General features: G+C 40.9%; 47 protein-coding genes (2 of these 47 only partly in view). 43 read left to right on the top strand and 4 right to left on the bottom strand.

What is annotated here, in order from left to right:
• A protein-coding gene (ligA, locus tag AC5ZC7_RS27825) for an NAD-dependent DNA ligase LigA (RefSeq protein ID WP_496160686.1) crosses the window boundary here: on the bottom strand, positions 1-841 show its 5' portion. It extends 1,274 nt beyond the left edge of the window; the window shows 841 of its 2,115 coding nt (coding positions 1-841); its start codon is at positions 839-841; its stop codon lies off the left edge, out of view.
• A 165-nt stretch (positions 842-1,006) separates the two neighbouring features.
• Here ligA and AC5ZC7_RS27820 point away from each other — a divergent pair, with 165 nt between their 5' ends.
• Both AC5ZC7_RS27820 and AC5ZC7_RS27815 read left to right on the top strand, forming a co-directional pair.
• Positions 1,007-1,726 carry an NrtR DNA-binding winged helix domain-containing protein gene (locus AC5ZC7_RS27820; protein ID WP_496160685.1) on the top strand — a complete coding sequence of 240 codons (720 nt, stop codon included), beginning with the start codon at positions 1,007-1,009 and terminating at the stop codon, positions 1,724-1,726.
• A 714-nt stretch (positions 1,727-2,440) separates the two neighbouring features.
• Entirely contained in the window at positions 2,441-5,839 is a 3,399-nt protein-coding gene (locus tag AC5ZC7_RS27815) for a methylmalonyl-CoA mutase family protein (RefSeq protein ID WP_496160684.1), read from the top strand.
• Positions 5,840-5,968: 129 nt separating this feature from the next.
• On the opposite strand, the gene AC5ZC7_RS27810 is transcribed toward AC5ZC7_RS27815, so the two are convergent.
• Together AC5ZC7_RS27810 and AC5ZC7_RS27805 are read right to left on the bottom strand one after the other, a co-directional pair.
• Positions 5,969-6,799, bottom strand: a complete 831-nt coding sequence (locus tag AC5ZC7_RS27810; RefSeq protein WP_511911597.1) for an IS3 family transposase — start codon at positions 6,797-6,799, stop codon at positions 5,969-5,971.
• The gene (locus AC5ZC7_RS27805; protein WP_511911284.1) at positions 6,787-7,335 is read right to left on the bottom strand and encodes a transposase; all 549 of its coding nucleotides are present in this window, start codon (positions 7,333-7,335) and stop codon (positions 6,787-6,789) included. Before AC5ZC7_RS27805 ends, AC5ZC7_RS27810 begins: the two co-directional genes overlap by 13 nt.
• Before the next feature lie 195 nt (positions 7,336-7,530).
• On the opposite strand from AC5ZC7_RS27805, the gene AC5ZC7_RS27800 reads away from it, so the two are divergent.
• From AC5ZC7_RS27800 to AC5ZC7_RS27755, 10 genes are all read left to right on the top strand, one after another.
• Positions 7,531-9,960 carry a beta-propeller fold lactonase family protein gene (locus AC5ZC7_RS27800; protein ID WP_496162303.1) on the top strand — a complete coding sequence of 810 codons (2,430 nt, stop codon included), beginning with the start codon at positions 7,531-7,533 and terminating at the stop codon, positions 9,958-9,960.
• A gap of 195 nt (positions 9,961-10,155) precedes the next feature.
• Positions 10,156-11,586 carry a glycoside hydrolase family 125 protein gene (locus tag AC5ZC7_RS27795; protein WP_496162302.1) on the top strand — a complete coding sequence of 477 codons (1,431 nt, stop codon included), beginning with the start codon at positions 10,156-10,158 and terminating at the stop codon, positions 11,584-11,586.
• 103 nt (positions 11,587-11,689) lie between these two features.
• Positions 11,690-13,468: a MutS-related protein gene (locus AC5ZC7_RS27790; protein WP_496162301.1), complete on the top strand. Its 1,779-nt coding sequence runs from the start codon at positions 11,690-11,692 to the stop codon at positions 13,466-13,468.
• Positions 13,469-13,548: 80 nt separating this feature from the next.
• The gene (locus tag AC5ZC7_RS27785; RefSeq protein WP_496162300.1) at positions 13,549-14,631 is read left to right on the top strand and encodes a PA0069 family radical SAM protein; all 1,083 of its coding nucleotides are present in this window, start codon (positions 13,549-13,551) and stop codon (positions 14,629-14,631) included.
• 571 nt (positions 14,632-15,202) lie between these two features.
• On the top strand, positions 15,203-15,769 hold the full coding sequence (locus AC5ZC7_RS27780) for a DinB family protein (protein ID WP_496162299.1): 567 nt from the start codon (positions 15,203-15,205) through the stop codon (positions 15,767-15,769).
• An 870-nt stretch (positions 15,770-16,639) separates the two neighbouring features.
• Complete coding sequence (locus AC5ZC7_RS27775) at positions 16,640-17,704, top strand: AAA family ATPase (protein WP_496162298.1); 1,065 nt, start codon at positions 16,640-16,642, stop codon at positions 17,702-17,704.
• 85 nt (positions 17,705-17,789) lie between these two features.
• Positions 17,790-18,569 (top strand): hypothetical protein, encoded by a 780-nt coding sequence (locus AC5ZC7_RS27770; protein WP_496162297.1) that lies wholly within the window; start codon positions 17,790-17,792, stop codon positions 18,567-18,569.
• A 97-nt stretch (positions 18,570-18,666) separates the two neighbouring features.
• Entirely contained in the window at positions 18,667-19,410 is a 744-nt protein-coding gene (locus tag AC5ZC7_RS27765) for a hypothetical protein (protein WP_496162296.1), read from the top strand.
• Positions 19,411-19,415: 5 nt separating this feature from the next.
• A complete protein-coding gene (locus AC5ZC7_RS27760; protein ID WP_496162295.1) occupies positions 19,416-20,828 on the top strand; it encodes an RtcB family protein in 1,413 nt (470 codons plus the stop codon).
• A gap of 231 nt (positions 20,829-21,059) precedes the next feature.
• A complete protein-coding gene (locus AC5ZC7_RS27755; RefSeq protein WP_496162294.1) occupies positions 21,060-22,277 on the top strand; it encodes a sterol desaturase family protein in 1,218 nt (405 codons plus the stop codon).
• 63 nt (positions 22,278-22,340) lie between these two features.
• On the opposite strand, the gene AC5ZC7_RS27750 is transcribed toward AC5ZC7_RS27755, so the two are convergent.
• Entirely contained in the window at positions 22,341-22,841 is a 501-nt protein-coding gene (locus AC5ZC7_RS27750; RefSeq protein ID WP_496162293.1) for a sigma-70 family RNA polymerase sigma factor, read from the bottom strand.
• Between the two features lie 534 nt (positions 22,842-23,375).
• Between AC5ZC7_RS27750 and AC5ZC7_RS27745 the strand changes: the two genes are divergently transcribed.
• From AC5ZC7_RS27745 to AC5ZC7_RS27595, 31 genes are all read left to right on the top strand, one after another.
• Complete coding sequence (locus AC5ZC7_RS27745; RefSeq protein ID WP_496162292.1) at positions 23,376-25,835, top strand: SLBB domain-containing protein; 2,460 nt, start codon at positions 23,376-23,378, stop codon at positions 25,833-25,835.
• 64 nt (positions 25,836-25,899) lie between these two features.
• Positions 25,900-26,988: a Wzz/FepE/Etk N-terminal domain-containing protein gene (locus tag AC5ZC7_RS27740; RefSeq protein WP_496162291.1), complete on the top strand. Its 1,089-nt coding sequence runs from the start codon at positions 25,900-25,902 to the stop codon at positions 26,986-26,988.
• 62 nt (positions 26,989-27,050) lie between these two features.
• On the top strand, positions 27,051-28,049 hold the full coding sequence (locus tag AC5ZC7_RS27735; protein ID WP_496162290.1) for an NAD-dependent 4,6-dehydratase LegB: 999 nt from the start codon (positions 27,051-27,053) through the stop codon (positions 28,047-28,049).
• A gap of 10 nt (positions 28,050-28,059) precedes the next feature.
• The gene (locus AC5ZC7_RS27730) at positions 28,060-29,214 is read left to right on the top strand and encodes a LegC family aminotransferase (protein ID WP_496162289.1); all 1,155 of its coding nucleotides are present in this window, start codon (positions 28,060-28,062) and stop codon (positions 29,212-29,214) included.
• A 127-nt stretch (positions 29,215-29,341) separates the two neighbouring features.
• On the top strand, positions 29,342-29,977 hold the full coding sequence (locus AC5ZC7_RS27725) for a NeuD/PglB/VioB family sugar acetyltransferase (RefSeq protein ID WP_496162288.1): 636 nt from the start codon (positions 29,342-29,344) through the stop codon (positions 29,975-29,977).
• A gap of 1 nt (position 29,978) precedes the next feature.
• Entirely contained in the window at positions 29,979-30,989 is a 1,011-nt protein-coding gene (gene neuB, locus AC5ZC7_RS27720; RefSeq protein ID WP_496162287.1) for an N-acetylneuraminate synthase, read from the top strand.
• Complete coding sequence (gene neuC, locus AC5ZC7_RS27715) at positions 30,986-32,149, top strand: UDP-N-acetylglucosamine 2-epimerase (RefSeq protein ID WP_496162286.1); 1,164 nt, start codon at positions 30,986-30,988, stop codon at positions 32,147-32,149. The genes neuB and neuC overlap by 4 nt, the downstream gene beginning before the upstream one ends.
• Before the next feature lie 160 nt (positions 32,150-32,309).
• Positions 32,310-33,353, top strand: a complete 1,044-nt coding sequence (locus tag AC5ZC7_RS27710; RefSeq protein WP_496162285.1) for a sugar phosphate nucleotidyltransferase — start codon at positions 32,310-32,312, stop codon at positions 33,351-33,353.
• A gap of 1 nt (position 33,354) precedes the next feature.
• Positions 33,355-34,068 (top strand): cytidylyltransferase domain-containing protein, encoded by a 714-nt coding sequence (locus AC5ZC7_RS27705; RefSeq protein WP_496162284.1) that lies wholly within the window; start codon positions 33,355-33,357, stop codon positions 34,066-34,068.
• Complete coding sequence (locus AC5ZC7_RS27700) at positions 34,065-34,976, top strand: Gfo/Idh/MocA family oxidoreductase (protein WP_496162283.1); 912 nt, start codon at positions 34,065-34,067, stop codon at positions 34,974-34,976. The genes AC5ZC7_RS27705 and AC5ZC7_RS27700 overlap by 4 nt, the downstream gene beginning before the upstream one ends.
• Positions 34,973-35,716 carry an SDR family oxidoreductase gene (locus AC5ZC7_RS27695; RefSeq protein WP_496162282.1) on the top strand — a complete coding sequence of 248 codons (744 nt, stop codon included), beginning with the start codon at positions 34,973-34,975 and terminating at the stop codon, positions 35,714-35,716. The genes AC5ZC7_RS27700 and AC5ZC7_RS27695 overlap by 4 nt, the downstream gene beginning before the upstream one ends.
• A gap of 38 nt (positions 35,717-35,754) precedes the next feature.
• Entirely contained in the window at positions 35,755-36,315 is a 561-nt protein-coding gene (locus AC5ZC7_RS27690) for a DapH/DapD/GlmU-related protein (protein ID WP_496162281.1), read from the top strand.
• Between the two features lie 49 nt (positions 36,316-36,364).
• The gene (locus AC5ZC7_RS27685) at positions 36,365-37,345 is read left to right on the top strand and encodes a Gfo/Idh/MocA family oxidoreductase (protein ID WP_496162280.1); all 981 of its coding nucleotides are present in this window, start codon (positions 36,365-36,367) and stop codon (positions 37,343-37,345) included.
• Positions 37,330-38,298, top strand: coding sequence for a Gfo/Idh/MocA family oxidoreductase (locus AC5ZC7_RS27680; protein WP_496162279.1), 969 nt, complete (start codon positions 37,330-37,332; stop codon positions 38,296-38,298). Before AC5ZC7_RS27685 ends, AC5ZC7_RS27680 begins: the two co-directional genes overlap by 16 nt.
• A 9-nt stretch (positions 38,299-38,307) precedes the next feature.
• On the top strand, positions 38,308-38,976 hold the full coding sequence (locus AC5ZC7_RS27675) for a GDSL-type esterase/lipase family protein (RefSeq protein ID WP_496162278.1): 669 nt from the start codon (positions 38,308-38,310) through the stop codon (positions 38,974-38,976).
• A 9-nt stretch (positions 38,977-38,985) separates the two neighbouring features.
• On the top strand, positions 38,986-40,143 hold the full coding sequence (locus tag AC5ZC7_RS27670; RefSeq protein WP_496162277.1) for an exo-alpha-sialidase: 1,158 nt from the start codon (positions 38,986-38,988) through the stop codon (positions 40,141-40,143).
• 151 nt (positions 40,144-40,294) lie between these two features.
• Entirely contained in the window at positions 40,295-41,440 is a 1,146-nt protein-coding gene (locus tag AC5ZC7_RS27665; RefSeq protein WP_496162276.1) for an exo-alpha-sialidase, read from the top strand.
• A gap of 30 nt (positions 41,441-41,470) precedes the next feature.
• Complete coding sequence (locus AC5ZC7_RS27660; RefSeq protein WP_496162275.1) at positions 41,471-42,751, top strand: oligosaccharide flippase family protein; 1,281 nt, start codon at positions 41,471-41,473, stop codon at positions 42,749-42,751.
• Positions 42,751-43,914 carry a hypothetical protein gene (locus AC5ZC7_RS27655; protein ID WP_496162274.1) on the top strand — a complete coding sequence of 388 codons (1,164 nt, stop codon included), beginning with the start codon at positions 42,751-42,753 and terminating at the stop codon, positions 43,912-43,914. The genes AC5ZC7_RS27660 and AC5ZC7_RS27655 overlap by 1 nt, the downstream gene beginning before the upstream one ends.
• A 46-nt stretch (positions 43,915-43,960) precedes the next feature.
• Complete coding sequence (locus AC5ZC7_RS27650; protein ID WP_496162273.1) at positions 43,961-45,040, top strand: glycosyltransferase; 1,080 nt, start codon at positions 43,961-43,963, stop codon at positions 45,038-45,040.
• Between the two features lie 6 nt (positions 45,041-45,046).
• The gene (locus AC5ZC7_RS27645) at positions 45,047-46,126 is read left to right on the top strand and encodes an EpsG family protein (protein ID WP_496162272.1); all 1,080 of its coding nucleotides are present in this window, start codon (positions 45,047-45,049) and stop codon (positions 46,124-46,126) included.
• Positions 46,119-48,005, top strand: a complete 1,887-nt coding sequence (locus AC5ZC7_RS27640) for a DUF4838 domain-containing protein (protein WP_496162271.1) — start codon at positions 46,119-46,121, stop codon at positions 48,003-48,005. Before AC5ZC7_RS27645 ends, AC5ZC7_RS27640 begins: the two co-directional genes overlap by 8 nt.
• Before the next feature lie 50 nt (positions 48,006-48,055).
• Positions 48,056-49,168, top strand: a complete 1,113-nt coding sequence (locus AC5ZC7_RS27635; protein ID WP_511911283.1) for a glycosyltransferase — start codon at positions 48,056-48,058, stop codon at positions 49,166-49,168.
• A gap of 4 nt (positions 49,169-49,172) precedes the next feature.
• The gene (locus tag AC5ZC7_RS27630; protein WP_496162269.1) at positions 49,173-50,183 is read left to right on the top strand and encodes a polysaccharide biosynthesis protein; all 1,011 of its coding nucleotides are present in this window, start codon (positions 49,173-49,175) and stop codon (positions 50,181-50,183) included.
• 3 nt (positions 50,184-50,186) lie between these two features.
• Entirely contained in the window at positions 50,187-51,314 is a 1,128-nt protein-coding gene (wecB, locus tag AC5ZC7_RS27625; protein WP_496162268.1) for a non-hydrolyzing UDP-N-acetylglucosamine 2-epimerase, read from the top strand.
• A gap of 1 nt (position 51,315) precedes the next feature.
• Positions 51,316-52,182, top strand: coding sequence for a sugar nucleotide-binding protein (locus tag AC5ZC7_RS27620; protein WP_496162267.1), 867 nt, complete (start codon positions 51,316-51,318; stop codon positions 52,180-52,182).
• Position 52,183: 1 nt separating this feature from the next.
• Positions 52,184-53,398 (top strand): glycosyltransferase, encoded by a 1,215-nt coding sequence (locus AC5ZC7_RS27615; protein ID WP_496162266.1) that lies wholly within the window; start codon positions 52,184-52,186, stop codon positions 53,396-53,398.
• A 30-nt stretch (positions 53,399-53,428) separates the two neighbouring features.
• Positions 53,429-54,541, top strand: coding sequence for a GDP-mannose 4,6-dehydratase (gene gmd / locus AC5ZC7_RS27610; protein ID WP_496162265.1), 1,113 nt, complete (start codon positions 53,429-53,431; stop codon positions 54,539-54,541).
• A 2-nt stretch (positions 54,542-54,543) separates the two neighbouring features.
• Entirely contained in the window at positions 54,544-55,470 is a 927-nt protein-coding gene (fcl, locus tag AC5ZC7_RS27605) for a GDP-L-fucose synthase (protein ID WP_496162264.1), read from the top strand.
• 189 nt (positions 55,471-55,659) lie between these two features.
• Complete coding sequence (locus tag AC5ZC7_RS27600) at positions 55,660-57,246, top strand: hypothetical protein (protein WP_496162263.1); 1,587 nt, start codon at positions 55,660-55,662, stop codon at positions 57,244-57,246.
• A gap of 243 nt (positions 57,247-57,489) precedes the next feature.
• Positions 57,490-57,671 carry the beginning of an ATP-binding cassette domain-containing protein gene (locus tag AC5ZC7_RS27595; protein ID WP_496162262.1) on the top strand. It continues 1,729 nt past the right edge of the window, so 182 of the gene's 1,911 nt are visible here — the first part of the coding sequence; the start codon lies at positions 57,490-57,492; its stop codon lies beyond the right edge, outside the window.

The raw sequence follows: 57,671 nt of genomic DNA, 5'->3' as shown, positions 1-57,671 counted from the left end.
GTGTAGACAGCAGCTCCAGGGTACCACTATGCGTGGTGAGTGCAGCGGGTTCTGTTTGCCCGGGATTCATGGTATGGAAGCTCATATGATATAAAAAGGCTTCCAGTCCACGTTTGGCTACTTCATTGGGATCTACCATCCGGAGAGATCCGGAGGCGGCATTGCGTGGATTAGCCAGTGGTGGCAGGTTTTCAGCAATACGTTTCTCGTTGAAGGCAGCAAAAGTGTTTTTATTGATCAGCACTTCTCCACGGATTTCTATCTGGTGAATGCCATATTTAGAGAATTGGGCAGACAGTGGAATAGAGCGGATTTGCTTAATGTTGGTGGTTATATCTTCTCCTGCTACACCATCGCCGCGGGTAGCGCCGCGGGTGAGCTGGTCGTCTTCATAGATGAGAGAAATACTGGCGCCATCGAATTTGGGCTCAATACAGTATTCTATTTCAGCCAGGCCGGAAGCTTCCCGGGCTTTACGGTCCCAGTCCAACAGATCATCTGCATTGTAGGAGTTTTCCAGGCTGAGCATCGGTACCAGGTGTGGTACGGTAATAAATTCTTTGGTGAGGCCTTTGGCCACACGTTGGGTGGGGGAGTCGGCCGTGATCAGGTCCGGGTGCTCCTGTTCCAGTTTTTTCAGCCAGGCAAACAGCTGATCATATTCGTAATCGCTGATTACGGGTTCACTTTGTACGTAGTAACGCCAGTCGTTATAACTGATTACGCGGCGAAGTGCGTCCAGGGTTTCATCAATGGATTGCAACAGCTGTTGCTGTTGTAAGCTGCTGAGCAAATCTTTGGCCAGCTGCGCCAGGGTTATTTCTATCTCCTTTGTGTACATAATATGTGAAACTGAACCGTAAATTTAAACTTATCTTTCAGGTTAGGAATGTGTCTGCAAAAAATTCAGCCGTTTTTGTTTTAAATGTGATATTTTTTTCTTTCATTTGATGATAATTCTACGTGAACATAATTAACTGCGTTTTACTGTAATTCCACGTTCCTTATGATGTCTATGTACACCAAGAACATCAATACACATCTTGTAGAAATACAGGATTACTTCAAAGTAGCCATATCTGTAGACTGCGTCATCTTCGGCTTTAACAACGATGAGCTGAAGGTATTGTTGATTGAGTCGGATCTCAAAGAGTTCAAGGGTAAATGGTCGCTGCTGGGCGATATTGTACGGCCGGATGAAGAGCTGGACGAAGCCGCTTACCGGGTATTGAAAGCCCGAACAGGCCTGGATGATGTGTATATGGAGCAGGTGCAAACCTTTGGTGCTATTCAGCGACACCCTGCCGGGAGAGTGATTACGGTGGCTTATTACTCGCTCGTGAATATAGAGCATGTAGAACTGAAGCTGCATAACAATGAACTGCACTGGCACAGCGTGAAAGAACTGCAGGAGATGGCGTTTGATCATAAACAGATATTGGATACCTGCCATGAGCGCCTGAAGCAACAGGTGCTGGTACAGCCTATCGGCTTTAACCTGTTACCCCGTAAGTTTTCCCTGCGTGAATTGCAAAACCTCTATGAAGCCATATTGGATATGGAGCTGGATCGCCGCAACTTCCGGAAGAAGTTTTTATCCATGGATTTACTGATGGATTTAAATGAAGAAGAGGAAGATGTACCGCACCGTCCTGCCAAGCTCTACAAATTTAATTTCGATAAATACGAGCAGCGTAAGAAGCGTTACCTGGGTATTGGCTTCTAATATCCCTATGGTGGTACTTTTTTAGCCTATCTGTTCCCCTTTTACCGTATTTCTGCTAATTAATATAAAAATGAAATCCTTTACCAATAAGGGTTTAGCTTCCTGTGCCCTGCTGTAAAATTGCAAGGTTAATTTTCTACCGGAAAGCAAAAAAAGTTTGTTTTTAACAAAATTTTAATTAAGATTGTGTAAGATATACACATCCTAGAAAACGACTTAAATTCAGGATAGAAAACCAAAATTCAAGACGAATCGCGCAAAGATTTTTTCACAGTATTTTATTGTATGTAGAAATTCCACTAATTGAGATTTACCAACTACAAAATCATTAATCAATAGTTTGATTTTATAGTTCCACGTTATGAATCATAAGACTGCTAAGCATTACTGCCTTGTGTCTTACTTTACGCTTTCCCTTGTACAGGCTTTGTACAGGGGAAAGTTGTTTTAGGGAAATACTAAGCGATTTCGGGATCGGTTAAAAATTTTGCAACAGGAACAGGAACTCGTTTAATCAATTCTATTTCTGGGGAAACCCGCGCTATGCCGGCAGTTCAGCTGGTTTTTCCGTAACTTGCAAAAAAAGAATTACGAATTACAAATTACGAATTACGGATTGGTGGGTAAATAGTAGCAGATGATCTTAGGGGCTGTCTACGCGCAAATCCGTAATTCGTAATTCGTAATTCGTAATTCTCAAACAAAACACAATCTATGTCTTATACACCGCAACATAAGGTTCGTATTGTAACAGCAGCTGCTTTATTCGATGGTCATGACGCGGCCATTAATATTATGCGTCGCATTATGCAGGCAAAGGGCGCCGAGGTGATTCACCTGGGGCATAACCGCTCCGCTGCAGAAATTGTAGACTGTGCTATAGAGGAAGATGCACAGGGCATCGCGGTAACCTCCTACCAGGGTGGACACGTAGAGTTCTTCAAGTATATGTATGATTTGCTGTTGCAAAAAGGCTGCGGTCATATTAAAATCTTTGGCGGCGGTGGCGGTACCATCCTGCCAGTGGAAATTGCGGAGCTGCATGCTTATGGCATTGCCCGGCTTTATTCCCCGGACGACGGCCGGCAGATGGGCCTCGAAGGCATGATAGAAGACCTGATCAGCCAGTGCGATATTGCTGTGAAACCACTTACCTCAGGCGGCGAAGTAGAAGATATCCCGCAACTGAAAAAAGAGAAGAACCCGAAAGTGATTGCCAGGTCGATCAGTCTGGCTGAAAACGATATGCCGGTAGCCCTGCTCAAAGGCCTGAAAGCCAGAACAGCCGTTACCGTAAATGAAGGCGAAACACATATCACCCATACCACCGCTAACCCGGAAAAATCACCCGTACTGGGAATTACCGGTACCGGCGGCGCTGGTAAAAGTAGTGTTACGGATGAACTGGTACGCCGGTACCTGAATCATACAAAGGATAAAACGGTAGCGGTGATTTCCGTAGACCCCTCTAAAAAGAAGACAGGAGGTGCTTTGCTGGGCGACCGTATCCGCATGAACTCCATCCATCACCCACGTGCTTACATGCGCTCCCTGGCTACCCGTGAAAGCGATAAAGCCATCAGCGAACATATACAGGAAGCCATCGACATCTGTAAACTAGCTGCCTTCGACTTCATCATCCTGGAAACATCCGGTATTGGTCAAAGCGATACCGCTATCACCGACTACTGCGATGTATCCCTCTATGTGATGACACCAGAATATGGCGCCGCCTCCCAGCTGGAAAAGATCAACATGCTGGACTATGCTGATGTAATTGCCATCAACAAATTCGACAAAGCCGGTGCACTCGATGCTTTGCACGATGTACGCAAACAATATAAACGCAACCACAGTCTTTGGGATGCCAAAGAAGACTCCCTGCCAGTGGTAGGCTCCATTGCTTCACAGTTCAATGACCCGGGTATTAACCTGTTGTTTGAAAGAGTGATGGAAAAAGTAGAAGAGAAAACCGGCGCCAGTTTTGGGCCGATGGCACACGAAAGCGTGAAATCTACTTCTACCAAATCACAGATCATTCCACCGGCAAGGGTACGTTACCTCGCCGAGATAGCAGAAGCCATTGGTGATTACAGCCAATTTACAGACGAGCAATGTAAAATTGCCAGTCAGCTGTACCAGGTGGTAGGCGTTATCGCCTTACAACCGCAACTGGCGGACTCGCTGGCGGATGTTAAAGCCCACCTCGAAAAAGCACTGCATCCTGAATGCAAAAAGCTGGTGGACGAATGGCCGGCACTGCAACAAAAATATACCGCAGACTTCTATGAGTTCCAGGTAAGAGACAAGGTGATTAAATTGCCTCTCTTCTCTGAAAGCCTCAGTCATAGCAGAATTCCAAAGGTGAGTTTACCAAAGTATAAAGATTGGGGTGATATCCTGCGTTGGCAGCTCACCGAAAACCTGCCCGGAGAATTCCCTTATGCAGCCGGTGTATTCCCACTGAAAAGAGAAGGGGAAGATCCTACCCGTATGTTTGCGGGAGAAGGTGGTCCGGAAAGAACCAATAAACGTTTCCACTACGTATCACTGGATCAGCCGGCAAAGCGCTTGTCTACTGCATTTGACAGCGTGACGCTCTACGGCGAAGATCCTGCAGTAAGACCAGATATCTACGGTAAAGTAGGTAACTCCGGTGTGAGCATCGCTACCGTAGACGATGCCAAAAAGCTATACAGCGGCTTTGACCTTTGTGATCCGAAGACCTCTGTGTCCATGACGATCAACGGCCCGGCGCCAATATTGCTGGCATTTTTTATGAATGCCGCCATTGATCAGCAGTGCGAAAAATATATCAGGGAAAATGGTCTCACCGAAAAGGTACAGGCCCTGATCAAAACAAAATTCAAAGATCATCCCCTGCCACATTATAGCGGCGACCTGCCAGCAGGTAACGACGGCCTGGGCCTTCAACTGCTCGGTATATCCGGCGAAGAAGTGCTGGATCGGGATGTCTATGAAAAAATAAAAGCCCATGCACTGAGCACTGTGCGTGGTACGGTACAAGCCGATATCCTGAAAGAAGACCAGGCACAGAACACCTGCATCTTCTCTACAGAATTTGCCCTCAAATTAATGGGCGATGTACAGGAATATTTCATCACCGAAAAGGTGCGTAACTTCTACTCAGTGAGCATTTCCGGCTACCACATTGCGGAAGCAGGCGCTAATCCGATTACACAGCTGGCCTTTACACTGGCAAATGGATTTACTTATGTAGAATACTACCTGAGTCGTGGTATGAATATCGATGACTTTGCACCTAACCTGTCGTTCTTCTTCAGCAATGGGATGGATCCTGAATATGCGGTAATAGGCCGCGTAGCCCGTCGTATCTGGGCCAAGGCTATCAAGTATAAGTACAAAGGAAACGACCGCTCGCAGAAGCTGAAATATCATATCCAAACATCCGGCCGTAGCTTGCACGCACAGGAAATTGATTTCAACGATATCCGCACCACACTGCAGGCATTGTATGCGATCTATGATAACTGTAACTCCCTGCACACCAACGCCTATGATGAAGCCATTACCACACCTACTGAAGAAAGTGTAAGAAGGGCAATGGCTATTCAGCTGATCATTAACCGGGAATTGGGTACCGCTAAGAACGAAAACCCTGTACAGGGAGCCTTCTTCATCGAAGAACTGACAGACCTGGTGGAAGAAGCCGTACTCAATGAGTTTAACCGCATCACTGAACGTGGTGGCGTATTAGGCGCTATGGAAAGAATGTATCAGCGTAATAAAATACAGGAAGAAAGCCTGTACTATGAATCACTGAAACATACCGGCGAATTCCCTATTGTAGGCGTAAATACCTTCCTGAATAAAAATGGTTCTCCTACCATTATTCCGGCAGAAGTAATTCGCTCTACCACCGAAGAAAAAGAATTCCAGATACATACCCTGGAAGCATTCCAGCACAGGCATCAGCAAAAAAGTGCTGCAGCACTGACGCAGTTGCAACAGGTAGCCGTTACCAATGGTAACCTGTTTGCAGAACTGATGGAAACAGTGAAACATTGTTCTCTCGGACAAATTACTCACGCACTCTACGAAGTAGGCGGACAATACCGCAGAAATATGTAGGGGAGCAGAAAGCAGAAAGCAGAAAGCAGAAAGCGGAAAGCAAAAAGCAAAAAGCTATTTGAGCGAATGATCTTAGCGTATAAATGAAGTGCACCCTAAAGGTTGGACGTTTTTTTAAATGTTAAAAAGTTATGCGGCTTGAGTTCGGTATTTAACTGGGCTCAAGCCGTTTAGTTTTAATTTAATCCTATCGTTGTTATAATAGTGTATATATTCAATTAACCCCTGCTTTAAAGCTGATAGCGAATCAAAATTTTCAAGATAAAATAGTTCTGTTTTGAGGATAGCGAAAAAGCTTTCCATAGCGGCATTGTCCAGACAATTTCCTTTTGCAGACATACTTTGTTTGATCTTATTGTCTCGAAGAATTGTCTGATATTTCTTCATTTGATACTGCCAACCCTGGTCAGAGTGTAATATCAAATTGCTTTTCTTCGGTAGCCGGGAAAATGCTTTTTGCAGCATATCAACAATTTGACCAAACGTTGGCCGTTCTGATATATTATAACTCATTATTTCTCCATTATACAGGTCCATAATTGGAGAAAGATATAATTTTTTACCCCCAACAGAGAATACTGTTATATCTGTGACCCACTTCTGGTAAGGCTTTTCGGCATTGAAGTCACGCATTAGCAGATTAGGAGCTATTTTACCCTGCTCTCCTTTATATGACTTATACTTCTTCATTCTGACCAGGCTTTTAATATTACCCGATCGCATGATTTTTAATACCGTCTTATGATTAACAGATCTCCCCGATTGCCGTATATCCCTTGTTATTCGCCTATAGCCATATCTGCCTTTATGCCGATTGTAAATGGTCATTATCTCAGTTTGCAATGCAGCATGCTTTTGAGGCTGGGTTAATAACTTCAAATTGTAATAATAGCTACTACGTGCCATATCCGCTGCTTTTAACAGCAAATCTAATGGATAAAGCGGCCTTAATTCCCTGATGGCTTCTGCCGTTTGCTTTGACCGGCTTGTTCTTTTTGAATTAAGGCCTTTAACTTTTTTAAAAGTGCATTTTCAGCTCGAAGGTATTGTAACTCAGCTTCTAAAGCGGCTAGTTTGGCCGTATCCGGGTCCGTTGCTACTTCTGTGGATTTACTCTTTTTTGCCATTTGCTTCTTTTTTGATCCTCGTTTACTTTTAAGTAAACCTATGGCCCCTTCACCTTCATATTGTTTTAACCATAGACCAACAGTATGATCTTGCGCGACTCCGAATATCATCGCTGCCTGCAATAAAGATAATCGCTTTTTGAATACTGTTCGGATAACCTCCAGTTTAAACTCACCACTATAAATCACTCCCGCACGAGGTTTCAATCCGGCTACACCATGATACTTATAAAGATGTAACCACCGATGCACCGATGTATCGGTCGTTCCTAGCTTGCGAGCTACTGATGCTATATGGTCCTTACCTGAAAGCACGGCCTGCACGGCTCGAAGCTTCTGGTTTAAACTGAATTTAATCTTTCCTGCCATAAAAATGCCCCCTAAAAGTGTCCAACTTTTAGGGGGCATTTCAAAATACCCGCTTTGATCATTCGCTCAAATAGCTTTTTGCTTTTTGCTTTCCGCTTTCAGCTCTTTAAGTTATATTAGTATTACCTTTTGGCGCCCATCTGTCTTCCACGCTATGAGGAACCTATTTTTACAGCTTCACTTAACGTAATCGCTATGAAAAGAATTCTTTTGGCTTTGATGATGTTGGCGGGCTGGCAAGCAACTGCACAAGTAAAAGACACCGTAGCCAAACGTATCACATTGCCCAATGGATGGGCATTGACACCAGTGGGACGTTCACTGCCATTGGGTGATTTGCCGTTGAATATGATAGTATCACCTTCCGGTAAATACCTGGCAGTTACCAACAATGGGCAAAGCCGTCAAACTATTCAGCTGATAGCCGTGGCAAAAGAGCAACTGCTGGATGAAATAACGATTCCTAAATCCTGGCTGGGACTGGCTTTTAGTAAAGATGAACAGCAACTCTATGCTTCAGGTGGTAATGATAATGTGATCTGGCAATACAGTATCAGCAATAACAAATTGCAGGTAACAGATAGTATACGGTTAGGACCTGGCTGGCCAAAGGGGAAAATCTGTCCTACCGGCATGGTAGCCGATCCTTCACGTAATCGGCTATACGTAGTTACCAAGGAAGATAATAGCTTATATGTGATTGACCTGCAACAAAATAAAGTCATCTCGCATATTCCTTTAGCCGCAGAAGCCTATACGGTACTACTGTCTAAAGAAAAAGACCGCTTGTATATTTCTCTCTGGGGAGGAGATGCCGTAGCCGTGTATGATATTACTGCCGGGAAAATAAGTAGTACTATTCCCGTGGGGAGTCACCCCAATGAAATGATTTTATCTGCTAACGGTAAGTACCTGTACGTAGCCAATGCCAATGATAACTCAGTAGCGATTATCAATACTGCAAATCAGAAAGTGATAGAGCTATTGCAAACGGCGTTATACCCGGATGCGCTGACAGGCTCAACTACCAATGGATTGGCATTGTCTGCCAACAATAAACAGCTGTATATCGCTAACGCGGACAATAACTGCCTGGCGGTTTTTGATGTGAGCATACCGGGCAAAAGCAGGTCTAAAGGATTTATACCAGTAGGCTGGTATCCTACCTGTGTAAGGGTGGTAGGCAAAAAGATATTGGTGGCCAATGGTAAAGGATTCACTTCGCTGGCAAACCCTGATGGTCCCAATCCCATCAGTAAAAAGGAAGAGAGTGGATCGCACCAGGCGAATACACGGAAAGACAGACCCGTACAATATATCGGCGGGTTGTTCAAAGGCACCTTGTCTGTTTTTAATGAACCAGGGGAAGCATTGCTGAATCGTTGGTCAGCATTGGTATATGAAAATACGCCCTATACCAAAGCAAAAGAGAACACGGCTGCCGGGGAAGCCGGCAATCCTATTCCACGTAATGCCGGGCAAGCATCTCCCATCAAATATGTTTTTTACATCATCAAGGAAAATCGCACCTACGACCAGGTATTAGGAGATATGTCAGGTGGTAATGGTGATAGCAGCTTATGTATTTTCCCCGAACGCATTACGCCTAATCAGCATCGTATATCCCGTGATTTTGTGTTATTGGATAATTTTTATGTAGATGCAGAAGTTAGCGCGGATGGCCACAACTGGAGTACGGCGGCCTATGCCACCGATTATGTGGAAAAGACCTGGCCCACCAGTTATGGTGGCCGTGGAGGTACCTATGATTACGAAGGAAGTCGCAAAATAGCGTACCCCAGGAAAGGGTTTATCTGGGATTATTGTCAACGTGCCGGTGTGAGCTATCGTACCTATGGCGAATTTGCCGGTAAGGGCAAGGCCACGCTTTCTTCTCTCGAAAATAATTTCTGCACAGCCTACCCCTCTTTCGATCTCAGTATCCAGGATGTGTTCCGGCAGGAACTCTGGCAGCATGATTTTGATTCCTTACTGGCTATTGATGCAGTGCCTCATTTCAACAGCATTCGTTTGGGAAATGACCATACCAGCGGTATGAGAAAGGGAGCCTATTCTCCTTATGCTGCCGTGGCAGATAACGATCTGGCGGTTGGGCGTGTGGTGGATTACATCTCCCATAGCAAGATATGGAAGGAAAGCGCCATCTTCATCCTGGAAGATGATGCCCAGAACGGTCCGGATCACGTGGATGCACACCGTTCTACAGCTTATGTAATTAGTCCTTATATCAAAAGGAACAGTGTTAGCCATAACATGTATTCTACCTCGGGTATGTTGCGTACCATGGAGTTAATATTAGGCTTGCCGCCTATGAGTCAATATGATGCAGCAGCTGCGCCGATGTGGGAACTGTTCAACGTTACGCCGGATCTGACGCCCTACACCGTGTTACCTGCGCAAGTTGACATCAACGAAAAAAATGTGGCCTGGAATGAAAGTGCACGTCGTTCCGCCAGCTTCGACCTGGCGCATGAAGACCGGGTACCTGACCTGGAATTGAATGAAGTAGTGTGGAAGGCCATCCATGGAGAGCATGCTGTGATGCCAGCCCCCCGTCGAAGTGCTTTCGTGAAGCTGCAGGCAGTAGATGAAGACGACGATTGATAAAGAGCATAAAGCATAAAGCGCAAAGCAAAAAGCTATTTAAGCGAATAATGAAAGCGGATAAGTATTTAAATACTCGATCCCATCATTCGCTTAAATAGCTTTTTGCTTTATGCTTTCCGCTCTTTTTGATAAATCGATTAAGCAAATACCGGAAACTTTTCTATTTTAGGGGTTCCTAAATTCAAAAACGTTATGGTTGCAAGGAGAGATTTTCTAAGAAGCGGTGCCCTGGTAGCAGGCGCTGTTGGGCTGGGACTGCCCAAAACAGTATTTGGCTGGACTGGATATACCTCCCAGCGCCCGCCGCTGGCAAAACGGAAGTTTACCAGCGAAGCGGTGGAGAAGACCATTGTGAAAGTGAAAGCGCAGATTGCAGATACCAAATTGGGTTGGCTGTTCGAAAACTGCTTCCCAAATACACTTGATACCACCGTAAGTTTCAAAACGGAGAACGGCAAACCGGATACTTTTGTCATCACCGGCGATATCAACGCCATGTGGTTGCGCGACTCTTCTGCCCAGGTATGGCCTTATCTGCCGCTGGTAAAAGAGGATGCCAAACTGAAAGACATGGTAGTAGGGGTGATTAACCGCCAAACGAAATGTATCCTCATAGATCCATATGCAAATGCCTTCAACGAAGGCCCAACTGGTAGCGAATGGGATAAGGACCTGACGCAAATGAAACCGGAACTGCACGAGCGCAAATGGGAAATAGACTCCCTGTGCTACCCGGTACGCCTGTCTTATAACTACTGGAAAATCAGTGGCGATAACACGCCTTTTGATGCAAAGTACAAACAGGCCGCACAGTTAATCGTAAAAACATTTAAAGAACAGCAACGTAAAGACGGCCCTGGTCCTTATAAATTCCAGCGTGTTTCTGCTGTACAATCGGATACGGTAGCCAATGGCGGCTGGGGTAACCCAATATCACCGGTAGGATTGATTGTGTCTGTTTTCCGTCCTTCTGATGACGCCACTGTATTTCCTTTCCTGATTCCTTCCAATATGTTTGCCGTAGTATCCCTGCGTCAATTGGCAGAAATCAGCGAAACCATTTATAAAGATGCTGCTTTCGCCAAAGAGTGCACTGCACTGGCAGATGAAGTAGACCGCGCTATCAAAGCATATGCAATTGTAGAGCATCCGAAGCTGGGCATGATGTATGGCTTTGAGGTAGATGGCTTCGGCAACCGTTTATTCCTGGACGATACCAACGTTCCGAGCCTGTTGTCGATCCCTTACCTGGGTTATACCGGTATCGATGATCCGTTGTACCAGGCATCACGCCACTTTGTATGGAGCAACTTCCAGCCGTGGTTCTACAGGGGCAAGTATGGTGATGGCGTAGGTAGTCCGCATACCGGTACTGACTACATCTGGCCAATGAGTATTATTATGAGAGCATTAACCAGTCATGATAAGGAGGAAATAGCCGGCTGTATCAAAACGCTGCGTAATACCGATGGTGGCACCGGCTTTATTCATGAATCGTATCAGAAAGACGATCCAACTAAATACACCCGTGCATGGTTCGCCTGGGTGAACACGTTGTTTGGTGAATTGATCCTGAAAGTAAGTGAGGAATATCCTGATCTGCTGAAAAGACAATACGCATAATTTATCCGGATAACTTCAATCAGGGATTTTGTGAGGTATGTTCAATAAATTGTGAACATAAATCACGAAATCCCTGATTTTTTTTCAATAAACCTAAGTAGTAATGGTAGCAGCAAGTATTTACCAGCAAAGGATAGCACAGTTTGATGAAGCGATGAAGAAGGAAAAAAGTTTAACCTCCCTGTTATCCTGGGCGCGGTTAATCAGCTTTTTGGTGGTAGCCACCAGTATTGTGCAGCTGGTTCGCAACGGATGGACGGCCACCTGGCTGGTGCTGGGGATAGCGGGCGTCATCGCCTTTGCGCGGCTGTTGATCCTTTATACAAAAGCACTGCAAAAATTACAATTGTTTGAAACCCTGTTGGAATTGAACCGGAAAGAGTTACAGCTGGTTACTACGTGGCAGTCGGGCTTTGAAGACGGGAACGAATTCGCAGATGATAAACATGATTTCACCAGTGACCTGGACGTATTTGGGCCGGCATCTATATTTCAGCATGTAAACAGAACAGGTACGCTATCTGGTAAACGAATACTGGCAATGGCTTTACGGAATCCGCTGAAAGACATCGCTACTATACAGGATACGCAGGAAGCGCTGAAGGTGTTGGCGCCAGAACTGGAGTTCCGGCAACAGCTTACTGCCAATGCGGTACTGGCCAAAGAAGAAGAAAGTGATCGCAGGGAGATTGTCGCCTGGCTGGAAATGCCTTTTCGCTTTATTAATAATAAGTTCGTGAAAATCGCTATATGGGTAAGCCCGGCGCTGATAGTGGCGGCTTTCGCGTATGGCATTTCAAATGGGCAATATTACTTTGTTTCCATCATGATTGCATTTAACTGGATCCTGTTGGGTATAAGTCAAAAAGAGATCATGGCGCAGTATACATTGATGTCTCATAAGGAACGTATACTGGATAAGTTTTCGATTTTGCTGCATCTCATCAAGGGAGGTAATTTCAAGGAAGCCCGCTTATTGCGGGAGCAGCAGGATATTGCGAAAGAGGCAGATGGGGCATTGAAAGGGTTGGCAAAAGTAAGTGGGGCCTTTGATCAGCGTTTGAACCTGTTGGTGGGTATCGCGCTCAATTCGTTAATGCTGTATGATTTACACTGTATACTCCGCCTGGAGCGCTGGAAACAACAGCACACCGGGCATATCACCAACTGGTTTGATGTGATCACCCGGTTTGAAGTCTGGAATAGTCTGGCTACCTATGCGTATAATCATCCGCAGTTCTCGTGGCCGGAACCGCAAGCAGAGCGTATATTAGAAGCTACTGCACTGGGGCATCCATTGATTCCTGCCAGCGAATGCGTGAAGAACGACGGCAGTGCCGGTCGGAAAGACAGCTTCCTGATCATCACCGGATCCAATATGTCTGGTAAAAGCACCTTCCTGCGCAGCGTAGGCGCTAACCTGCTGATGGCCATGTGTGGGGCGCCGGTATGTGCCGACCGCCTGCTGTTTAGTCCTATGCATATCATGACTTCCATGCGTATCAAGGATTCTATCGCCAGCCATACGTCGTATTTCCAGGCGGAACTATTGCGCCTGCAGCATATCATCCGCCAGTTGAAAACCGGAGAGCGGGTATTTATTTTGTTAGATGAAATACTCAAAGGCACCAACTCGGAAGATAAATTATCCGGCTCCCGTAGCCTGATTGAGCATTTCCTGCAATATAACTGCCTGGGCATGATTGCCACGCATGATCTGGAACTGGGACAGCTGGAAGCTGCTCATCCCGGCCAGATCCGCAACTACTGCTTCGAAAGCACCATACAGGAAAACCACCTTTACTTCGATTACCGCATCCGGGAGGGCGTGGCGCGTAATAAAAATGCCACTTTCCTGATGAAGCAAATGGAAATCATCTAGTTTCCTTTACGCTTTTAGGGGATAAAACAAATTTTACGTCATAACTAAATATTTTAGTAGTTTTACTAAAATATTTAGTTATGACGTTGCCGTTCCAGGAAGGAGAACCAGCACCTCAGTACTACAAAGGCCGCGGGGCGCAGATCAATCCGAAGAATAAATATCTGACGGATGAATATGCACAGGAACATGCTGAGGGTATTGACGAATGGTGGCAGGCGGATGTTCCCACCCAGATATTTGAAGAACACGCCAAAACGCTGGTCAATAAAGTGGACAGCCCGGATGTAGGGATGTGGTTCTCCATGAACCCTTACCAGGGCTGCGAGCATGGCTGTATTTATTGCTATGCCCGCAATACCCACCAGTTCTGGGGTTTGAGTGCTGGTCTTGATTTTGAGCGTAAAATCATTGTAAAGCATAATGCCCCCGCGTTGCTCCGTAAGTTCCTGGACAACAAGAACTGGGTACCCAAGCCCATCTCCCTGTCTGGTAATACCGACTGCTATCAGCCCATAGAACGTAAGATGTGGCTGACCCGGCAACTGCTGGAAGTGGCGGTGGAGTATAAGCAGCCGGTGGGTATCATCACTAAAAATTCACTGGTACTGCGGGATCGCTACCTGTTGCAACAGCTGGCCCAGGAAAACCTGGTATGCGTATACGTTTCTATTACCACGTTGCAGGAAGACCTGCGGCAGAAAATGGAGCCTCGTACGGCTACCGCCGCCCAGCGGTTGAAAGTGGTGAAAGAGCTGAGTGATCTTGGGATACCCGTTGGCGTTATGACGGCCCCTATTATCCCCGGACTCAATGACCACGAAATTCCCCGCTTACTGGAAGCGGCAGCGGCCAGTGGGGCTAAGTATGCCGGTTATACGGTGGTACGTCTTAACGATGCGGTGAAGATCATTTTCAACGACTGGCTCTATAAAAACTTCCCGGACCGGGCAGATAAAGTATGGCACATGGTAGAAGGGCTGCACGGCGGACAGGTCAATGACAGCGAGTTTGGGCGGAGAATGAGGGGAGATGGAAATATCGCAGACCTCATCCGCCAACAATTTAAATTACATACCAAAAAGAACGGCATGAACCAGGAACGCTTCGAATTCAATACAGACGCGTTTCGCAGGCCAAATGCACAATTAACTTTGTTCTGATTTTAGTTGCACTTTAAACTAATTGTTAAGTCTGGGAAAAAAGTAAGGTGTTTTTTTGTGTAATAAAAAAAATAAAAATTATCTTTGTTCCAAGAACAAAAAAGAACTGTGCAACTTATATCAACATACGAGATTTCAGCGATGGCCTGCAAACAAAAGCAGGTCAAGGCCAGATTGCGGGCATGTTGCACCGATTGTTAACGATAGAAAAAGTTATCAAACGATATAAACAAAAGTCCCGCACTAGAACAAGTGTGGGACTTTTTGCTTTTGAAGCAGTACTGAAATGACGACATTGACAGAATTTCAAAAGATAACTGTAATGCAAAAAAATGCACCTCTTGGTGCAAATGGGATGGCTTTGCCTTTAATAAAGCCATACGGACATGGTATGCGGTAGTGTGAGCTTAACCTCTACATTATTTAGTCCCGGTCCGTAAATACGGCCGGGTTTTTTTGTGGCGAAAATCTGGCATAAAGATGGCAAACAATGTATTTTTTAAATGAAGTTATGCGCTAACCCATTTTACTAGTAAACAGCAAAGTGCATAATCCCAAAAAACGTTAGATGATGAGAAACGTTATTCAAGTTGTAAGAGAGGCCTTACTCACCAATTTCAGGGAGTTGGATCAATGGTTTGAAAAAGACCAGGCATTACTGCACTTCAAACCAGACCGCGATCAATGGAACATCAGAGAAGTATTGGAGCATATTACGCTGACCAATTATTTCCTGCTCCTGATCATTAACAAAAGTACCCGTCGTGCGCTGGAACGTAAAAAGACCGGCCATACCGTTATCATTCCGGCGGATTACCAGGACAAATTTGACCAGATAGACGTTATCGGTAGTAAATCCTTTGGTTGGGTAAGACCCGAACATATGGAACCTACCGGGTTTAAAAATATACAAGAGGTAAAAGCCCTCCTGAAACAGCAATATGCACAATGCATGTACAACCTGTCTCTCCTGAAAAATGGAGAAGGAGTACTCGTATTCACTAATATGTCTGTTAACCAGCTGGGAAAACTCGATATATACCAATACATCTACTTCCTCACCAAACACATCGAACGGCATATTCGTCAGATGCAACGACTGGAAAGGGAATACGAAGAGAATGCGGTATTGATTTAATTTTTAAGGTCGACCATCATCATCTGTATTTGTTAGTCCCGATTGGTATTTAAGCCGGAAGTGTGCATACTTCCGGCTTTTTGCTACAGTTTATTACAAGAATAGTTTGATGTAAATAGCGATGCCTTGAAATCCGCTACAGTAAAGGAAAGTAGACGAGTCTAATCACAGCCTGAAAATAAAGCATAGAAAAAATATTTGAAAATATTTTGTTAAAAATTTGCAATATCAAAATATATGCTGTTATCTTTGCATCGTTAAAATTGATAATAAAACAAAAATTAAACTGATAAAAATGAAACGCTTAAATCTATATATGGACAACGCAATTCCTTGCAGAGAGCAAGGCAGTGGCGGGTTCCGGGCGTTTTATGTTTACAGGTAATTTAATAAATATTTGTAAAAATAACAGAAGCCCGGGTCCTTGGATCCGGGCTTTTTTGTTATCGTTTTATCGTAATAATGAATTTGCCAATAACCACAGAACGGGTTCAGATCCGCCACAGTAAATGGTTTAAGGATAGCATGGATGCAATCTATGCTACATGGCCGAGGTATGTCTTAACGTAATATATACGTTAACGTTAGTAACCCGGTCCGTGAAAACAGGCCGGGTTTTTTTATTGGCAATAAAGAGATTATTTGAGGAGGTACATATAAAAACAGGCAGGCGGAGTAATCCTGCTCCGCTTTCTTCTCCTTTTAAGATATTTTTTTTCGTCTCTGTTTGCAATTAACCCCCAAACAAATCAGGTTGTCAAAAGGATAACTTGTAATTTACCCCCATGATAAACAGGATTTACCCAGGGCCGGAGTGCCCTGGTAAATCTTTATCAGCCGGGAGTATTCATCATAAAGAGAAAACGAAACATGAAATATACTGTTAATAATAATATCGATATCACTGATGGTGAGCAGTTTGATCCGAGAGGTGTGTACACCATGTATTTTAATGCGATACCGGATATCAACAATATTTACGAAGTAGATACCGAGAAAGCGGCCGCTGCTTTTATCAAAAAGTATGAAAGCATGATTACGCATACGCACCGTTATACTGATTATGACAACAAAAAGAAAAAGTACAAGCATAATCAAACACTGATGGTGTTGAATAACAATTGCGTAGTAGTGTTTTGGCTCTCCTGGTGCGAAATATTGCACAATGGAAGCGTGCCGGCATTTGTAACGGAAATAACCGACATGGTTACACGTTTCAAAGAGAAGCAACGGAGGGAGCCACATGAAATAAACCTGATCACCAGTGGCCGCAAAGGACTGGAGCTGAAAAGCCTGGAAATAAAGCGTACCCGCCTGGATATAGGAATGTTTTATGAAGATGATTTTAAGGAGATAGATAAGGTAATACAGCAGCGGCTAAAGAAGGATAAAGACAAAGGAATCGTGTTACTCCATGGTTTACCGGGAACGGGGAAAACCACTTATCTGCGGTACCTGATTGGCAGAATCAAGAAGCGGGTGTTATTTGTTTCGCCGGATCTGGCAACGAATATTATGAACCCCGAATTCATGGAATTGCTGATAGATAATCCTAATTGTGTAGTAGTGATAGAAGATGCAGAGAACGTGATTATGGATCGTAAATTCTCCGGTAATTCATCCGTATCTAATTTGCTCAACCTGTCGGATGGATTGCTGGCCGACTGTCTGAATATACAATTAGTATGTTCTTTCAACAGCGATTTATCTGCGATAGACAGTGCCTTGCTGCGCAAAGGCCGCTTAATTGCCAAATATGAATTTAAGCGGTTGCCCGTGGAAAAAGCGCAACTGTTATCGAAACACATGGGATTTGACAGCGTTATCAATAAACCCATGACGGTTGCTGAAATTGCGAACCAACACGAGCCTTCATTTGAAAGAAAACAGCACGTGATTGGATTTAGAAGAGAAGTATTAGAAGAAACAGCATAAACTAAAATATGACTGACCAAAGAACCTATTTATCCATCTATATCAGCATGTTGAAAGTGTTCTGACGAACACTTAAACATGTATTATGAAGAAAGAATTTTCAGCAGTATCTGACATACTGTTAATGTCCCGCGTAAGAACCGCACGGCAAAGGAAGCGTGCTGCCAAAAAGCAACAGGACAAAGCATTGCTGCGCCTGTCCCGGGAAGAAGATGCTTTATGTAATGCTTATTGGAATCGGGGTTATGTAGCATTGGTTCCTCCTGTAATGATCGGTTATGTCCGCTTCTTTGTATTAAGAGACGACGTAGCCAGAAGTAAGGATGCCGTATTTTACCAGGAGATCCTTGATAAAATTAATACAACCACCTGGTGTGCAGAGAAAAACTTCAGAATAAGTAAGCGCTACAAGAGAAGATGGCGGTATGTTGATCAGCTGCAGCAATTGGAGCAGCCTACAGAGGTAGCGTTCAGGAAAATGAATTTTAGTTCACGTGCCATCCGCTGTTTTGAGGAACGGATAAAAATTGATAAGCACAGTGGTAAGCCGGTAAAGAAGTATGTTTTCACAGAGCCCTGGCGTTTTGTATTAAAAGTAGGACCTAATATGGTTACGCAGCGGAGGGCAGAAGCACCGGAGCTGGAGATCAGGCTGAAGGAAATAGACAACTTCCTGAAAGGGTATGACCTCAGAACCCGATTGGACAAACTATTGTACGGAAGTTATAACGGCTATCGCAGAGAATGGAAGCAAGACTGGAAGAACAGTTTTTTTGTAGACAGATATGTGTTGCCATACAGCTTCATGAAACAGGATTTAGAAGAAGGCATTGGTGGAAAAATATTTGTTAACCTAAAAAAGTAATCATCATGAAAAAAAATCAAACGTCCATATACAATAGCTTGAGTAATCGCTTCCACCAACAGGTGGAAGTTATTAAGTGGGAAATGAATCATTGGTTATGGGCAATCCGGTACAAACGGAAATTGAAAATTATATTGCGGCATCACGAATAAGAACTACCCGAAGAAGAATACGTGATGCGCGTACACAGTTTGAAAAGCAACTGTTAAGTTTACATAGAGAAGAAAGAAAATTGTGGGATGCCTGGGGTAAACGTGGATTTGTTCCACTGGATCCTCCGGTAATGAAAGGTTACAAACGTTTCTTTGTATTGAGGGATGATGTGGCAAGAAGCAGAGATGCCGCTTTTTATGAAGGATTGTTAGAGAAAATCAATACCTGTGAATACAGTCACCGGAAAGATTTTAAAGTGAAGAAGCGATCCCATGGCAGAAAGAAGTTAGTAGTGAGAGAGCAGCATTTGGCACAACCGGATGTATCCCAGTTTGCTAAATTGAAGTTAACAGATAAAGAGGCCGCTTGTTTTGAGGAACGTTATTTCTTTTACAAGAATAACCTGGCGCCACAGAAGCGAATGGTGATGAAGGAATCCTGGCGTTTTGTGTTACGTGTAAGACCTAATATGATTACGCAAACCAGGCGAATGATGCCTGAGTTGCTTTCTCAGATAGATCGGTTGTGTAATTATATTCAGGCGCATTTCCTGGAGCAGAAGATCCGGAAATTAACGGTGGGTAAAGTGCATCGGTGGTATCGTTGGCGGACTATTGAAAAAGGAAAGTATATTAAAAAAAGAACCCTGCAGCAAATGCTGCAGGAGGAATGGTACAATAAAATTTAATCCATATGTCAAATTTCAAAGTGGGGGGTAAAACCTTACTGGAAATAGGTTACCCAAAGAGTCCTGTATTTCGTTTAGCCATGAAAGTAATGGATGAACATTTCAATCACCTGACCCGTGATGAAGCCATTGATCTCCTGAAGAAAGTATTGGCAGATCCTGCAACGTATGTAAATGATGCGTTGTTGGCGCCGGTAGCAGAACAGTTGTTGACGCCAGTAGCGCCAGCTATCATTCCGTTGCGTGAAACGCCGGTACCGTATGCTGTTTTTGGTGGAGATAACATTGCAGATGGTGCTATACAACAATTGAATAATGCAGTTCGTTTACCCGTTGCCGTAGCTGGCTCATTGATGCCGGATGCGCACCAGGGATATGGGTTGCCTATTGGTGGGGTGTTGGCAGCAGATAATGCGGTTATTCCTTACGGTGTAGGTGTGGATATTGGATGTCGTATGTGTTTGAGCATATTGGATTTGCCGGAGCAATCGCTGTTAACAAATGACGATACTTACAAGAAGCAGCTGGTAAACTGGACGAAGTTCGGTGCTGGCGTGGAATGGAAGCAGAGAGAGGCGGATCCGGTATTGGAAAGAAGTGAATTTAAAGAAATCCGTTTTGTAAAAAACCTGTTGGACAAAGCTGCGGGTCAGTTGGGTACTTCCGGTTCCGGTAACCACTTTGTAGAGTGGGGGATCGCTACGATTTCGGATATAAATAATGAATGGGGGTTAGTGCCTGGTAACTATGTGGCTTTGCTATCGCATTCGGGGTCAAGAGGACTTGGAGCGCAGATAGCGGGCCATTATACCCAGGTGGCGAAAGACGTATGTCCGTTACCGCAGCATGCAGGCCATTTAGCCTACCTGGATTTGAATACGGAAGCAGGACAGGAATACTGGCTGGCGATGAACCTGGCCGGAGACTATGCCTCTGCTTGTCACCATTTGATTCATAAACGGTTAATAGCTGCTATGGGCGCTACTTTGCTGGCAAGAGTGGAAAACCACCATAATTTTGCGTGGAAGGAAATGTATGAGGGTAAAGAAGTGATTGTACATCGGAAAGGAGCTACCCCGGCGGGGAAAGGTGTGCTGGGAGTTATTCCCGGATCTATGACGGCGCCCGGATTTATTGTGCGTGGAAAAGGGGAGGTGACCAGTTTACAATCTGCTTCGCATGGAGCAGGTCGGATGATGTCCCGTACACAGGCGCAAAAAACGATTACTGATCAAGAGTTGAAAGACGTACTGAAAGAACACGGTGTTACCTTGATAGGTGGAGGGTTGGATGAAGCACCGGGGGCTTATAAAGATATTAATACGGTAATGGCAGCCCAAACGGCGCTGGTGGATGTGATAGGTACTTTTGTGCCGAAGGTGGTGAGAATGGCGGATGGGGGGCCTGCGGAAGACTAGCAAAGAATAGATGCAATGACGCGTGGGCGGGGGATGACGAAAGTTGTTTCCCGCTTTTCGTTTGTCCTTTTATTTTAGTCTACTAAAATAGTAGGATAATTGCTTTTTATTACTTATCATTGTACCAGTTTACCACCACCAGAACTGATTTATGAAACCTATACGCGGGCTGGCACCGTGTATACGCCTATGTATAACAATCAAGGATTTCCGGATTTAAAATTTAATCAAGTGCATTTAAACTACCTGGCATTGGCTGTTCCATTTTTCCTGACATTCATTGGGTTAGAATACCTGGTATCACGTAGGAAAGGGAAAAACTATTTTAAGTTTAATGATTCGATTACTAACCTGAGTGTGGGTATTGCAGAACGTTTACTGGATACGTTTACGGTGGGACTGTTTTATTTCCTGTATGATTATCTGTATCGTCACTATGCGATATTTGATATTAAAGCCAGTGTGTTGTTGTGGGTGGCGTTATTGATTTGTACAGATTTTATCTGGTATTGGTATCACCGGTTAGCGCATGAAGTAACGGTGTTTTGGTGTGCGCATGTGGTGCATCATCAGAGCGAGGAATTTAATTATACTGTATCTGCCCGTATTACGGTGTTTCAGGCTTTTATACGTACGGGTTTCTGGGCCATATTGCCAGTGATAGGATTTCCGCCGGCGATGATCACCAGTATGTTGCTGGTGCATGGGTTGTATCCGTTTTTTATTCATACCCGTACTATTGGAAAGTTAGGTATCCTGGAATATATCCTGGTAACGCCTTCCCATCACCGGGTACATCATGCCAGTAATCCACAGTATTTGGATAAGAATTACGGAGATGTATTTATTATCTGGGATAAGTTATTCGGCACATTTGTGAAAGAGGAAGAGGAGCCGGTGTATGGCTTAACCAAGCCGCTGGAGAGCAATAGTTTTTTATGGCAACACTTCCATTTTATATTGGAGATGCTGTATTCTGCGCGGCAGGCGAAAGGGTGGAGGAATAAGTTGCGGATTATTTTCGGCCGGCCGGATAATGTGGATCCGGGTGCGCGACAAGTGTTGGAAGATAAGTTTCTGCTGCGCAACCAACATGTAACGGAAACGCCTAAGTTATTTAATTATGTATTGTGGCAAATTGTTGCTGCGCTCGTTTTGTTGTTTTCTTTCCTGTTACTGGAACATTACGTACCGGTATTTATCCAGGTATGTGTAGCCTTGTTGATATTGCTGACGTTGATCAATTGTGGCGCTATTATGGAGCAGAAGAAATGGGTTTTCTACCTGGAGTATGCCAGGTACCTGGTGTTATGTCTGGCGGGTTACTATTTGTGGCCACATCCGGCGTTCCTTTGCGCTGCAGCTATTATTATGATAACGGCCTTTTATTTTCAATCTCATCTTAAAGAACATTATTTGCGGCTGGTATATGGTTACTACCGTTCATAGCTGCGATTGTCCGGCCTGAAAACTTAGTTTCGGGCTGGATGAGATTTTCCTGTTATTTTTTCGTTACTGTCTGGGGACCTGGGATTTAAGTATTTTCCTGGCAAAATGTATCCTGCTTTTGATGGTTCCCAGTGGTTCCTGTAGAATGTTTGCAATCTCGAAGTATTTATAACCTTCGTAATAGAGCATAAATGGCTTTTTGAAGATATTGGGCAGATGATACACGGCTACGTGGATGTCTTTCATCTGTAAGTTAGAGGCCGCTTTGTTGGTAACGGTGTTTTGCTGGTAGTTAATAAAGAAATCACTGGCGCTGGGTTCGGCTACCATGCGATGTTTCAATTTTTTCCGGTAGTGATTAATAAAGATGTTCCGCATGATGGTGAATAGCCAGGCGCGGATGTTGGTGCCTTCCAGGTATTTTTCCTGGTTGGATAGGGCTCTGAAAAGGGTTTCCTGATAAAGGTCTTTTGCCTGTTCAGCATCTTTGGTGAGGGTAAAAGCAAAGGGTTTCAGGAAATCGGCGTTTCCAATAAGCAAGGTGTTAAATTCAACAGACGACATAATGTTTAATTTTTGCCTTAACTAATTTAAACAAAAAAAGGGGTGAAAGGTGTATTCAAATAGGTGCCGAGGGGCGGTTAAAACATGACTTTCTTAGTTATTTTAATTGATTCTCAAGCGATTGATCCAAGGCCAATATTTAGATCGATGAAAACGGTGGTAGTTTAAGGAACGATCGTAATTTTTCAGAACAGGTAATTCGCAGACGACTCTCTAATAGATAAACGTATAAGAGCAGGAAAAGGATTTTAATAATAAGGATTTATTGTATTAAGAAAAAACACATATTATAATTATCTTAAAATTAGGGCTGGTTCAATAATTGGATGCATATTTGCAGAACGGGAACCATATCTTTCGAAAGCATGCTTAAACGATCAGCCGACAGTTCATAGTGATTTCCCCCCAAAAGTGTTAGAATTCACACGAATCTAACATTTATATGTTATTTTTTATAGATTTGCACCTTATTTGGCGGCAGCCGGGTAAGATTGATTCCAAAAAAGATTCGAGAAAGTTTAGATCCTATTATACATGTTAAGAAAATTACTGTTGGTCCAACTGTTCCTGTTTATAGGTTTGTGTGTAATGGCACAGGTTCCGTCTCCGGCGCAGGTTAATATAGATAACTTATCAGATAGTCAGATTCGTAGAATTGTTGCTGAAATGAAGCAGAATAATATGAGCATGTCTGATATAGACTCCTATGCAGAACAAAAAGGGGTTCCGCCTGCTGAGGCAGAAAAACTTAAGACCAGGATACAAATGTTGGGGTTGGATAAAGGGTTAGATAAAAAGAAAAGCTCAGAAACGTTTCAACAGGACAACCAATATTCCGGGAGATCTTTCAATGACTCAGATACCAGTAATGTTGACCTTTTCAGACAGAGAACGAACCCCAATGATGTAAAAAGGAAAAAGATATTTGGAGCAGACCTTTTCAGTAATAAGAACCTCACTTTCGAGCCCAACTTAAGAATACCTACTCCCCTCAATTATAAGCTGGCTGCAAATGACCAGTTGATGATTGATATTTATGGTTATTCTGAAGTACAATATACGCTAACAGTAACAGCAGAAGGATATATCCGTATTCCTAACCTGGGGCCGGTTTATGTGAACGGTTTAACCATGGAAGAGGCGAAAACAAGGATCACCAGACAATTGTCCACCATCTACGCTACAATATCTACCGGTAAAACTTTTGTACAGATTTCCCTCGGAAATATCCGGAGCATCCGCGTGCTGATGATTGGTGAAATTGAGCGTCCGGGAACATATACGCTGCCTTCTCTGGCTTCTGTTGCAAACGCCTTGTACGTTTCAGGAGGACCAAATGATAATGGGTCCTTTCGTAGCATCCAGGTAATTCGCAATGGACAGGTGGTTAACACATTTGATCTGTATGATTTTCTTACCAAAGGTGATTTGACTAATAATATCATTCTACAAGATCAGGATATCATAAAGGTAAACCCATACAAAACCAGGGTGGAGTTGATAGGAGAAGTGAAGCATCCAGCCATATTTGAAGCAAAAGATAATGAAACGTTGCAAACTATGCTCGATTATGCAGGTGGTTATACAGATGGTTCATTTAAAGAAAACATTACAGGATATCGCATAAATAATAAAGAAAGAGAAGTCATCAATGTAAAAGCAGATGAGATTGCTTCTTTCAAATTGAAATCCGGAGATCAGTTTTTCGTGGACTCCATATTGAACCGCTTTAGTAATCGGGTAACGATTGCCGGCGCAGTATTTCATCCCGGAAACTATGGGCTTGAAACCAATATGACCATAGCAGACCTGATAAAGAAGGCGGATGGTGTCAGGGAAGAAGCTTCTATGAATCGTGGAATAATTCGTCGCCTGCAGCGTGATTTTACACCAGCAATTATCAGTTTTAATGTACAGGATATAGTTAGTGGTAAAACAGTGATTCCTGTTGAGAAGGAAGACAGTGTGGTTATTTTTTCAAAATTTGATTTAAGGCAACAGTTCTTTGTATCCATTGGTGGAGAGGTAAACAGGCCAGGTGTGTTTCCATATGCAGACAGTATGAGGCTGGAAGATCTGGTTTTATTGGCGGGTGGGCTCCGTGACGCGGCTTCATTAAAGCATGTAGAAGTGTCGAGAAGGATCAGAAAAGGAGACTATGATAGTAACGACAGCACAAAAGCTATCATCAAACAATTTGATATCAGTGCAGACTTGTCAGGTCTTGTTAGTGAGCAGGTGATGTTACAGCCATTTGATGAAGTAGTGATCCGCAGATCCCCGGCTTATATTGAGCAGGTTAATATGGGAGTTGAGGGAGAGGTTGTATACCCGGGAGCATATACTATTGTAAATAGAGGGGAACATATTTCGGATGTAGTAAGAAGGGCAGGAGGCCTACGTCCTGAAGCTTTCCCGGAAGGAGCCGTATTGCTACGAAGAACATACATTAATGGTGCGGATAGTGCTTTGTTGAACAATAAATTAAACCTTTTTTACGAGAAGCTGGAAGATAGCTCAAGTATCAATAGCGTTAAGAGCATGATGGAACGCAAGTATCAGTTACTGGGTATCAATTTGGCTGATATTATGAAAAAGCCAGGCTCTAAGTACGACATCCTGGTGGAAGAAGGAGATGTCCTCAAAATACCTAAGAAATTGCAAACTGTTCAGGTGTTTGGAGAGATTTATTTCCCAAAGAAAATCCGTTTTGATAAATCTTACTCTTTTAGAGACTATATCAGAGGTGCGGGTGGATTTACCTCCAGTGCAATGAAGAGACGGAGTTATGTTGTATATGCTAATGGAGAAGTAAAAAGTACACGGAAGATATTCCTCTTCAATAAATACCCGAAGCTAAAACCAGGTGCAGAGGTATTTGTGCCAACCAGGAAAGAAAAGAGAGGCCTTAGTCCCCAGGAAACAGTTGGTATGATTAGTGGTTTTGCTACCGTAGCATTGATTATTGTGACATTGTTAGACAAAATAAAGTAGTGTAATATTTAACAGCAGCGATTATTAACGTATAGCATACAATAATTAAAACATAGAGTATTACATGGAGATATCAAAAAAAGGATCTGACGCGAGTTCGGAAAATGAGGAGATATCACTTAAGGAACTGATCCTTAGAGTTAAAGAGAGTATTGCTTATTTGTGGAAAAAGAAGTTCTTGATTATCATTTTGGGTATAGTGGGATCTGGACTTGGGGTATGGTATTCCTTCATTAAAGATCCGGTATATTCAGCAGAGTTGACTTTTGTAGTAGAGGATAGCAGGTCAGGCGGGTTAGGTGCTTATGCAGGTATTGCCAGCCAGTTTGGATTAGATCTTGGTGGGATGGGAAGTAGCAGTGGAGCTTTCAGTGGTGACAATATTATGGGGTTATTGAAGTCAAGATTATTGTTAGAAAAAGCCTTATTGGCCGGTGAAGCAACAGTTGATGGGAAAAAAATGTCGCTGGCTGAATTATATATAGTGTATAATAATTTAAGAAAAGGCTGGAAAAATAAACCGGAGCTTGTAAACATACATTTCCCAATTAATGCGGATCGCACCAAATTTACATTACAGCAGGATAGTCTACTCAAAGAATTTCAAAAAGCACTCGCAGATAGAAATCTTAAAATTGAAAAACCAGATAAGAAGCTGTCATTCATTTCTGTAACGTGCCAAAGTACCAATGAGGTATTTGCCAAGGCATTTACCGAAAAATTGGTGGACGTTGCGTTAGTACTTTATATTGATACAAAAACCCAACGAAATAAATTGAACGTCGACAGACTTCAGTCACAGGCAGATTCTTTGGAGACCATGTTGAATAGGAAAACGTATTCTGCAGCACAGATACAGGATCTTAATACCAATCCAGCCCGGCAGGTAGCCGGTGTTGGTGCTGAGTTAGCATTGAGAGATAAGATGGTATTGCAGACGATGTATGCTGAAGTGATCAAAAATCTGGAGTTAAGTAAGCTGGCCATGGCTCAGGAAACCCCAGTTATTCAGATTGTAGATACTCCTATTCTGCCCCTGGATAAAAAGAAGTTCGGAAAATTGAAGGGGATAATTTTTGGTGGATTTCTGGCAGGATTCCTGACAATAATTGTATTGGTTATTGGCAAGCTATACCGGGAAATGATGGATTAAGAAGTTCTTTTAAGCCTTTATAAAATCAATGTTAATCACAAGAAGTCGTAAGTATATTTATCATGGAATTAAGAGGTAAAAAAGTTTTGGTAACAGGTGCAGATGGCTTTATTGGAAGTCACCTGGTTCAACGGTTGTTGCATGAAGGATGTAAAGTAAAAGCGTTTGTTTATTACAATTCATTCAATAGCTGGGGATGGCTGGATACATTACCTGCCAACGAATTGTCTGAGCTGGAGATTTTTGCAGGAGATATTCGTGACCCCAATGGTGTTAGAACAGCAATGGAGGGCATAGAAGTTGTGTTTCACCTGGCTGCATTGATTGCCATTCCTTTTAGCTACCATTCACCAGATTCTTATATAGATACAAACATTAAAGGCACCCTAAATGTGATACAGGCTGCCAAAGATTTAAATACAGCAAGAGTACTCGTTACTTCTACATCAGAAGTATATGGTACCGCTCAGTATATTCCTATTGATGAAAAGCATCCAAGGCAACCCCAGTCCCCTTATTCGGCTTCTAAGATCGGTGCAGATTGTATCGCGGAATCCTTTTACAGAAGCTTCAACTTGCCGGTAACAATTGTAAGACCTTTTAATACGTTTGGACCAAGACAGTCTGCAAGGGCAGTAATACCTACTATTATCAGCCAGTTGTTAAATGGTAAAACGGAAATTAGTCTTGGGGATTTGTCTCCTACACGTGACCTGCTGTATGTAAAAGATACGGTAAACGGATTTGTTGAAATTGCAAAGTCTGAATCCCTGATTGGAGATGATTGTAATATTGCTACACAATCTGAAATCAGTATTGGAGATCTGGCAAATAAGCTGATTGAAATCATCAATCCAGCTGCTGTTATATTACAGGATAACGAACGTATTCGCCCATCTAAAAGTGAAGTATTCCGATTATACGGATCAAAAGATAAAATTACACAGCACACTAACTGGAAACAACAATACAGTTTTGAAGACGGTCTGAAAGAAACAATTGATTGGTTCCGGAAAGAAGAAAATCTGAGGGGTTATAAAGCTAATATTTATAACATTTAGCATTGATTATATGGAGACAGGAAAGATTATTGATTTCGTCAGGACTACATTTCAACAACCTACAGATTTTATTCCATTGCATGCACCTTATTTTGGTGGCAATGAGAAAAAGTATGTTACGGATACGATCGATTCTACATTTGTTTCCTCAGTAGGCGCTTATGTCACGCGATTTGAGGAAATGATGATGGAAATTACAGGAGCAAAGTTTGCCATTGCTACTGTAAATGGTACCGCTGCACTTCATCTGGCGCTTGTACTTGCAGGTGTACAATATCAGGATGAAGTGATTACACAACCACTAACATTTGTTGCCACTGCGAATGCCATTGCACATGCAGGTGGTGTTCCTGTGTTTGTAGATGTGGATTTGGATACAATGGGCTTATCGCCAGACGCATTGGAAAAGTTCCTCCAGGAGTTTACGGTGTTAAATGATAAAGGAGAGTGTATTAACAAAGCCTCTGGTCGCAGAATTGCAGCATGTGTGCCTATGCATACGTTTGGTTTTCCCTCCAGGATTGATGCCATTGCTGCTATCTGTAATAAATATCATATTGCCCTGGTAGAAGACGCAGCGGAATCTTTAGGGAGCTACTACAACGGACAACATACCGGAACTTTCGGCCTGCTAGGTGCTTTTAGCTTCAATGGGAATAAAACAGTTACGTGTGGCGGAGGTGGTGCTATTATTACTAATGATGAACGCATAGCCAAACACGCCAAACATATTTCTACGACAGCCAAACAACCTCATGCCTGGGAGTTTGTGCATGATGAAATTGCTTATAATTACAGGATGCCTAATCTGAATGCGGCACTGGCCTGTGCTCAGTTAGAACAATTAAATAGCATCCTTGATAATAAAAGAGAACTGGCAGATTTATATGCCAGCTTTTTTGAAGGATCTGATGTAAAATTTGTACGGGAGATTGCCAATACAAAGGCTAACTATTGGTTGAATACCATTATTCTACCCGATCAGGCAAAACAACAGCAATTCCTTGCAGACACTAATCAACAGAAAGTAATGACCAGACCTATCTGGAGGCTGATGACTAAATTACCCATGTACAGTAATTGCCAGCATGATGGAATAGCGAATGCGATCTGGCTGGAAGAACGTGTGGTGAATTTACCAAGTAGTGTAAGGATAGTAAAATAACAAGTGAGAGCATTATAAGCTTCAATGTTGTTGCACATGATTGATGAGCATGATATCGTAGCTAAAGAAGAGCAACTGTAAGGATATTAAGCATTTATATTATTAGTATTCGTATTAACTATGTAACATGGGGAGACCTTTAATTTTAATAGGTGGTGGCGGACACGCAAAGTCCTGTATTGATGTTATAGAAGAAGAGGGAACCTATACAATTAAAGGAATTATTGATGTTCCGGAGAAAGTTGGAGCGAGCGTTTTATCATACGAAACTATTGGTGTTGAAAGCGATATAGAGAAATTGGTTGGAAGCGAATATTTTTTTCTAATTACTGTTGGCCAGATTAAATCAGCTGCATTGCGCGTAAAATTATGGCAGTTTTTGACAGGATTGAATGCAAAGTTTGCAACCATTATATCTCCTTTTGCAAGTGTATCAAAGCATGCAGAAATAAGCCGCGGAAGTATTATTATGCATGGTGCCCGGATCAATGCTGCGGCAATGGTAGGATATAATACCATTATCAATACAGGTGCAATTATTGAACATGATACAGAAGTGGGAAACCACTGCCATATTTCTACTGGTGCAATATTGAATGGTAACTGCCGGACTGGAAATCAGGTTTTTATTGGTAGCGGCACCATCCTTCACCAGGGAGTAAATGTGGCAGATGATGTAATAATTGGTGCGGCCACTTTAATCCATAAACACATAACAGAACCCGGTACCTACATTGGTAACCCTTTTAAAAGAATTATCTGATATGAATCACACAATTATAATAGCAGAAGCAGGCGTAAATCATAATGGTGATATTCAGCTGGCAAAGAAATTAATTGATAAAGCAGCTGAGGCAGGCGTTGATTATGTGAAATTCCAGACTTTTGTTGCTGAAAAAGTTATATCGCGTTATGCCCGGAAAGCAGACTATCAGATAGAGAATACCCAAAGCGCCGGAGCTGAAAGTCAGTTGGAAATGGTGAAGAAGTTGGAACTTTCAGAAAACGATCATTGGGAACTACTGGAGTATTGCAAACAAAAAAATATTGGATTTTTATCCACGCCATTTGATTTTAAAAGTGTTGATTTAATAAAGAAAATGGGAGTTACCATTGGTAAAATCCCCTCCGGAGAAATTGTGAATCTGCCTTATTTGAGAGAAATGGCCAGATCATTTCCAGATCTGATTGTTTCAACCGGAATGGCAGACATGGCAGAGGTGGCCAGAACAGTCCAGTTACTGGTAGATAACGGAGCTGATAAGAAGAGAATTACGATTTTACATTGTAATACCGAGTATCCTACACCCATGAAGGATGTGAATTTAACAGCCATGATTACAATGAAACAGGAATTGGGCGTAGAGGTGGGATATTCTGATCATACCCTGGGAATAGAAATACCTATTGCAGCAGTAGCGCTTGGGGCTACCGTAATTGAGAAACACTTTACACTGGATAAAAAAATGGATGGGCCTGATCATCTGGCATCTTTAGATCCCGTAGAACTGTGTAATATGGTTACCGCTATTCGTAATATTGAAAAAGCTTTAGGAGATGGAATTAAAAAACCATCAGCATCTGAAACGAAAAATATCTCCATTGTACGTAAAAGTATTGTTGCAGGAAGAAATATAAAGCAGGGAGAAATTTTAAGTGCAGATAACCTTGAAATTAAACGCCCCGGTACAGGGATCAGTCCTATGGATTGGGATAGTGTAATCGGACAAATTGCTAATAAAGATTACTTAGAGGACGAAATCATTACCCTATGAGTGTAAGAAGAAAAATTTGTGTTGTTACAGGTACCAGGGCCGAATATGGGTTATTGTATTGGATCATCAAAACGCTCGCTGAAGATTCCGAAATAGAATTGCAATTGCTCGTTACTGGCATGCATTTATCTCCAGAGTTTGGACTTACCTATAAGCAGATTGAAGCAGATGGTTTTCGGATAGATAAGAAAGTAGAAATGATTTTATCTTCTGATACTACCATTGGAATAAATAAAAGCATTGGTCTGGGTATAATAAGCATGGGCGAAGCTTTCGCAGATCTCAAGCCAGATATTGTATTCTTGTTGGGAGATCGGTTTGAAATATTTGCAGCTGCTACAGCAGCAATGATTAGTCGTATCCCCATAGCTCATTCCCATGGAGGTGAAACTACAGAGGGTGTCATTGATGAATCCATCAGGCATTCTATTACTAAAATGGCCCAACTACACTTTACGGCAGCAGAAGCCTATCGAAAAAGAGTGATTCAGTTGGGTGAGCAGCCGGATAATGTTTTCAATGTTGGTGCTCCCGGGATAGAAAATATTAACAGGCTGAAATTATTGAATAGAGCGGAGTTTGAAAAAAGTATTGATTTTACATTAGGGAGAAAGAATATTCTGATCACTTTTCATCCTGTAACGCTGGAGATTGCCTCGGCAGACAAACAGTTTAGAACATTATTGGAGGTGTTAGACGGATTGCAGGACGTAAAAATGATTTTTACCAAAGCGAATGCGGATACAGATGGAAGAATTATAAATCAGCTTATTGATGAATTTGTGAGCGATAGAAAAGAAAAGGCAATTGCATTCACTTCATTAGGACAATTAAGATATCTGTCCGCACTCAATTTCATGGATGCAGTAGTTGGTAATTCTTCAAGCGGAATTGCAGAAGCGCCTTCTTTCAAAATACCTACCGTCAATATTGGTGATCGTCAAAAAGGAAGGATTAAAGCAGCAAGCGTTATAGATTGTCAGCCTGATGCAGATGAAATAAGAAATGCAATCCACCTCGCATTTGATCCTGTTTTTAAATCGGGGTTGGAAAATGTCGAAAATCCATATGGTAAAGGGAATGCATCTAGTGAAATTGTACGTGTCCTGAAGGAAGTGCAGTTGGACACCCTGTTAAAGAAACGCTTTCATGACTTGTAGGAGATAGATAGTATAGGAATCAGTGATTTTTCGTACCATGCCGGGAAAGCTCGTTCAAATGGATTGCTATACAATTCAGGTATATAACGGATGGAGATTTTTGTATAAATATTAGAGAAACCGGAAAGTATTCAATTACTAAATATTATTGATAAAATTCATGGAATTTCGTAAACATTTAATTTTTGAACACGAAGCTGTAACTGATGCATTTAGGAAATTAAATGAATTGGGGGTAGATGCTATTCTATTTGTTATAGATAAGGAGGAAAGGCTAATAGGATCTCTTACAGATGGAGACGTGAGAAGAGGATTTATCAAAGGATTTAGCTTTGAAACACCTATAAGAGACTTTGTACAGTCCAATCCTGTTTATATAGTACTGAAGAATTATTCTATCGAAGAGCTTGAACAATATAAACAGCGGAATATCAAAATCATTCCAATAGTGAATGATGAGAAACGTATCATTGATATCCTGAATTTAAGGGTAAAATCATCCTTATTACCATTGAATGCCGTAATCATGGCTGGCGGAAAAGGAGAACGATTATTGCCGCTTACCCAAAATTGTCCTAAGCCACTTTTAGTTGTTGGAGATAAGCCAATTATAGAACATAATGTTGACCGTCTGGCAAGTTATGGTATCAGCCGGCTTTTTATTTCCATACGATATCTTGGAGAACAAATCAGAGATCACTTTGGAGATGGCAGCAGTAAGGATGTCTCCATTCAGTATGTGGAAGAGGTGGAACCACTGGGTACTTTTGGTGCATTAAGTCTTATACCGAATTTTGATTCAGAGCATATTTTGTTAATGAATTCAGACCTCCTCACCAATATCGATTTCACCGACTTTTATAAGTCATATATTACATCCGGAGCAGATTTGATGATTGCGAGCATTCCTTATCAAGTCAAAGTTCCTTATGCGGTATTGGAAATAGAAAATGGAGATGTGGTTTCGTTTGATGAAAAGCCTACCTATAATTATTATTCCAATGGTGGTATCTATTTATTTAAGAGGTCATTGTTGGAATATGTTCCTCAAAAAGCTTTCTACAATGCAACTGATTTTATGGAAGCATTAATTGCTGCCAATAAAAAAGTTTCTCATTATCCGATTCTGGGATATTGGCTTGATATAGGCCGTCCGGAAGACTTTGAGAAGGCACAGGTTGACATAAAACACATTAAACTCTGATATGAATATACTTATCACAATTTGCGCACGTGGCGGCTCTAAAGGTATTCCTGGCAAAAATATCAGAAGTATGGCCGGTAAACCATTAATCTCTTATTCTATTGATCAGGCAATTAAATTTGCTGCGGATAGAAAATGTGTTATTGGATTATCTACTGACAGTATTGAAATAAAGAAAGTTGCCGCAGATAGCGGATTGACAACAACATATATAAGACCCGAAGTATTAGCAACAGATACAGCAGGAAAAAAAGGAGTGATTGCTGATTTGGTGGAGTATGAGGAGGATAGAAATCAGTGTCGTTTTGATTATGTGATAGACTTGGATGTGACTTCGCCTTTGAGAACTATCGATGATATCACGGAAGCATTAGAGATGATGGAGAATGATCCGGCTGCACTTAACATATTTTCTGTTAATCCGGCTAATCGGAATCCATATTTTAATATGGTGGAGGAGAACGGAAGCGGGTATTATGAACTGTGCAAAAAAGGAAGTTTCGTTACCCGTCAGTCAGCACCTAACGTGTATGATATGAACGCTTCTTTCTACATCTATCGAAGGTCTTTTTTTGAGTCAGATTATCCAAGTGCGATCACTGCAAAGTCTCTCGTTTATGTAATGCGGCATATCTGTTTTGACCTGGATCATCCTATCGACTTTGATTTTATGGAATATCTATTGCAAAACAAGAAGATTGATTTCATTGTATGAATATTCTGATTATTGGTCTTGGATCGATTGCCAACAAACATATTCATGCGCTACATGCGCTGTTGGAAGATGTAAATATTTATGCCCTTCGATCCAATGCAAACGCTGAACCTGTTGAAAAGGTAACAAGTATATCTGACCTGGAAGAAGTGTCTGCCATTACATTTGATTTTGCAATTATTTCTAATCCAACTTCTGCCCATTATAACACTATTACTTCATTGTTGAAATTTGGGATACCGTTATTTATTGAGAAGCCCTTGTTTCACGCTATAGAAAATGGTCAGGAATTAGTTAACCAATGCAAGGCGAATGGTATTAAAACCTACGTTGCATGTAATTTAAGGTTTCATCCGTGTATAAGGTTTCTTAAACAGTATTTGGAGAATAACAGCAGCAGGATTAATGAAGTTAATATTTATGCTGGGTCCTACTTACCTAACTGGCGCCCTAACAGAGACTTCAGAACAATATATAGCGCGATTCCGGAACTTGGCGGCGGCGTACACCTTGACCTTATTCACGAATTGGATTACACCTGGTGGTTGCTGGGAGCTCCATTGAGTCATCAGAAAATTCTTACCAACAAATCTTCGCTGGATATTGCAGCTATCGATTTTGCTCACTACAATTTAATGTATAGCACCTTTACAGCAAATATTACGTTGAATTATTATCGCCGGGATTCCAAGAGAGAAATAGAAATATTGCTGGATGATGGTACGCTAACCGCAGATATAATTGCAGGCAAGGTAACGCTGAATGGTGAATTGTTGTATGAAGAGAAGATCGATGTATACTATACCTACATTGAACAAATGAAGTACTTCCTGAAGAATATCAATAATAGCCATTCTATGAATAATATAGAAGAAGCATTTCAGATTTTGAAAATTTGTTTACAATGAATACGTTGAAGAATAAAGTGGTGGTAGTTACAGGAGGTAAGGGTTTATTAGGAACTGCCTTTGTAAAACAGCTAAAGGAAATGGAAGGTATTGTTATCATTTTGGATAATAATACAGTTACTGATATGGATATCAATGAAATTAACTGCGATATTACCAATACAGTCTCCATCCAGCAGGCCATTGATTTGATATTGAAAAAGTATGAAAAAATTGATGGATGGGTGAATAATGCTTATCCAAGAACCGAAGATTGGGGAAGAAAACCATTTTCTGAAGAGTCAATGGAGTCTTTTACGTTGAATGTAGACTGGCATCTTGGGGGGTACGTTAAATGCTGTCAGCTGGTATTGAATCAGATGAAAAAACAGGGAAGTGGATCCCTGATAAATATGGCGTCCATTTATGGGGTTAATGGTCCTGATTTCTCTATTTATAAGGGTACTGATATGTTAAATGAAGGTGCATATGCAGCCATTAAAGGGGGATTAATCAACTTTACACGGTTTTTGGCTGCTTTTTATGGCCCATATAATGTTAGGGTTAACTGCGTATCACCGGGAGGAATCTTTGATAACCAAAACCCGATCTTTGTAAAGAATTATGAAGAAAAGGTGCCTATGAGAAGACTTGGTAACCCAGACGATATTGCACCATCGATTGGATTTTTATTATCAGAGGATGCAAAGTATATCACAGGACAGAACCTGATTGTAGATGGAGGTTGGACCGCTATCTAATTGCATTACAATATATTTTGTCGCTAAAAGATATAAGAATGATATTAAGCGAATTACCCGCCAGAATCAGATTTTGGAAAAAGGCCGATCGGATTGGTCCTGATGTTCCGCTTACTCATTGGCGATTATTTTTCAAATCTTCAATGGTGAAACTTTGTAAAAAGAAATTTTATCACTTTGATGATACCGCTGAGTTTAGGCCAGGGGCTTATGCCGTTGGATGTTCTACAATCTCTATTGGAAAAAGGGTAGTTATTCGTCCTGGTACACATTTGTTTGGCGTATCGGATAGTTTGGATCTTAGTATAGTAATCGAGGATGATGTGTTAGTAGGAGGAGGTGTAAGCTTTTTTTGTGCTAATCATGCTTTTACAAATCCCAATATACCTATTATTGACCAGGGGCATACGCCAGCACAACCTATTATACTGAAGAAAGGTTGTTGGGTGGGCGGAAATGCAATATTGCTTCAGGGCGTTACAATAGGACATAACAGTGTTGTAGCGGCAGGATCAGTTGTAACCAAATCGGTACCCGATAAGGTAGTAGTTGCAGGGGTGCCTGCGAAGATTATAAAGTATTTGGATACAAATGCTTAAGAATATATAGAGTCAGGAGAAATTTTATTCAGCATCTTTTTGAGTAAGTATGAAGGTAATTGGAATTATCGGCGCAGGACAATTGGGTAGCAGACATCTGCAATCCCTCGCAGGGGTGGAACAACCACTCGAAATTTATGTACTTGATATAAGTGAACAGTCTTTGAACGTTGCCAGAGAAAGGTTCGAAGAGGTAAGAAAACGTTCGGATCATGTTGTTCATTATATTAATGGGATGGATAGTTTGCCAGGGAACTTCGATATTGTAATTGTTGCAACCAATTCAACGATGCGTCGAGCTCTGGTTGAATCATTGCTGGCACAGTGTAAGGTGAACCACCTGATTTTGGAGAAATTCTTATTTCCCCGTTTGCATGATTATGAGGTAGCCACAAACTTATTCGCGGGAATTCCCGACATGAAGGTTTGGGTAAATTGCCCCCGAAGGACATTTGATCTATATAAAGAAATTGCTGAAAAAGCGTCATCACAAGGTGCTGTTTACTTCTCAGTAACAGGTGGTGCCTGGGGATTAGGTTGTAATAGTATCCACTTTGTAGATGTTTTTTCGAAACTCATCAATGACAGTGGGGTGCAGGTATTGAATGAATCACTGGATAATGAATATATAGATTCGAAACGTTCCGGTTATGTAGAGTTTAGCGGTAGTTTATACCTGGGTGCAATAAATGGGCCGCATAAAATGGAAGTTATTTCATTTCAACAGGGTACTCATCCCATTATTGTAAAAATTTCTACCCCAACAGCTTATTGGATTATTAACGAAACCGCCAAAGAAGTTGTTCATGCCACAGTAGCAGATGGTTGGAAACCAGTTACAGATTCATTCAGTTTGCCGGCCCTCAGTATAGCAGGAACTAAGATTGTTGTTGATCTATTGAGCAATGGGCACTGTGATTTGACTCCTTACAAAGCTTCGGCAGCGTTACACCAATGTTTATTGGAGGTTTTTCTCGAGAAATATAATTCTATCAAAAATGAAACAAACGATATATGTCCGATAACATAAGCACTGGGAAGGTATTATTGGTTGGTAGTGGTCCAATGGCACAGGCATATGCCAAAGTACTGACAGACGTGCAGGTGAATTTTGATGTGGTAGGACGCGGTGCGGCTTCGGCAGTGGAATTTGAAAAACAAACCGGGAAAAAGCCATTTGTTGGCGGAGTGGAGCATTTCATCGCTTCTCATGATAGCGCTTCTTATCAGAAGGCAATTGTAGCTACTGGTACAGAAACGCTGAAGCAAATTACATTGCAATTGGCGGAATGGGGAATAACAGAAATTCTGGTAGAAAAGCCTGGAGGCAGAAGCATTGAAGAAGTACTGGAACTGAATGAACTTATTAAGCAGTTTAACACCAGGATTTTTATTGCCTACAACAGAAGGTTTTATGAGGCTGTTAGACGGATCCGGCAAATGATTGAGGAAGATGGAGGTGTTACTTCTTTTAACTTTGAATTTACAGAGTGGTCTCATGTAATTGAACCGGTGAAAAAGGCTCCCGGTGTAAAAGAGAACTGGTTTTTTGCCAATTCAACACACGTGGTGGATACCGCTTTTTATTTGGGAGGAAAGCCGGTTAATATGGCTACTTATGCAAAGACGCCGATCTCCTGGCACGCGGTCTCTGTTTTTGCCGGGGCTGGCATTTCAGATAAAGGGGCGTTATTTTCCTATCAGGCAAACTGGGCGGCTCCTGGCAGATGGAGTGTAGAATTACTGACGCCCAAACGCCGGTTATACCTCAAGCCAATGGAAAAGTTACAGGTGCAATTGCTTGGAAGTGTTGAAGTGAAATTTATAGATATTGATGATGCGCTCGATATAAAATATAAGCCGGGTATATATCTGCAAACCACAACGTTCCTGGCTGGCCGCTTCGGTGAACTGGTTTCTCTGAAGGAACATATAGAACATTGTGCTTATTATACAAGAATGCTTAGTGATGGAGTGCTTTAACCTAGTAATATGATAATTATTATAGTAACAGATTCATTAGGGCTCCCCAGAAATACACCTGAGGAGTTAAGGCTGGAAGACACTTATATTGATAAGCTTCGTGAACAATATAAGGACGCTAAAATCCTTAACTTAAGCGTGGGGGGGGCTACACTTGAATTGTTAAGTTCCCAGCTATTGCATTATTACGGCGCGGTAAATCCGGATCTGGTGATTTTTCAGGCAGGTATAGTAGACTGCGCACCAAGGGCTTTAAAAAGATGGGAGACTAGTTTGCTCGAAAGAATATCTATCTTCAAAAAATTATATAATCTTTTTGTAAAAAAATACACAGTTCAATTGAGGGCGAAGAGGAAAATTACCTACACCCCTCTCAGTAGATTCAAATCTATAGCCCAGGAAATACAACAGCGCTTTCCTGATAAAGTATATTGGTTAGGCATCCTTCCGGCAACGGATGAATATGAGCAGCAAGTGCCAGGGATTCAGAGAAATATTCAGGAATATAATGAGGTATTGAGGACGACTTTTGAACAACATTTCATTGATACATCAGACTGTAAAGCCGATTACATTATGTCTGATCATCACCATATAAATAAATTAGGCAATACATTCCTGTATAATAAGTTGAATAAGATAGTTGATTTTTATCAGAGTAAAATTTCAGCCTCCTAATGCCTGTATATGAAATACATTTGCAATGTTTTCGCGTTGATTATTTGCTGTTTGCTTTATAGTTGCAGCAAGAAAAAAGATATTTTGTTTCCGGATGTGAAAATGACTATACCGGAAGATTTACCCATCCGTATTGTCGGAGATGCAGTTGACCTGAATGTAGATTCTCTAACACAGGAACTATTTGTTCCTTCTGCGGGAAACAGAGGATACTGCTATGGTTCGGCTATTGCTTTAAATGATAGTGTTTTATTAATGTCCTGTACGAGGTTTAAAAACTTTGGGGATTTTAATGAATCGCATATTGTTTGCAAATGGTCGTATAACCGGGGCAAAACCTGGTCCGAAGAAACCGTTTTGCAGGAAAATATTGGTTTGGTAAATACAGGGCCGCCGTGTCTGCTTAAAATATCGGAGAAACACATTATGATGTTTTTTTCCGTGAAAAATAGTAATACCGATATCGATCTTTTTTCGAAAGAGTCTACTAATGGGGGAAAAGAATGGGGGAGTGCTCAGAAAGTAAATAAGCTGAAAGGCTATAATATTTTGAATAACGATAGGGTTGTTTATTCTAACGGAAGGATTATTCTCCCAGTTGCTTATTCCCGGAATATTTTTACCCAGGCCGATCAACAAGTATTAATGAGTCTTTATTCGGATGATTTGGGTAAAACCTGGACACAATCAAATATCATCAGAACTAATTTTGGTTTAACGGAGCCGGCTATTTGTCCCACTGGTAACAATGGAATGCTAATGGCTATACGAACACTGAAGGGACTGATCTACTTTACCAGAAGTAACGATAATGGAGCTACCTGGACTGGTCTTTTCAGATCAGGAATTATTTCTCCTGAAGCTCCCCAGGCGCTTTTGAGAGTTAACAATTCTGATACACTGTTGCTCATATGGAATTTTAATAAAGGGAATGGTACAGATGATCATGATGATAGGAGCCCACTTACTATTGCATATAGTATTGATAAAGGAATGACATGGAACAAACCCATTAATATTCAATGGAATAGGCAATTTAATTACTTTTATCCATCGATATATCTAAAAAATAATAACCTGCATATCACTTATGGGGTTCGCAGGAAGCGGACATATGAACCGTCAGTGTTTCATAGTTGTTTGAATATCAAAGAATTGTTTCATTAGTGATTAATGGTATGGATGCTCAGATTAATAGTTTTTTACATCTTCCGTTGTGGGTGGGTGTTAACAAATCTTCTCCTATAGAGGGAATCTCAGCCCCCAACGTTTTTATGCTAGATGTTGTAATATATTATCTAACTTCTATGCCAATTCAATGAAACACATAGTAAAAATTTCTTTTGCTTTAGGGCTTGCCTTCTTATTTTCCTGTAATAAGCAGGAAACTGCAACACCCGATCCATTAAATGATATTATTGATTTACCAATCAGTGTGATAGGAGATGGAAATATTATCCTGAATAATCCTGTCTTTAAATTGTTTACTCCCAATTTGTCCGCAGGCTATGGAGGGTATGGTTTCGCTTCGCTGATAGAAACTGAACCTAATCATCTCCTGGCAACTTGCACGAGATACAAATCCTTTGGTGATTTTATTGATGCAGACATCGTCGCAAGAAAAAGTGAGGATAACGGCAGAAGCTGGTCTAAAGAATATCTGATACAGGAAAATATAGGAGCCATTAATACACTCTGTCCCGCATTATTGAAGATTACCAACAATCATCTGATGATATTCTTTTGTGTAAAGAACAGCAATCAGGAAAGTGATATTCGATATAAAGAGAGTGTCGATGGTGGAAATACCTGGAAGGCACCAAAGTTGATGAATGTTGGTCTGAAAGGCTATTACACCATGGCAAATGACAGGGCTATTTACAACAATAACCGAATTATCTACCCGGTTGGTTTTACTCCGGTAGGACAATCTACTAATCATTATGTAATTTGTTTTTACTCCGATGATTTGGGAAGAACATGGAAAAAGTCTAATTCCATCAAAGCACCTTTTTCGTTAACAGAACCATGCGTTGCTCAGTTGAGTGAAACAGAGTTACTAATGTGTATCAGAACCTCAAATGGTTTTGTGTACTTCTCCAGAAGCTATGACAATGGTGCTACCTGGAAAACACTTGTTAAAACAAATATCCAGACCCCCGAGGCGCCTCAGACTATTTTACAACTGGGAGGAGATACACTTGTTATTGCCTGGAATAATACACCTTACTCTGAAGGACATGAAAACAGGTCGCCATTGACTATTGCTTATAGTGTTGACAAAGGCAACAGTTGGAAAGGTGCCATCAATCTCCAGCAAGATAAGAGTTTCAATTATTTTTATCCTACATTGGCAAAATCCAGTAACGACAGCTTATTAATTACATACGGTATCCGTAGAAAAACGACATATAATCCTTCTGTATATTTTGAAAAACTAAGTATCCGGAATTTATTCAAATGATTTAATTTAATTTGATTAGCGACATTGATTATGAAGGCAATTTTGAAGAGAATAACAAGTCATAGCTTATTTAGAAAAAGTTTAATATATACGATTGCGGATGCGGTAAATAAAGCTATTCCTTTTCTTATATTGCCTTTCCTTACTTATTATCTGACGCCAGCTGATTATGGTATTGCCTCAAATTACACTGTTTATATTGCTGTTTTAGTAATTGTAATTGGCTTAAATCTAAATGGCGCATTAAGTGCCAACTATTTTAAAATGCCCAAAGAGGCGATTGCTGATTATTCGGCTAACATAATCCTTGTATCATTTATAGTCGCTGTTATTTGTACAATCATTTCGATCTTCGCGCTATCTTACATCAATAACCTCCTTTCTATTACTTCTTTTTTTACCATTTTGGCGGTCTGGCTCGCCTTCTGCCAGAGCGTATCTGTTATTAATACAGATCTATGGCGTTTAGAAGAGAAACCGGTTCAATTCGGTATTTACCAGGTTGCGCAGACAATTGTGAATGTGGTGTTAACCGTTTTATTGGTGATGATAATAAGATATGGTTGGAAAGGTCGTTTATGGGCATTGGCATTTACATACATATCCTTTGCTGCTGCAAGTATTTTTATACTTTATAAAAGAGGATTTTTAAAGGTCAAGATTAATAAGCAACACATTAAAGATGCACTTAGGTTTGGAGTGCCGCTTATACCACATTCACTGGGTATATGGGTCAGACTCTCTATTGATCGTGTTTTTATAACAAAATTTTATGGTAATGCCGCAGCCGGCCTATATTCAGCCGGTATTCAATTTGGGTTGTTACTATCTTTCCTTATCCTCGCATTTCAAAATGCCTATGTCCCCTATCTTTATAAGAAACTAGCCACAAACGATGAAGGAGTAAAGCACAGCCTTGTAAAGTTTACCTATATGTACTTCGCAGCCGTTTTAGCGCTGGCGGGCATATTCTCTGGTGTCGCTATATTCATAATAAATCATTTCCTTTCTGTTCACTATAAAGAAGCCTCATCATATGTAACTTGGGCAATGTTCAGCCAGGCATTTCAGGGAATGTATATGGTAGTTGGAATTTATCTGTTTTACGCCAAGAGAACGGTTATTGTTGCCATTGTTACATTCTCGGTGGCATTGGTTCAGTTGTTGGTATCTTATTTATTGATTAAAAGTATCGGCCCTATCGGAGGCGTTTATTCCGCACTGGTGGTAAGCGTGGTCAATTTTATATTTATGTGGTTCGCGAGTAACAGAATGTTCCCTATGCCCTGGTTCAGTTTAAAGAAATCATAATGAGAAAGGTTGTTTTTATAAATCATGATCCCCTAACCTCTTCTATTAAACGAAATTTCTTTCTGGAGGAGTTTCAGGCTGATGGGATAGAGGTGGAGTACTGGTGTGTCAGAGAGTTAACAAATTACTCGAAACAGAACAGGTTAATTAACGAGCTTACAGCTGAATATTATACTGAGGTAGTGTCAATATCGCAGTTGAAAAAATTAATAGAAAAAGAACAGGCCGATACTTTTTTTTGTGTTGAGCTATGGTTTATCTGGAATACGTTACCCATCTATAAATTATTAAAAGCAAGAGAAGCATTTCTTTTCTCGATTGATTGGTATACAAATACTCCCAGAGCATCAGCGAGAATGAAGCTGGCGACCTATCTGGCCTCTTTTAATTTTGTAAAATTATTGGGGGCAGGTTATCGGAAAATAGGGCACCTATCCTTTAAGATTACCACAAGGAAACATGGCATTTCCAGACCATCTTTACTGTTTTCGCCCGGAATGAAAAGCAAAGAACTTTTTGAATGGGCGGAGGTTGTTCCCCTGTATCATCATGATTTTGACCTTTATAAGGAAAGTTTAAAGACCGAAGCACCGGCGGTAACCACAGAGAACTATGCTGTTTTCCTGGATAGTATGCTTGTGGGCCATCCTGATTTACTTAGAATAAAGAAAGTTACGATGGACAGGTCAGTATATTTCCGGAAGATGAATGACCTCTTTAGTTACCTCGAAGCGGAGAAAGGATTGAAGGTAATTATTGCAGCGCACCCCAAAGCAAATTATACAGACGAGTTTCAGGGGCGGCAGGTTATAAAAGGGCAGACTAACCAATTAGTAAAAGATAGTTCATTGGTAATTGTACATCAAAGTACCTCTGTTTTTTATGCCGTGCTGAATAATAAGCCCATACTGCTTGCATATACAGATGAATTTGAACAAAAACAGGGAGTTAAATCCTTTTTGAATGATATTTATTATTCCATACAGTTATATAAAGATTTATTGGGATGCAGTTGGGCAAACGCTGATAAACTTTCAGAGGCAAAGTGGGAACCAATAGACAACAGAAAGTACCAGGAATTTATAAGGAATTATATTACTGCGGATGACCCGGATAGTAATTATCAAATCATAAAGAAAGCATTACTGAAACGGAAAGCATAAATTGCGGAATTTAATATGCCGGACCAATGAAAAGAAACAGCCATTTATGAATAAAGAAGTAGCGATTTTAATTAATGATATTACCAAATCTGCGGGTACAGAAAGAGCCGTGGTGAATCTGGCTAATCTGTTGGCAGAAAATGGATATAGACTTACAATTATCAGCAGCTATACCAGCGGAGGCGAACCATATTTTAAACTGGCCTCATCTGTAAAAATTATTCATCTGGCGAAGCCTGTGGAAGGGAAAGGGGCAGTCAACAGATTAAGATGGTCCTATGCGTATATCAGGGCCGTGAGAAAACAGTTAGTGGTTCTTAAGCCTCATTTTGTAATTGGTACCGTACACGGCCTTAACATGATGCTTCCTTTTATTTGCGGAGTAAATGGTAGCATAAAAGGAATTGCCTGCGAACATATATCATATGCCTCTGTACCTGTTTATTCACGTATGGTTCGAAGCTTATTATATTCGCTGGTAACAGTGGTGGTTTTAACGGAAAGGGATAAAAACAAATACAGGAGTTCGAAGAAGGTGGCTGTTATTCCCAATTCGCTCTCTTTTACACCAGGAAGTTCCCCGGATTATAGTAAAAAAAGGATACTTTCAGTAGGTAGATTTACCTATCAGAAAGGGTATGATATGCTGCTGTCTTCCGCTGAATTGTTAAAAGATAAGTACAGCGACTGGACGATCAGTGTATTTGGAGAAGGAGAATTAAAGGAAGAGCTTCTGACGCAACTTCATGTTGCTGGTCTGGAAGGCTTTGTAAACTTTCATGCACCCACAAAAAATATACAGGAAGAGTTTTTAAATAGTTCCATTTATGTAATGTCATCCAGGTTTGAAGGCTTACCAATGGTTTTATTGGAAGCACAGGCCTGTGGCTTACCTTGTGTTAGTTTTGATTGTCCGGAAGGACCGAGAGATATCATCACTGATAAAAAAGATGGCTACCTGGTAAATAGTGAAGATATTAATGGCTTGGCTGCGGCGATGGCTTCGCTTATGAACGAAGAACAACTAAGAATTTCATTTGGGAGCGAAGCCAGGATTGCATCCCAAAAATATAGTAAAGAAATTGTATTTGAAAAATGGCAGCAGCTTTTTGTAAAGTTGAACTGATAACGCATGGTTTATTTTATAATATTCGCTTTTTTATTGGTTTTATCCGGCGCAGATCTGGTTAAGATTCCGGCCCGCCTGAAATCATTATTATTCTATCTGCTTTGTGTTTTGTTGATCTTGTTCTCTGGTCTGAGGTTTGAGACAGGTTTTGACTTCGAAAATTATCAGAATATCTTCGATGACATTAGAAGTTTTAAGGATGCTACACAGAGTCTCGCGGTTGAGCCCGGGATGGGAATACTCATTTACCTGCTTAAATCGTTAAACTCTCCTTATGGCGGAATGCTCTTTTTATTTGCAGTGATAGCCATATTCCTCAAATTCCGTTTTATAGAAAAATACTCGATCTACCCCTTCTTCTCCGTAATGATTTATTATTCCAGGGTTTTTTTAGCCCAGGATATGGGGCAAATCAGGCAAGGATTGGCAATGGCGATTATATTGTTCACTCTTGACAGCATCCAGAATAAGAATCTAAAAAAGTTCCTTCTGATTACATTATTAGCCTGCCTTTTCCATTTATCTGCCATTCTTTTTGTGCCGGTATATTTTCTTGCAAACCGACAATTTTCCAAGAAAACGATCACTATTGTTATCGCATTATCTACCCTGTTTGCCGTATTTTTTGATTTCAAGACCATATTATTGACCTACGGTATGGGGCTTTTGCCTGGATTCCTGTCAAATAAACTTTTATTGTACGCTTCTGTTATAGAAGCAGATCAAACGCTGGGACTTACTTTTTCCGTTTTCTTTCGGATATTTTTAGTATTGGCATTATTGTGGTTGAAGGATAGATCAGTGCAATTGCCATCATATACAAATGTGGTATTTAATATATATGTATATGGTTTGATTTTTTATTTGGTGCTGAATTCCTTCCCTCAAATGGGAGGACGAGGCAGTCTCTATTTTCAACAGTTTGAAATATTATTGATCCCCATTATGATTAAATGTCTGAAGGAAACAGTTTTCAAAGTATTCGCTATTCTCATCATTGGACTATACTGCGTATGGGGAATGAACACAATTGTAAACTCACCGGAAGACGCTTATGTACCTTATAAGACGGTGATTGACTAGTTTTTCATTTTTATTAAACAATTCGCTCTTAATTTTTAAAGCCATGAAGACTATGAGAAACAAGAAAGTGATCATTGCTGCAATAGGCGCGATGATGGTGTGTTTAATATTATGTATTACCTCCCGGATGTATGCTTCCGGAAACAAGGGAAATAACCCGAGAGAGACGAACAGTATTTCAGATTATACCATTGTAATATCCGGGAAAGCCAATGCCGATGAAAAAGCCGCCGCAGCTATTTTGCAGAAGTATATTAAGCAGTTATCCGGTGCATCACTGGCAATTAAAACAGATGCTGCTGCTGCCTCCAATAATGTTATTTCCATAGGAATGACCAGCCTTGCAGCAAAAGCAGGGATTAAGAGTACAGGTATTAATGACAACGGCTTCCTCATTAAAACAGTCAACAATAATTTATATATCCTGGGAAAAGGGGAGAAGGGAAATGTATACGGAGCGTATACTTATCTTGATAAATACCTGGGTTTCAAAAAAATAGGATCAGCACCTCCAATAGTCCCCACCAATAAGGATATATCATTTAGAACATCGATTAATGATCTCGAAAACCCTGGATTCAGTTACCGGGAAATTTATTTCTATAATACACTGATTCCGCAACAGGAATATCGTGACTGGCATAAATTAAATACCCAGTATGATAGCTCATCAGGTTGGGGCCTTTTTGTTCATACTTTTAACACATTGGTACCACCAGCAAAATACTTTAAAGATCATCCTGAATACTATGCCCTGAGAGACGGCAAACGGGTAACCACCCAACTGTGCTTATCAAATCCCGAAGTGCTGGAGGTTTTAACAAAAAATCTGGCAGACCTAATGCAAAAGAAGCCTGGTGCGAAATATTGGTCTGTTAGTCAGAACGACAACTATCAATATTGTACCTGTGATCTCTGTAATAAATTAAACTTTAGAGAGAAGAGTCAGTCGGCTACTATTTTAACTTTTGTCAATAAAGTGGCGGCAAGGTTTCCCGATAAGATCATCTCAACGTTGGCTTATCAATACTCGCAAAGGCCGCCCCTAACAATAAGACCAGCCGCCAATGTAAATATTATGTTGTCTACAATCGGCTGTGACAGAACAAAACCGATAAAAACAGATAATGGTGCCGGTGCTGTTGCTTTCAGAAGAGATTTTGAAGGTTGGACTAATCTGACAAATAATATTATTGTTTGGGATTATGTGTCACAATATGCACATTTTCTGGCACCGTTCCCGGTTATTGCGGTTTTAGGGCCTAATTTGCAATATTTTCGCGAAAATAATATTACAGCGGTTTTTGAACAGGGAGCCGGCGGATGCCCGGAAGATTTTGCTGAGCTGAAGAATTATTTATTAGCAGAAATGATGTGGAATCCTAATGCAGACGAGGATGCAATTGTGTCGTCCTTTTTACAATCTATGTATGGGAATGCCGCTGGCAAAGTTAAACAATACCTTGACGCACGCGAGCAGGCAGTGTTGGCAACAGGGGCAGTTTTAAAAACAGGGGGCAATCCCGGACAGGCAGCAAATACCTTTTTATCGCCGACATATCTTGATAATTACAAAAGTATTCTGAACCAGGCGCAGGACATGGTGAAAAATGATCCATTGTATGCCAAAAGAATCAATTTTCTGCAGCTAACCCTGGATTATGCCACAATAGAGACTGCCAAAGCCGGAAACCCCTTAGCTGCTGCAGGCGCTTCAGCAAGAGTAGCTACGTCAAAAGCGTTAAATGTAACCTCGTCAGGTAATAATCAACCGTTGCAGTCCCTGATTGACAATTTCACCGCTAAAGCTAAACAATCAGGCATCTCTGTCCTGAACGAGAATTTTTTAACTTTGGATGCTTATGGGAAACAGAAGTAAATTTTTAATATATATTTTTTATATAAACTTGGAACTTTTTGAAAAGGAATTTGCCTAATATCCTGGTTAATGTAACGGCAGCAGTGGAGGGAGGAGCGCTTAGCATTTTAAATCAATTTATAAATGCGGCAATAGAAAACATTGACAGGTACAATATCTATGTATTCACGAGCATAGCCTTACCTGCTTATGATAATACGGGTGTACATATCATTAATGTGAGCAGGAAAAGTTATTTGAAAAGGCTGGAATGGGACTATAGAGGAATGCGCCAGTGGATAGATCAGCAACAAATTGTGCCATCATTACTGGTATCTTTTCAAAACACCGGTATCAGATATAATAAACAGGTTCCCCAATTAATCTATTATCACCAGCCGGCGCCTTTTGAAAAGATTAACTGGAGTATTTTCCGGAAAGAAGAGCGAATCTTTTGGTTTTATAAGTGGATTTACCCTTTTTTTACCAGAATTACTTTAACAGGTAAAACCTATTTTGTTGTACAAACCAAATGGATACGTGAGGGAGTTATGAAGAAATTCTCTGTTCCGAGTGAAAAAATAAGGGTTATCAGACCCGATTTTACACTCCCAAACGGAGAAAATGCAGCATTGTTAGCCCTGGAAACCGGTCCGTTTTATGTTTTCTATCCTGCTTTGCCCTTTATACATAAGAATCACATAGAAATTGTAGAGGCCCTGCATTTGCTCATTAGTTCCGGTCGGTTACCTGATAATAATATTAAGATTATTTTCACGTGCGAATTTGATCAAAGTAAGGCATTTGTAAATCGAATAATAGCCCTGGGGTTACAGGATTATTTTATTTTTACCGGAAAAATCAGTTATTCAACCGTTATTTCCTATTATAAAAATGTAGATTTAGTTGTTTTCCCCAGCGTTATGGAAACCTTTGGACTTCCACTGATTGAAGCAGCTTCATTTGGACTAAAAATTATAGCTGCAGATATGAACTATGCAAGGGAAGTCCTGGCCGATTATGAGGGAGTACAGTTTGAACAAGTGAAGTCTCCGGAAACCTGGGCTAAAGCTATTGAACAATCGTACATGAATAATAAATCATATAATCCATTATGCATTGAACAGCAAAATGGATGGAAAGAGTTTTTTAATTTTGTCGCTATAATCATAAATGAAAATTAATAATATGTTTGAGAATAAGACACTACTTATTACTGGAGGCACAGGCTCGTTCGGAAATGCAGTATTGAAGCAATTTCTTAAGTCGGACATCAAAGAAATCCGCATTTTCAGCAGGGATGAAAAGAAGCAAGATGACATGAGGTTACTTTATAATGATACAAAAATCAAATATTATATAGGTGACGTCAGAGATTCGCAAAGTGTAGATCAGGCAATGGTAGGGGTCGATTATGTTTTTCATGCAGCAGCTTTAAAGCAGGTTCCTTCCTGTGAGTTTTATCCTATGGAAGCTGTAAGAACCAATATACTTGGCGCAGAAAATGTATTGTCAGCAGCATATAAAAATAACGTTAACAGAGTTATTGTATTGAGCACCGATAAGGCGGTTTATCCTATTAACGCCATGGGGTTGTCAAAGGCGATGATGGAAAAGTTAATGGTGGCAAAGGCAAGGTTGCTGGATGCGAAGAAAATGGTATTCTGCGCCACCCGCTATGGCAATGTAATGGCCTCAAGAGGATCAGTAATCCCTTTGTTTGTTAAACAAATCAAAGAAGGTAAGTCGTTGACGATTACAGATCCTAATATGACCAGGTTCATGATGTCGCTTGACCAGTCAGTTGAATTGGTCAAATTTGCGTTTGAACATGCTTTCCCCGGAGATATTTTTGTACAAAAAGCACCAGCTTCAACAATTCATGATCTGGCAGTAGCCCTGAAAGAAATCTTTAATGCCAGCAATGAAATCAAAATTATTGGTACCAGACATGGAGAAAAGCTTTATGAAACCTTACTGAACAGAGAAGAAATGGCCAAAGCAGAAGATCTTAAGGATTACTACAGAGTGCCTTCAGATGACAGGGACCTGAACTACTCTAAGTTCTTTGCAGAAGGAGAAGTTAAGACTTCTGCCGCAGAAGACTACAATTCGCATAACACACATCGCCTTGATTTAAAAGCGACAAAAGAATTGCTGTTAAGTTTGGATTTTATTCAGGAGGAATTACAAAATTAAGGTATGTTAAAAGTAATGACAATTGTAGGCACCAGGCCTGAAATCATAAAGTTAAGTTGTGTTATTAACGAACTGGAAAAATATACAAATCATATTTTAGTTCATACCGGACAAAACTTTGATTACGAATTAAACGAAATTTTCTTTAACCAGTTAAACATCCGGAAGCCGGATTACTTTTTGAATGCTGCAATGGAAACTGCAGCATTGACTATTGCAAAGGTAATTGAGAAAGCAGACGAGGTATTGGCAAAAGAAAAACCAGATGCATTGTTGGTATATGGAGATACCAATAGCTGCTTATCTGTAATACCGGCCAAGAAAAGGAAGATCCCTATTTTTCATATGGAAGCAGGTAACCGGTGTTTCGATCAACGGGTACCAGAAGAAATAAATAGAAAAATTGTAGATCATCTGAGTGATATTAATATGCCACTTTCAGAGCATGCCAGAAGGTATTTGATAGCAGAAGGATTGCCACCTGAGAATATCATCAAAACCGGTTCTTCCATGAAAGAAGTGCTGAAACAACACCAGGATGGTATTGAGCAATGCAATATATTGGAGAAGGAAGGATTGGAAACAGGCGGTTATTTTTTAATCAGCACCCATCGTGAAGAGAATGTGGACTCAGAAGAGAACTTCCAGAATTTGCTGGAATCCATTAACGAAATTGCGAAGAAGTATAATAAGAAGATCATTATCTCAACACATCCAAGAACACGGAAAAAATTGGAACAGATCGGACATATTAACGCCGATGAAAGAATAATTTTTTCAAAACCTTTTGGATTCTACGAGTATATAAAACTGCAGAAAGAAGCTTTTTGTGTAATATCAGACAGCGGCACCATTACAGAAGAATCTTCTATCCTGCATTTCCCGGCAATCACCATCAGACAGGCACATGAAAGACCGGAGGGAATGGACGAAGGCGTGCTTATAATGACAGGATTGAAAAAAGAACAAATACTGAATGCAATTGATGTGGTTGTACAACAATTTCATGAAAACAAGAATGTATTCAGAACTGTCGTGGATTATGATGTAGAGAATGTCTCCAAAAAAGTAGTTAGAATTATCTTATCATACACAGACTACATTAATAGAACTGTTTGGTATAAACAATAACATGAGTAAGAAGAAAAAAATTCTGTTATTCGGATCAGCAGGTATGGCCGGCCACGTAATGCTCAAAACCCTGGAGCAAGACGGTGGATTTGAAATAATAGATGTTGCAAGAAACAAAACCTCTGATAATTCCATCGTACTGGATATTATTGACAGAGAAAAACTGGAAAACCTGGTATTGTCTGTTAAACCTGATTTTATTATCAATTGTATTGGTGTCCTGATAAAAGGAGCCAACAGCAATAATGCCAATGCCATTTATGTTAATGCCTTCTTTCCGCATGAACTAATGCGGTTGGCGGATATGGCAGATGCAAAACTAATCCATATTAGTACAGATTGTGTGTTTTCCGGTGAGAAAGGGAATTATACCGAGAATGACTACAGAGACGGAAAAGATGTGTATGCCCAAACTAAGATTTTGGGTGAAATTATCAATGACAGGCATGTAACTATCAGAACTTCTATTATCGGACCAGAGCTGAAAACTTCGGGAGAAGGCCTTTTTCACTGGTTTATGCTGCAACATGGAGAGATTGGTGGATACACCAATGCCTTTTGGTCAGGAGTAACCACGCTGGAGTTATCAAAAGCAGTAATGTCTGTGATCAAAAATGGACAAACAGGTCTTGTTCATTTGACGGCACCCGAAAAAATCGCGAAGTACGACCTTTTATTATTATTTAAAGACATTTGGCATAAAGAGGATGTTACAATAAAGCCAGTTAATGCCAAAAACGTTGATAAAAGTCTTGTTAATACAAGAAAGGATTTTGAATACAACGTACCTCCTTACCCGGATATGCTGAAAGAACAACTGGCTATGATGATGGAGAACAAGGAATTATATACTCATTATTCCTTTTGATATGAGTAAAGAGAAGTACCTGATAATTACAGAAGTATTTTATCCTGAAAGTTTCTTGGTAAACGATCTTTGTTTTGACCTGAAAAAGCAAGGATACGATGTAGATGTACTGACCAGGACGCCGTCGTACCCGCTGGGCGTAACAATGAAAGGATATAAGAACAGGCTGTTTCAGAAGAATATCCATAATGAAGTTAACATATATCGTGTACCTATTGTTCCTGGTTATGCCAAACATTTGGCGCTGAAGATCTTAAATTATATATGTTTTCTTTGGTGCAGTACAATTGCCATATTATTTATTGGCAGAAAATACAGTAAGGTGTTTGTATATCAAACAGGGCCGCTGACAGTAGCCATTCCAGGAGTGATCTGGAAGAAGATTTTCAGAAGAGATCTGATTGTTTATACACAGGATGTGTGGCCGGATACTGTATTTGCATATGGGTTCAAAAAAAGGAAGCTATTGGTTTCAATGCTGAGCAGATTTACATCCTGGGTGTACAGGCATACCGATGTGATATTGGTTTCCTGTAAAGGATTTGTATCCAAAATAGAAAATTATGCCGGCAGGGAAAAGCCTATCAGGTATGTTCCCAATTGGTCGTTAGTGACTAATGACGATAAAGTTTCCAGTGTGCCTGAAAATATATTGGGTCCCAAAATGAATTTTACTTTTGCCGGGAACATTGGTAAAGTGCAGAATCTTGAAAATGTTGTGAGAGGATTTCATGCTTTTAACAGTGTACATAATGGCGCAACATTGAATATTATAGGTGATGGAAGTAATCTGGGAGACATAAAGGAAATTGTAGAAAATGAACATATTGGTGATGTTGTTTTTTGGGGGCGTAAACCGTTGGAAGAAATGCCGGTTTATTTAAGCAATAGTCAGGTACTGGTAATTTCACTAATAGACAAACCTATATTTGAGATAACCGTTCCTTCAAAGTTTCAGGCTTATATTGCGATGGAGAAACCTTTGCTGGGAATTATCAAGGGTGAAACTGCCAGCCTGATTGTAGATAATAATATAGGGATATGTGCGGATCCGGAATCGCCTGAAGCAATTGCTACAGCTTTTCAGTCATTTTATACATTAGAGAAACCGGAGCTGGCTCAGCTGGAATCGAATGCCCGGGAGCTAAGCAGGAATGAATTTGATAGAACAAAATTAATTAATCAAATTGCAGGGTTTCTTGTTACATCCAAATGATTCATATTTTTTGATTAGATATTAATATAAATGAAAGTTGCTCTTATAACAGGTATTACTGGACAGGATGGTGCTTATCTTGCACAGCTACTGCTGAAAAAAAACTATAAAGTCCACGGTATTAAAAGAAGAAGTTCTCTTTTTAATACAGATAGGATAGATCATTTATATCAGGACCCACACGAAAAGAATGTAAACTTTAAGTTGCATTATGGGGATCTCACCGATAGCACCAATCTGATCCGTATTATTCAGGAGGTGCAACCAGATGAGATCTATAATCTTGGAGCAATGAGTCATGTACAGGTGAGCTTTGAAGCACCTGAGTATACAGCGGACGCGGATGGTATCGGTACCCTGCGTATCCTGGAGGCTATACGGATTCTGGGCCTTTCCCAAAAAACAAGAGTATACCAGGCATCTACTTCTGAATTATATGGTCTTGTACAGGAAGTGCCGCAATCAGAAAAAACGCCGTTTTATCCCCGTTCTCCATACGCAGTTGCTAAAATGTATGCCTATTGGATTACCGTAAATTACAGAGAGGCATATAATATGTTTGCCTGCAACGGAATCCTATTTAACCATGAAAGCCCTTTAAGAGGTGAAACATTTGTGACAAGAAAGATCACCCGCGCCGTTGCAAAGCTGGCGTTAGGAATGCAGGATAAACTGTATATGGGAAACCTTGATGCAAAACGTGATTGGGGGCATGCAAGAGACTATGTGGAAGCAATGTGGCTCATGTTGCAACAAGATAAACCAGAGGATTATGTTATTGCTACGGGAATAACAACTACTGTAAGAGATTTTATTATAATGGCATTTGCTGAAGTTGGTGTCGAACTAACTTTTAAGGGAGAAGGTATTGACGAAAAAGGATATGTGAAAAGTGTTAGCCAGGAAGGATCTCCATTAGCAATAGGACAGGAAGTTGTAGCAATAGATCCAAGATATTTCCGGCCAACAGAGGTGGAGTTGTTAATTGGCAATCCAACAAAAGCGAAAACACAACTGGGATGGACTCCTAAATATGATTTACCAGCGTTGGTAAAAGAAATGGTGGCCGCAGATGTGGAGCTGTTTCAACGTGAAAAGTTACTGAAAGATGCAGGGTATAAAGTTTTAAATCAATTTGAGTAGGCATGAACACCAAAGATAAAATATATGTTGCCGGGCATAGAGGAATGGTGGGTTCTGCCATTGTAAGACGCTTGAAGAAAGACGGATTCAATAATATTATTACGAAAACGTCGAAAGAACTTGACCTCCGGGATCAGGCTGCAGTGGCTGCTTTTTTTGAAGAGACAAAACCAGATTATGTTTTCCTGGCTGCTGCCAAAGTGGGAGGTATTATGGCTAATAATACCTATCGCGGTCAGTTCATTTACGAAAACCTCATGATCCAGAATAATGTCATTCATCATGCGTATTTGAACAATGCTAAGAAACTAATGTTCCTGGGGTCATCGTGTATTTATCCGAAATTAGCGCCACAACCGCTGAAGGAAGAATATTTGCTTACAGGACCATTGGAACCAACCAATGAACCGTATGCTATTGCAAAGATTGCAGGAATAGAAATGTGTGATGCGTATAGAGCGCAATACGGATGTAATTTTATTTCTGTAATGCCAACTAACCTGTATGGACCGAATGACAATTATGATCTGAATAACTCCCATGTATTACCCGCTATGTTGCGCAAAATGCATGAGGCAAAAGTAAATAATCAGCCAACAGTAACAATATGGGGAACAGGAACGCCCAAACGCGAATTTCTGCACGCGGATGATATGGCCGATGCCTGTTTTTACCTGATGCAAAACTATAGTGAGAAAGGCCTCGTAAATATTGGTGTTGGTGAAGATATCAGTATTGGTGATCTGGCACAGTTAATTAAGAAGATTGTCGGATTTGAGGGCAATCTGGAATTTGATACCAGCAAGCCGGATGGTACCCCCAGGAAGCTAATGGATGTAAGTAAATTAAATAGCTATGGCTGGAAAGCCAGCCTCGGCCTTGAAGAAGGGATTACAGGGGTTTATAATGAAATCAAAGAAAAATTCTAAATAAGAACTCAGCTTCATGAGAGGCTGAGTTCTTATTCTACCAATCCCACGCTGTCATTACGATTTATTGAAAACATTATCTTTGCATTCGGCAAGCTGGAAATGTTGTGTCCTGCATCAGGATCAGTTTGTTTGGATGTTTGTGAAACCTGGTTCCGTGTGTATTTTCAAGCTCTCAAAAAAGAATGAATGAAGCATCTCATTTGGATGATCGCAATAGTGTTACTATGCGGTAATATCAGTGCTCAGGAAAAGTTACCTGTTATTATTCCATATCATTCCCAGAATATCCGGGAACTATATATGGATAGCAGTAATCATCATACTGCGTTTAAACAAATTTTGCACGAAGATACCAGTGCAATGTATACCCGTCCGGATACATCTAAGCATAGTTTAGTCCACCGGAAACTTTTCGACGAGCATCTGCTGGAATTTAGAAATAAAGACTACAACGTATTTATTGACTTTCTACCTGATTTTCAGATAGGCAAGTCCAGAGATGGTAGCAAAACTACCTGGTTAAATACAAGAGGAGCCAGTATCCAGGCAAACATTGGTACTAAGTTTTATTTTGAATCTTACTTTTTTGAAAACCAGGGTAAGTTTCCAGGCTACCTGGACCAGTACATACGCAAGAATCAAATTGTGCCCGGACAGGGAGGAATTAAGGATTATAGCAATGGCAAAGCATTCGATTATAATTATGCCAGTGCCTTATTATCCTATACACCTAACAAGTACCTGAATGTGACGGCCGGTTATGGGCAAAACTTTATTGGAGATGGTTATCGCTCATTGATTCTGTCAGATATTCAATTCAGTTACCCATATCTTAAATTAACAGGAACGCTTGGAAGTGTACAGTACACTGCTATGTGGGCGCAATTTATGGATAAGCACAGCAAAAGCTTTGCCTCTGCGTATGATGATCTGGGCTACTATAAAAAATGGGGCGTATTTCATTTCCTGGACTGGAATGTAAGCAAGAAACTAACCATTGGGCTCTTTGATGCTGTTATCTGGCCAGACGCCGATTCTTCCGGCCGTAAGCGTGGCTTCGATTGGAGCTATATGAATCCTATTATTTTCCTCCGTTCGGCTGAATTCTCTGAGGGCTCTTCCGATAATGCACTGGTTGGTATGAATGCCAAGTTCAAACTATTCCCCAAAACTACTATCTATGGTCAGTTGGTGTTGGATGAATTTAAGTTAAACGAAGTCTTCAAAGGCAATGGCTGGTGGGCAAACAAACAGTCCTGGCAATTAGGTTTCCGGTCATTCGATTTATTTAAGGCTAAAAATCTTGATCTGCAGGGTGAATATAATGCTGTTCGTCCTTACACTTACTCTTATAGGAGCACATTAATTAACTACGAACATTACAATCAATCCCTGGCACATCCGCTTGGAGCCAATTTCTGGGAGGTGTTAGGTATTGCTACCTATCGTATTAAGCGCTGGTACGGCCGTGGGGAAATAATGTATTCTAAATATGGAGATGACCCTGATGAGAAAACCAATTATGGGCATGATATATCAAAACCTTATACTACTCATCCTAACGCATATGGAAACTATATAGGGCAGGGTATTAAAACCAATCTGCTCTATGCACAAGGAACAGTTGCTTATGTCGTAAACCCTAAGTATAATCTTCGTTTGGAGGCTTCTTTGGCGGCAAGAAAGGTGAGCAATGACATCAGTAAAAGCACTGATCTGATCTTTAGCTTTGGCTTGCGGAGCACCTTCCGCCAGTTTTATTACGACTTCTAATCAACAAAATGAAATCATACACAAGCCCTTCCGCTTTTTAGCGCAAGGGCTTTTTTACTGATTTAACGCAAAGAGGGGGAGGATAATAATGGACAAAGGGCCGAAATGCTGCATTGTAATAAAAAGTTATTGGGTACAGGAAATCCCACTTATCCTATAATGAATATACGAAAAAAAAGATAATATCAAACACATAATCTCCCCATTCCTTACAGTGTTGCCGATAATTTATAACTTCGCGGTATGCATTACGTTACAGTAGAAGGGCTTACCAAATCTTTTGGCACCAAACCATTATTCAAAGACATTTCTTTTCATATTGAAGAAGGAGATAAAATAGCGCTGGTAGCGCTCAACGGTACAGGGAAATCTACCCTGTTACGCATTTTGTGTGGAAAAGATGTGCCCGATAGCGGGAAAGTATG

Source organism: Chitinophaga sp. 9-1-y, from assembly GCF_059511905.2.
Note: the sequence above shows the minus strand (reverse complement) of the source record. Positions and strands in the feature narration are given on the sequence as shown.

Excerpts from the sequence above, each read along its gene's own strand:
- AC5ZC7_RS27820 (WP_496160685.1), top strand. The coding sequence starts at position 1,007 with ATGATGTCTATGTACACCAAGAACATCAATACACATCTTGTAGAAATA.
- AC5ZC7_RS27815 (WP_496160684.1), top strand. The coding sequence starts at position 2,441 with ATGTCTTATACACCGCAACATAAGGTTCGTATTGTAACAGCAGCTGCT.
- AC5ZC7_RS27805 (WP_511911284.1), bottom strand. The coding sequence starts at position 7,335 with ATGGCAGGAAAGATTAAATTCAGTTTAAACCAGAAGCTTCGAGCCGTG.
- AC5ZC7_RS27800 (WP_496162303.1), top strand. The coding sequence starts at position 7,531 with ATGAAAAGAATTCTTTTGGCTTTGATGATGTTGGCGGGCTGGCAAGCA.
- AC5ZC7_RS27795 (WP_496162302.1), top strand. The coding sequence starts at position 10,156 with ATGGTTGCAAGGAGAGATTTTCTAAGAAGCGGTGCCCTGGTAGCAGGC.
- AC5ZC7_RS27790 (WP_496162301.1), top strand. The coding sequence starts at position 11,690 with ATGGTAGCAGCAAGTATTTACCAGCAAAGGATAGCACAGTTTGATGAA.
- AC5ZC7_RS27785 (WP_496162300.1), top strand. The coding sequence starts at position 13,549 with ATGACGTTGCCGTTCCAGGAAGGAGAACCAGCACCTCAGTACTACAAA.
- AC5ZC7_RS27780 (WP_496162299.1), top strand. The coding sequence starts at position 15,203 with ATGAGAAACGTTATTCAAGTTGTAAGAGAGGCCTTACTCACCAATTTC.
- AC5ZC7_RS27775 (WP_496162298.1), top strand. The coding sequence starts at position 16,640 with ATGAAATATACTGTTAATAATAATATCGATATCACTGATGGTGAGCAG.
- AC5ZC7_RS27770 (WP_496162297.1), top strand. The coding sequence starts at position 17,790 with ATGAAGAAAGAATTTTCAGCAGTATCTGACATACTGTTAATGTCCCGC.
- AC5ZC7_RS27765 (WP_496162296.1), top strand. The coding sequence starts at position 18,667 with ATGGGCAATCCGGTACAAACGGAAATTGAAAATTATATTGCGGCATCA.
- AC5ZC7_RS27760 (WP_496162295.1), top strand. The coding sequence starts at position 19,416 with ATGTCAAATTTCAAAGTGGGGGGTAAAACCTTACTGGAAATAGGTTAC.
- AC5ZC7_RS27750 (WP_496162293.1), bottom strand. The coding sequence starts at position 22,841 with ATGTCGTCTGTTGAATTTAACACCTTGCTTATTGGAAACGCCGATTTC.
- AC5ZC7_RS27745 (WP_496162292.1), top strand. The coding sequence starts at position 23,376 with ATGTTAAGAAAATTACTGTTGGTCCAACTGTTCCTGTTTATAGGTTTG.
- AC5ZC7_RS27740 (WP_496162291.1), top strand. The coding sequence starts at position 25,900 with ATGGAGATATCAAAAAAAGGATCTGACGCGAGTTCGGAAAATGAGGAG.
- AC5ZC7_RS27735 (WP_496162290.1), top strand. The coding sequence starts at position 27,051 with ATGGAATTAAGAGGTAAAAAAGTTTTGGTAACAGGTGCAGATGGCTTT.
- AC5ZC7_RS27730 (WP_496162289.1), top strand. The coding sequence starts at position 28,060 with ATGGAGACAGGAAAGATTATTGATTTCGTCAGGACTACATTTCAACAA.
- AC5ZC7_RS27725 (WP_496162288.1), top strand. The coding sequence starts at position 29,342 with ATGGGGAGACCTTTAATTTTAATAGGTGGTGGCGGACACGCAAAGTCC.
- neuB (WP_496162287.1), top strand. The coding sequence starts at position 29,979 with ATGAATCACACAATTATAATAGCAGAAGCAGGCGTAAATCATAATGGT.
- neuC (WP_496162286.1), top strand. The coding sequence starts at position 30,986 with ATGAGTGTAAGAAGAAAAATTTGTGTTGTTACAGGTACCAGGGCCGAA.
- AC5ZC7_RS27710 (WP_496162285.1), top strand. The coding sequence starts at position 32,310 with ATGGAATTTCGTAAACATTTAATTTTTGAACACGAAGCTGTAACTGAT.
- AC5ZC7_RS27705 (WP_496162284.1), top strand. The coding sequence starts at position 33,355 with ATGAATATACTTATCACAATTTGCGCACGTGGCGGCTCTAAAGGTATT.
- AC5ZC7_RS27700 (WP_496162283.1), top strand. The coding sequence starts at position 34,065 with ATGAATATTCTGATTATTGGTCTTGGATCGATTGCCAACAAACATATT.
- AC5ZC7_RS27695 (WP_496162282.1), top strand. The coding sequence starts at position 34,973 with ATGAATACGTTGAAGAATAAAGTGGTGGTAGTTACAGGAGGTAAGGGT.
- AC5ZC7_RS27690 (WP_496162281.1), top strand. The coding sequence starts at position 35,755 with ATGATATTAAGCGAATTACCCGCCAGAATCAGATTTTGGAAAAAGGCC.
- AC5ZC7_RS27685 (WP_496162280.1), top strand. The coding sequence starts at position 36,365 with ATGAAGGTAATTGGAATTATCGGCGCAGGACAATTGGGTAGCAGACAT.
- AC5ZC7_RS27680 (WP_496162279.1), top strand. The coding sequence starts at position 37,330 with ATGTCCGATAACATAAGCACTGGGAAGGTATTATTGGTTGGTAGTGGT.
- AC5ZC7_RS27675 (WP_496162278.1), top strand. The coding sequence starts at position 38,308 with ATGATAATTATTATAGTAACAGATTCATTAGGGCTCCCCAGAAATACA.
- AC5ZC7_RS27670 (WP_496162277.1), top strand. The coding sequence starts at position 38,986 with ATGAAATACATTTGCAATGTTTTCGCGTTGATTATTTGCTGTTTGCTT.
- AC5ZC7_RS27665 (WP_496162276.1), top strand. The coding sequence starts at position 40,295 with ATGAAACACATAGTAAAAATTTCTTTTGCTTTAGGGCTTGCCTTCTTA.
- AC5ZC7_RS27660 (WP_496162275.1), top strand. The coding sequence starts at position 41,471 with ATGAAGGCAATTTTGAAGAGAATAACAAGTCATAGCTTATTTAGAAAA.
- AC5ZC7_RS27655 (WP_496162274.1), top strand. The coding sequence starts at position 42,751 with ATGAGAAAGGTTGTTTTTATAAATCATGATCCCCTAACCTCTTCTATT.
- AC5ZC7_RS27650 (WP_496162273.1), top strand. The coding sequence starts at position 43,961 with ATGAATAAAGAAGTAGCGATTTTAATTAATGATATTACCAAATCTGCG.
- AC5ZC7_RS27645 (WP_496162272.1), top strand. The coding sequence starts at position 45,047 with ATGGTTTATTTTATAATATTCGCTTTTTTATTGGTTTTATCCGGCGCA.
- AC5ZC7_RS27630 (WP_496162269.1), top strand. The coding sequence starts at position 49,173 with ATGTTTGAGAATAAGACACTACTTATTACTGGAGGCACAGGCTCGTTC.
- wecB (WP_496162268.1), top strand. The coding sequence starts at position 50,187 with ATGTTAAAAGTAATGACAATTGTAGGCACCAGGCCTGAAATCATAAAG.
- AC5ZC7_RS27620 (WP_496162267.1), top strand. The coding sequence starts at position 51,316 with ATGAGTAAGAAGAAAAAAATTCTGTTATTCGGATCAGCAGGTATGGCC.
- AC5ZC7_RS27615 (WP_496162266.1), top strand. The coding sequence starts at position 52,184 with ATGAGTAAAGAGAAGTACCTGATAATTACAGAAGTATTTTATCCTGAA.
- gmd (WP_496162265.1), top strand. The coding sequence starts at position 53,429 with ATGAAAGTTGCTCTTATAACAGGTATTACTGGACAGGATGGTGCTTAT.
- fcl (WP_496162264.1), top strand. The coding sequence starts at position 54,544 with ATGAACACCAAAGATAAAATATATGTTGCCGGGCATAGAGGAATGGTG.
- AC5ZC7_RS27600 (WP_496162263.1), top strand. The coding sequence starts at position 55,660 with ATGAAGCATCTCATTTGGATGATCGCAATAGTGTTACTATGCGGTAAT.